This is a genomic window from Massilia eurypsychrophila (genome assembly GCF_002760655.1).
GTDB lineage: Bacteria > Pseudomonadota > Gammaproteobacteria > Burkholderiales > Burkholderiaceae_D > JAFCUW01.
Genome location: NZ_PDOC01000012.1, coordinates 57,093 through 114,763, shown reverse-complemented (window position 1 = coordinate 114,763; position 57,671 = coordinate 57,093). Strand labels below are relative to the sequence as shown.

At 65.2% G+C, this 57,671-nt stretch carries 48 protein-coding genes and 1 riboswitch (2 of these 49 cut by a window edge); of the genes, 17 read left to right on the top strand and 31 right to left on the bottom strand.

What is annotated here, in order from left to right:
- Positions 1-544, bottom strand: the 5' portion of a protein-coding gene (locus CR105_RS18140) for a protein phosphatase CheZ (protein ID WP_099790742.1). 296 nt of this gene lie to the left of the window's left edge; the window shows 544 of its 840 coding nt (coding positions 1-544); it begins with the start codon at positions 542-544; its stop codon lies off the left edge, out of view.
- A 378-nt stretch (positions 545-922) separates the two neighbouring features.
- On the opposite strand from CR105_RS18140, the gene CR105_RS18135 reads away from it, so the two are divergent.
- From CR105_RS18135 to CR105_RS18125, 3 genes are all read left to right on the top strand, one after another.
- On the top strand, positions 923-1,387 hold the full coding sequence (locus CR105_RS18135; RefSeq protein WP_099790740.1) for a universal stress protein: 465 nt from the start codon (positions 923-925) through the stop codon (positions 1,385-1,387).
- A 124-nt stretch (positions 1,388-1,511) separates the two neighbouring features.
- Positions 1,512-2,156 (top strand): response regulator, encoded by a 645-nt coding sequence (locus tag CR105_RS18130; RefSeq protein ID WP_099790738.1) that lies wholly within the window; start codon positions 1,512-1,514, stop codon positions 2,154-2,156.
- A 449-nt stretch (positions 2,157-2,605) separates the two neighbouring features.
- Complete coding sequence (locus CR105_RS18125) at positions 2,606-3,409, top strand: Crp/Fnr family transcriptional regulator (protein WP_099790736.1); 804 nt, start codon at positions 2,606-2,608, stop codon at positions 3,407-3,409.
- A 110-nt stretch (positions 3,410-3,519) separates the two neighbouring features.
- Here the strand turns inward: CR105_RS18125 and CR105_RS18120 are convergent, their stop codons facing one another.
- From CR105_RS18120 to uvrA, 11 genes are all read right to left on the bottom strand, one after another.
- Entirely contained in the window at positions 3,520-4,596 is a 1,077-nt protein-coding gene (locus CR105_RS18120) for a glycine zipper 2TM domain-containing protein (protein WP_099790734.1), read from the bottom strand.
- 87 nt (positions 4,597-4,683) lie between these two features.
- Positions 4,684-5,334, bottom strand: coding sequence for a ligase-associated DNA damage response endonuclease PdeM (gene pdeM / locus CR105_RS18115; RefSeq protein WP_099790732.1), 651 nt, complete (start codon positions 5,332-5,334; stop codon positions 4,684-4,686).
- A complete protein-coding gene (locus tag CR105_RS18110) occupies positions 5,331-7,778 on the bottom strand; it encodes a ligase-associated DNA damage response DEXH box helicase (protein WP_099790804.1) in 2,448 nt (815 codons plus the stop codon). Before CR105_RS18110 ends, pdeM begins: the two co-directional genes overlap by 4 nt.
- Before the next feature lie 11 nt (positions 7,779-7,789).
- Positions 7,790-9,424, bottom strand: a complete 1,635-nt coding sequence (locus CR105_RS18105) for an ATP-dependent DNA ligase (protein ID WP_099790730.1) — start codon at positions 9,422-9,424, stop codon at positions 7,790-7,792.
- The gene (locus CR105_RS18100; protein WP_099790728.1) at positions 9,417-10,451 is read right to left on the bottom strand and encodes a ligase-associated DNA damage response exonuclease; all 1,035 of its coding nucleotides are present in this window, start codon (positions 10,449-10,451) and stop codon (positions 9,417-9,419) included. The genes CR105_RS18105 and CR105_RS18100 overlap by 8 nt, the downstream gene beginning before the upstream one ends.
- A gap of 9 nt (positions 10,452-10,460) precedes the next feature.
- Positions 10,461-12,140, bottom strand: coding sequence for a RecQ family ATP-dependent DNA helicase (locus CR105_RS18095; protein ID WP_229413994.1), 1,680 nt, complete (start codon positions 12,138-12,140; stop codon positions 10,461-10,463).
- 377 nt (positions 12,141-12,517) lie between these two features.
- Positions 12,518-13,720: a hybrid sensor histidine kinase/response regulator gene (locus CR105_RS18090; RefSeq protein WP_099790724.1), complete on the bottom strand. Its 1,203-nt coding sequence runs from the start codon at positions 13,718-13,720 to the stop codon at positions 12,518-12,520.
- Positions 13,717-14,325 (bottom strand): chemotaxis protein CheB, encoded by a 609-nt coding sequence (locus CR105_RS18085; protein ID WP_099790722.1) that lies wholly within the window; start codon positions 14,323-14,325, stop codon positions 13,717-13,719. The genes CR105_RS18090 and CR105_RS18085 overlap by 4 nt, the downstream gene beginning before the upstream one ends.
- Positions 14,322-15,113 (bottom strand): CheR family methyltransferase, encoded by a 792-nt coding sequence (locus CR105_RS18080; RefSeq protein WP_099790802.1) that lies wholly within the window; start codon positions 15,111-15,113, stop codon positions 14,322-14,324. Before CR105_RS18080 ends, CR105_RS18085 begins: the two co-directional genes overlap by 4 nt.
- Positions 15,114-15,157: 44 nt before the next feature.
- The gene (locus CR105_RS18075; RefSeq protein WP_099790720.1) at positions 15,158-18,601 is read right to left on the bottom strand and encodes a response regulator; all 3,444 of its coding nucleotides are present in this window, start codon (positions 18,599-18,601) and stop codon (positions 15,158-15,160) included.
- 108 nt (positions 18,602-18,709) lie between these two features.
- Positions 18,710-21,241 (bottom strand): excinuclease ABC subunit UvrA, encoded by a 2,532-nt coding sequence (gene uvrA, locus CR105_RS18070; protein ID WP_099790718.1) that lies wholly within the window; start codon positions 21,239-21,241, stop codon positions 18,710-18,712.
- An 83-nt stretch (positions 21,242-21,324) separates the two neighbouring features.
- Here uvrA and CR105_RS18065 point away from each other — a divergent pair, with 83 nt between their 5' ends.
- Positions 21,325-22,275, top strand: coding sequence for an IS1595 family transposase (locus tag CR105_RS18065; RefSeq protein ID WP_099790716.1), 951 nt, complete (start codon positions 21,325-21,327; stop codon positions 22,273-22,275).
- Between the two features lie 56 nt (positions 22,276-22,331).
- On the opposite strand, the gene CR105_RS18060 is transcribed toward CR105_RS18065, so the two are convergent.
- From CR105_RS18060 to CR105_RS18050, 3 genes are all read right to left on the bottom strand, one after another.
- Positions 22,332-23,462, bottom strand: coding sequence for an OmpA family protein (locus CR105_RS18060; protein WP_099790715.1), 1,131 nt, complete (start codon positions 23,460-23,462; stop codon positions 22,332-22,334).
- A 225-nt stretch (positions 23,463-23,687) separates the two neighbouring features.
- Positions 23,688-24,833, bottom strand: coding sequence for an OmpA family protein (locus CR105_RS18055; protein ID WP_099790713.1), 1,146 nt, complete (start codon positions 24,831-24,833; stop codon positions 23,688-23,690).
- A 25-nt stretch (positions 24,834-24,858) separates the two neighbouring features.
- Positions 24,859-26,646 (bottom strand): ice-binding family protein, encoded by a 1,788-nt coding sequence (locus CR105_RS18050; protein ID WP_099790711.1) that lies wholly within the window; start codon positions 26,644-26,646, stop codon positions 24,859-24,861.
- A gap of 212 nt (positions 26,647-26,858) precedes the next feature.
- Between CR105_RS18050 and CR105_RS18045 the strand changes: the two genes are divergently transcribed.
- Entirely contained in the window at positions 26,859-27,596 is a 738-nt protein-coding gene (locus CR105_RS18045) for a Mut7-C RNAse domain-containing protein (protein ID WP_099790709.1), read from the top strand.
- 223 nt (positions 27,597-27,819) lie between these two features.
- Here the strand turns inward: CR105_RS18045 and CR105_RS18040 are convergent, their stop codons facing one another.
- From CR105_RS18040 to CR105_RS18025, 4 genes are read right to left on the bottom strand one after another with little or no spacing between them, the layout of a single operon-like run.
- Positions 27,820-28,281 carry a GNAT family N-acetyltransferase gene (locus CR105_RS18040; protein WP_229413993.1) on the bottom strand — a complete coding sequence of 154 codons (462 nt, stop codon included), beginning with the start codon at positions 28,279-28,281 and terminating at the stop codon, positions 27,820-27,822.
- The gene (locus tag CR105_RS18035; RefSeq protein WP_099790707.1) at positions 28,278-28,577 is read right to left on the bottom strand and encodes a YciI-like protein; all 300 of its coding nucleotides are present in this window, start codon (positions 28,575-28,577) and stop codon (positions 28,278-28,280) included. Before CR105_RS18035 ends, CR105_RS18040 begins: the two co-directional genes overlap by 4 nt.
- 18 nt (positions 28,578-28,595) lie before the next feature.
- Positions 28,596-29,066: a cyanophycin metabolism-associated DUF1854 family protein gene (locus CR105_RS18030; protein WP_099790705.1), complete on the bottom strand. Its 471-nt coding sequence runs from the start codon at positions 29,064-29,066 to the stop codon at positions 28,596-28,598.
- 3 nt (positions 29,067-29,069) lie between these two features.
- Positions 29,070-31,349 carry a cyanophycin metabolism-associated ABC transporter gene (locus CR105_RS18025; protein WP_099790703.1) on the bottom strand — a complete coding sequence of 760 codons (2,280 nt, stop codon included), beginning with the start codon at positions 31,347-31,349 and terminating at the stop codon, positions 29,070-29,072.
- Between the two features lie 244 nt (positions 31,350-31,593).
- Here CR105_RS18025 and CR105_RS18020 point away from each other — a divergent pair, with 244 nt between their 5' ends.
- The 6 genes from CR105_RS18020 to CR105_RS17995 all read left to right on the top strand — a co-directional run bounded on the left by CR105_RS18020 (position 31,594) and on the right by CR105_RS17995 (position 39,515).
- A complete protein-coding gene (locus tag CR105_RS18020; protein ID WP_099790701.1) occupies positions 31,594-33,771 on the top strand; it encodes a cyanophycin synthetase in 2,178 nt (725 codons plus the stop codon).
- 33 nt (positions 33,772-33,804) lie between these two features.
- A complete protein-coding gene (gene cphA, locus CR105_RS18015) occupies positions 33,805-36,375 on the top strand; it encodes a cyanophycin synthetase (RefSeq protein WP_099790699.1) in 2,571 nt (856 codons plus the stop codon).
- Positions 36,376-36,456: 81 nt separating this feature from the next.
- On the top strand, positions 36,457-36,864 hold the full coding sequence (locus CR105_RS18010; RefSeq protein ID WP_099790697.1) for an HI0074 family nucleotidyltransferase substrate-binding subunit: 408 nt from the start codon (positions 36,457-36,459) through the stop codon (positions 36,862-36,864).
- A gap of 126 nt (positions 36,865-36,990) precedes the next feature.
- The gene (locus CR105_RS18005) at positions 36,991-37,188 is read left to right on the top strand and encodes a hypothetical protein (protein WP_099790696.1); all 198 of its coding nucleotides are present in this window, start codon (positions 36,991-36,993) and stop codon (positions 37,186-37,188) included.
- Between the two features lie 121 nt (positions 37,189-37,309).
- Positions 37,310-38,992 (top strand): AMP-binding protein, encoded by a 1,683-nt coding sequence (locus CR105_RS18000; protein WP_099790694.1) that lies wholly within the window; start codon positions 37,310-37,312, stop codon positions 38,990-38,992.
- Between the two features lie 34 nt (positions 38,993-39,026).
- A complete protein-coding gene (locus CR105_RS17995) occupies positions 39,027-39,515 on the top strand; it encodes a hypothetical protein (protein ID WP_099790692.1) in 489 nt (162 codons plus the stop codon).
- On the opposite strand, the gene CR105_RS17990 is transcribed toward CR105_RS17995, so the two are convergent.
- Positions 39,512-40,408 carry a LysR family transcriptional regulator gene (locus tag CR105_RS17990; protein ID WP_229413992.1) on the bottom strand — a complete coding sequence of 299 codons (897 nt, stop codon included), beginning with the start codon at positions 40,406-40,408 and terminating at the stop codon, positions 39,512-39,514. The genes CR105_RS17995 and CR105_RS17990 overlap by 4 nt on opposite strands.
- Before the next feature lie 113 nt (positions 40,409-40,521).
- Here CR105_RS17990 and CR105_RS17985 point away from each other — a divergent pair, with 113 nt between their 5' ends.
- Positions 40,522-41,502, top strand: coding sequence for an aldo/keto reductase (locus CR105_RS17985; protein ID WP_099790690.1), 981 nt, complete (start codon positions 40,522-40,524; stop codon positions 41,500-41,502).
- 734 nt (positions 41,503-42,236) lie between these two features.
- On the opposite strand, the gene CR105_RS17980 is transcribed toward CR105_RS17985, so the two are convergent.
- The 7 genes from CR105_RS17980 to thiC form a co-directional block, all read right to left on the bottom strand.
- Entirely contained in the window at positions 42,237-42,605 is a 369-nt protein-coding gene (locus CR105_RS17980; RefSeq protein ID WP_180288231.1) for an NAD-binding protein, read from the bottom strand.
- Between the two features lie 77 nt (positions 42,606-42,682).
- Positions 42,683-43,942, bottom strand: a complete 1,260-nt coding sequence (locus CR105_RS17975; RefSeq protein WP_099790686.1) for a D-amino acid dehydrogenase — start codon at positions 43,940-43,942, stop codon at positions 42,683-42,685.
- Positions 43,943-43,946: 4 nt separating this feature from the next.
- Positions 43,947-44,561 (bottom strand): thiamine phosphate synthase, encoded by a 615-nt coding sequence (gene thiE, locus CR105_RS17970; RefSeq protein ID WP_099790684.1) that lies wholly within the window; start codon positions 44,559-44,561, stop codon positions 43,947-43,949.
- Complete coding sequence (gene thiD / locus CR105_RS17965; RefSeq protein ID WP_099790682.1) at positions 44,558-45,349, bottom strand: bifunctional hydroxymethylpyrimidine kinase/phosphomethylpyrimidine kinase; 792 nt, start codon at positions 45,347-45,349, stop codon at positions 44,558-44,560. Before thiD ends, thiE begins: the two co-directional genes overlap by 4 nt.
- The gene (locus tag CR105_RS17960; protein WP_099790681.1) at positions 45,346-46,134 is read right to left on the bottom strand and encodes a thiazole synthase; all 789 of its coding nucleotides are present in this window, start codon (positions 46,132-46,134) and stop codon (positions 45,346-45,348) included. The genes thiD and CR105_RS17960 overlap by 4 nt, the downstream gene beginning before the upstream one ends.
- 20 nt (positions 46,135-46,154) lie before the next feature.
- Entirely contained in the window at positions 46,155-46,358 is a 204-nt protein-coding gene (gene thiS, locus CR105_RS17955; protein WP_099790679.1) for a sulfur carrier protein ThiS, read from the bottom strand.
- Positions 46,359-46,367: 9 nt separating this feature from the next.
- The gene (gene thiC, locus CR105_RS17950) at positions 46,368-48,284 is read right to left on the bottom strand and encodes a phosphomethylpyrimidine synthase ThiC (RefSeq protein WP_099790677.1); all 1,917 of its coding nucleotides are present in this window, start codon (positions 48,282-48,284) and stop codon (positions 46,368-46,370) included.
- A 70-nt stretch (positions 48,285-48,354) separates the two neighbouring features.
- Positions 48,355-48,461, bottom strand: a riboswitch (TPP riboswitch).
- Positions 48,462-48,742: 281 nt separating this feature from the next.
- Between thiC and mutS the strand changes: the two genes are divergently transcribed.
- The gene (mutS, locus tag CR105_RS17945; protein WP_099790675.1) at positions 48,743-51,415 is read left to right on the top strand and encodes a DNA mismatch repair protein MutS; all 2,673 of its coding nucleotides are present in this window, start codon (positions 48,743-48,745) and stop codon (positions 51,413-51,415) included.
- Complete coding sequence (locus tag CR105_RS17940; RefSeq protein ID WP_099790673.1) at positions 51,415-52,359, top strand: hypothetical protein; 945 nt, start codon at positions 51,415-51,417, stop codon at positions 52,357-52,359. Before mutS ends, CR105_RS17940 begins: the two co-directional genes overlap by 1 nt.
- A gap of 64 nt (positions 52,360-52,423) precedes the next feature.
- Here the strand turns inward: CR105_RS17940 and CR105_RS17935 are convergent, their stop codons facing one another.
- A complete protein-coding gene (locus CR105_RS17935; protein ID WP_099790671.1) occupies positions 52,424-52,966 on the bottom strand; it encodes an FKBP-type peptidyl-prolyl cis-trans isomerase in 543 nt (180 codons plus the stop codon).
- Positions 52,967-53,049: 83 nt separating this feature from the next.
- Here CR105_RS17935 and CR105_RS17930 point away from each other — a divergent pair, with 83 nt between their 5' ends.
- From CR105_RS17930 to CR105_RS17920, 3 genes are all read left to right on the top strand, one after another.
- Complete coding sequence (locus CR105_RS17930) at positions 53,050-54,171, top strand: cupin domain-containing protein (protein ID WP_099790669.1); 1,122 nt, start codon at positions 53,050-53,052, stop codon at positions 54,169-54,171.
- 13 nt (positions 54,172-54,184) lie between these two features.
- Positions 54,185-54,664: a DUF7931 domain-containing protein gene (locus CR105_RS17925; protein ID WP_099790667.1), complete on the top strand. Its 480-nt coding sequence runs from the start codon at positions 54,185-54,187 to the stop codon at positions 54,662-54,664.
- Between the two features lie 300 nt (positions 54,665-54,964).
- Positions 54,965-55,234 (top strand): hypothetical protein, encoded by a 270-nt coding sequence (locus CR105_RS17920; RefSeq protein WP_099790665.1) that lies wholly within the window; start codon positions 54,965-54,967, stop codon positions 55,232-55,234.
- A gap of 201 nt (positions 55,235-55,435) precedes the next feature.
- Here CR105_RS17920 and bamC read toward each other — a convergent pair whose 3' ends face one another.
- From bamC to CR105_RS17905, 3 genes are all read right to left on the bottom strand, one after another.
- Positions 55,436-56,611, bottom strand: coding sequence for an NlpB/DapX family lipoprotein (bamC, locus tag CR105_RS17915; RefSeq protein WP_099790663.1), 1,176 nt, complete (start codon positions 56,609-56,611; stop codon positions 55,436-55,438).
- A gap of 61 nt (positions 56,612-56,672) precedes the next feature.
- Positions 56,673-57,557 (bottom strand): 4-hydroxy-tetrahydrodipicolinate synthase, encoded by an 885-nt coding sequence (gene dapA / locus CR105_RS17910; protein WP_099790661.1) that lies wholly within the window; start codon positions 57,555-57,557, stop codon positions 56,673-56,675.
- 60 nt (positions 57,558-57,617) lie between these two features.
- Positions 57,618-57,671 carry the 3' portion of a class I SAM-dependent methyltransferase gene (locus CR105_RS17905; protein ID WP_099790659.1) on the bottom strand. The gene runs 519 nt beyond the window's last position, so the window shows 54 of its 573 coding nt (coding positions 520-573); its start codon lies beyond the right edge, outside the window — the gene reads right to left on this strand; the stop codon is at positions 57,618-57,620.

Genomic DNA, 57,671 nt, shown 5'->3' with positions numbered 1-57,671 from the left:
AGTCGCCGGCCAGCGTCTTGAATTCGTCGATGCTGAGCTTGCCGTCGAACAGGTCGGTCCAGCGCGTGTCCATCGCCTTCGCCTTTTTCGACAGCGCATCCTGCGCCGGCATGCCATCGTCGAGCGTGTTGAGCACCTTGTTGGCGGCCTGCTCGGTCAGCGAGGCAACATATTCGAGGCGGTCCTGGGCGTCGACGATTTGCGACCCCGCTTCGGTGAGCGCCTTGTCGTAGCCGAGTTCGCGCAGCGAGTCGTGCAGCAGGCGCACGATGCCGCCGAGGCGCTCGAACATCGGCTTGTCGGCAGCGCCAGTGTCGCCGGCGTCGTCGTCGTCGGCGCCGCTATCGGGTGCGGCGGCAGCCGCCGGCGCGGCGGCGGCAGGCGCGGCCACCGGCTGGGCGGCCGAAACCTGGTCGAACAGCGCATCCAGATCATCTTCGGCGGAGGGCGCCGCCGACGCGGCGGGCGTCACCGCCGGGGCGGCGGAACGCTGCGCGGACACCTCATCGAATAGTGCGTCGAAATCATCAGCGGCGTGGGTCATATCCCTGCTTCTCCATAATTTGCTAATTTGCAATGAATAATTGCGTGTCTGGGTGATGCTGTGCGGGCTCTCGGCATAGCAATGCAACGAAAACGTCGCGATGCCACGAGTTTAGCAGCGTAGTTGCCGTTGGTAAATCTTTCACCACGAAGCAACTGAATTGAGTGAGGAAACTTATCCAAAAGTTAATCAAATCGGCGTTTACCCACACTTTTCGATGAGCAAGTGTTGTATTCCGTTACCTTAACCTTCGCGCGGCAAGGCAGGATGCGTTCCGTACTGATGAGCATTTGAGCAAGATCAAACGGGTTTGTTCTTACAATAGTCGCAACGCCTACTACAATAGAGAATAAGACGGCTTTGTCGGAGATGCTGACCATGTACCGGAAAATCCTGATCACCACTGACGGCTCCGCCGTATCGAAACAGACCGCCTGCGCCGGCGTCGCCTTCGCCCGGCAGATGGGCGCCGAGGTGATGGCGCTGTACGTCGCCGCCGAATATCAATATCCGGTGTACGTCGAGATCATCCCGCCGTCCTATCCGCTCGAAGAGGAATATGTCGAGACGATGATCCGCACCGGCGAGGAACATACCGGGCCCATCATGCGCGCCGCCGAACAGGCAGGACTGAAACACAGCGCCGTCACCGCCTTTGCCGATTCGCCGGCGCTGAAGATCGTCGAAATTGCTGACAAGCACAACTGCGACCTGATTTTCATGGGGTCGCACGGACGCAGCGGCTGGGGCCAGCTGTTGCTGGGCAGCGTCACTAACAAGGTGTTGTCGCACACGTTAAAGCCGGTGCTGGTGCATCGCCTGATCCAGGAACCGGCGGCATAGTCCAATAATGTTGTTTCGTCAACCTATCAGTATCCATATTGCGCACCATGCAACCTGGACTTACGCTTGTCAATACGCCACCTCCGGATTTCGCGGTTTTATTCACCTTGCAAAATGGCGACCTATGATTCGCATTGTCATCGCTGACGACCACACGATCATGCGCGAAGGACTCAAGCGCATCCTCGATGGCGCCGTCGACATCGATATCGTCGGCGAGGCCATCAACGGCTTCGAAGTGCTGTCGCATGTTCGCCAGGGCGGCTTCGACCTGCTGCTGCTCGACCTGTCGATGCCGGGGCGCAGCGGCGTCGACCTGATCCGCCAGATCCGCAGCGAAGCGCCCAAGCTGGCGATCCTGATCCTCACCATGCACGAAGAAGAACAATATGCGGTACGGGCGATCCGCGCCGGCGCCCAGGGCTACCTGACCAAGGAAAGCGCGGGCACCCAGCTGGTCGGCGCGATCCGCAAGGTCGCGTCCGGCCGGCCGTACATCAGTACCGAGGTGGCCGAGCAACTGGCGCTGAACATCATGACGCCGAACGAGCAACTGCTGCACAAGCAGTTGTCGGACCGCGAGTTCGAAGTGTTTTCACTGCTGGTGGGCGGCAAGTCGATTACCGAGATCGCCAATAGCCTGCACCTGTCGGTGAAGACGGTCAGCACCCACAAGACGCGCATCATGCAGAAGATGGGGATGACGTCGCTGTCGGAAATGGTGCAGTACGCTGTGGCGCACAGGCTACTGTCGCCATTCAAGACTTGAGTGGGCGAAAAGATTTAGACATCGGCGCCATCGTTTTGTGCCGATATGCGTCACTTTGGTTCGACGACCGGTCTCTGCGGCATCTAGTTCACATCTCTACGGTAAGTGCACTCTCTCCTCTGGCACCCGTCCCTCAACGTAAGACTCTTCCTACAATGTCGCGCCGCCTCCTACTGCTAGATTCAGCGTTCGCTGATATCAATGACGGACTCGTGTTGGCATACTAAATCCAGCGATCCGACTTTCTCGCGAGAATTTTCATTCACCGTGAGTTTGGCCCAGCGCGCTGTTCCATCACTGATGAAGCACCGGTCAGGCAGTCACAGATCGTTGTTCGCACCTGTGATCGCCCGCAGCACTAAAAGTTACTTCACATGGAGATGAGAATGATGTCTACGCAAACGTCAGAACCACGTCCGAATTCTTCGTCGACCATGCATTCCTCTCCAATGGAAGCTGGCCGCCAACGTCAGGGCCGCCTGTGGTCCAATCTGAAAGAGGTGTGCGACCTGCTGCACATCACCGCCGCGGTGTCGGTGAATACCGAAGAATTGCTGTTCCAGCATGTCCAGTTCAAGACTGGGCAGCGCGTCCATACCATCGGACAAGCTTTCGACACGCTGTACATTGTCAACTCCGGCTTTCTCAAAACCGTGCTCATCGACGAGTTCGGCAATGAGCAGGTACTGAGCTTCCCGATGAAAGGCGACATGCTCGGCGTCGACGGCATCCATACCCGCCATTACGCCTCGGAAGCGGTCGCCTTGTCCGACTGCGACCTGATCTTGCTGCCGTTCAAAAAGCTGACCGCGCTTGGCCGCGTCCACCTCGAACTCGAAAACGTCATGTACGGCGTCATGAGCCGCGAACTGGTCCGCGAGCAGGCCATGATCGGCATGCTCGGCGCCCTCAGCGCCGAGGCCCGGGTGGCACGTTTCCTGGTGTCGCTGGCCGACCGCTTCGCCGCGATGGGCTACTCGAGCAAGCTGTTTAACCTGCGCATGACGCGCCATGAAATCGGCAGCTACCTCGGCCTGACCCTCGAAACGGTCAGCCGTACCCTGTCGGCATTCAACGAGATCGGCCTGATCACCGTCGACCAGCGCACCATCGGTATCAAGGATGCCGAGGCGCTCAAGACGCTGCGCCGGTTGCCGCCGTCGCGCTCGCGTGCCAAGCAGACCAACGCCGCCAAGCTGAAGGCGGAGCAAGAAGCGGCAGGCGACGACCAGGTGCTGGCCACCACAATCTAGCCTTCCCCCAGTTTGCCCCCAGCCCGCCGCCCGGCGGGCTTTTCATTTGGACAGACGAAAAAAAGCCGGCATCGTCAAGGATGCCGGCTTTTGACCGATGACGACGCAGATCAGTTATCGCGCGTGAGCACGCCGTCGTTGATCTTCACTTTTTCGCCGACGCGCATGCCCGGGTCGTTGGCATACTGCACCGTCTGGGTGCCGCCGTTGGCGAAGCGGATCACCACTTCAAAGTGACGGGTCTGCTTGGCGTTGGCGCGGTCGATGTTGCGACCGACGTAAGCGCCGCCCAGCGCGCCGGCAATTTGCGCTGCCGTACGGCCGTTGCCGTCACCGACCTGGCTACCGAGCAGGGCGCCGACGACGCCGCCGCCGACGGTGCCGAGGTAGTTGCCTTCGCCATTGACTTCAATGACGTTGATCGCTTCGACGGTGGCGCAGTTGCTGCAATAGCGCACCACGCGTGGCGCGCTCTGCGGCACGGTCGACACCAGTTGCAGCGGCTTGCCCAGCGTCGCGGTGGCAACGCGGCCGTTAATGCGCATGTTGGCCGTTACTGGCGTGTTCGTCGCGATGCGGTCGCCGCGGCGAATCACGTAGGAACCTTCGTACTCGCCTGGGCGCACTTCCGGCAGGAAGAACACGCCGCGGGTGCCGGCGATGGTCATGTCGACCTTGGCGCCTGGGGTGCCGCGCAGCATGAAGTCGAGGTCGTTACCTGGACGCAGGTCTTCGGTACCGCGCACGTCGAAGCGCTCGATGCGTGGCAGGCTGGCCAGGTCGCCGCGACGTGGGCCATTGTAGCGGCCGCCGCGCACCAGCGATTCGCTCAGCACGCCACTGGTGACCTGATTACCGACGCGCAAGTTAGCTGTCACAGCGCTGGTGGCGGAGATACGGTCGCGGCTGCCGACGGTGTAGGTGCCTTCATACTGGCCAGGCTCGGTTTCGGTCAGCTGCAGGTTGCGGTTGGCGCCGGCAATCTGCAGGACCACGCGGCCGCCCGGGGTGCCGTAGACGTCGAAATTGAGTTCCTGGCCCGGAACAATGCGGCGCACTTCATCGACATTGAAGCCGCGGATGACCGGGTTGTAGCCCTGGGCCTGCACCGGTGCGGCGGCAAGCGTCATGGACAGCAGCGGAATCACTGACACCAGTCCGGCGAGTAGTTTTTGTTTGGTTTTCATATATTCTCCTTGGAGGTTTGACAGCGGCGCTGAGTATTGACAGCGAGTAAGGGTAAGTTACGCTGAGGCCGCTTGGCCGTCCGTACGCTAGCGCACTAAGTGCACGGCCTCGCCGGAGGTCACATAAATGGCGTCGCCCGCCTCTGGCGTGATCAGGAAACCGCCGGTAAAGGCGCCAAACGAGGGCAGGATCATGCGCCGCGGGCCGACCACGAAACACGGCAGGCGCAACGCGTCGAAGCGGGTCGCCAGCAGGAAGGCCGGGTGGATATGCCCGGCCAGCGCGTAGCCGGCGGTGTCGACATCGGGATGGTGGCAGAACGCGAACGGCGCCACCGCATGCGGCTCGTCGACCAAGCCGATCATCATGGAAGCGGCCGGGTCGCCGGCGTGGCGGTCGTGGTTGCCGCGCACCAGCGTGAGTTTGAGCGATGGGTGGCGCAAGCGCCAGGCCAGCATCGCCGCCACCGTCGCCGTCGCATGGGCCGCGCGCGCGTGCAGGAAGTCGCCGAGGAAGGTGATGTGCCCGACATCGTGCGCGGCCATCAGGGCGTCCAGCGCGGCCAGGTTCTGGCTGGTGGTCCCGCGCGGCACCGGCACGCCGAGCGCGCGGAACGACGCCGCTTTTCCGAAGTGGATATCGGCGACGATCAGCATTTTGCGCGCCGGCCAGTACAGCGCTTTCTGCGCCAGCAGCAGCAGCGTCTCGCCGGCGACGAGCACTTCGCGCGCGGTCACGGCTGGGCCGCCTTTTCAAGCTCGCGCACCATCCGTGCCACCCGGTCCGACAGTTTTTCGGTGGTGACCTTTTCGCGGAAGCGCTCGACCATCAGCGCGAAGCCGAACGGCGTGGCGCGCTTGACGTCGCAATAGGCGACGCGGCGCGCGTGCAGCTCGGCGAGCGTGTCGCGCAGGCGCGTCAGTTCGAGTTCCTGCTCCATCACTTCGCGCTGCGCCTGCGTCAGCAGCAGGTTGCCGGCATCGTGCTTGCGGAAGACTTCGAAAAACAGCGACGACGACGCCTGCACCTGACGCGCGCTTTTCGGCTGGCCCGGATACCCCTGGAACACCAGCCCGGCAATGCGCGCCACCTCGCGAAAGCGCTGCTGCGACAACTGGGTCGCGTTCAGGCTTTCGAGCACGTCCTCGAGCAGGCGCTCGGTACTGAGCAGCCCCACCTCGGCGCCGGTGGCGCCGGCGAACAGCGTCTTCCAGTCGACCGGCTCGGCGGCCAGCAGTTCGAAGCCGTAGTCGTTGATGGCGATCGAAAAAGTGATCGGCTGCAGCCGGCCGACGCGGTAGGCCAGCAAGGACGCCAGGCCCATGTGGACCGAGCGGCCGGCGAAGGGATAGACGAACAGGTGATGGCCTTCGCGGCTTTTCATCGCCTCGATGACAAACACTTCGGTCGTCGGCAGTACCGACCAGCGCTGCTGGATCTCGATCAGCGGGCGCAGCGCCTCCATCTCGGGGCCGACGAACTGGCCCTCGGCGGCGCGGCGCAGCTGCTCGAGGGCGGCGTGTGCGAGCTCCGACGACAGCGGCATCTTGGCGCCCATCCAGCGCGTCACCGCGCCCTTCTTGCCGGTGGCGCGCTTGACGAACGCGGTCATCTCGTGCAGCCGGACGAATTCGAGGCTCTTGCCGCCGAAGATGAAATGGTCGCCCGCCTTCATGCGCCCGACGAACGACTCCTCGACACTGCCAATGCGCCCGCCCGACATGTATTTGACCTGCACGCTCGAATCGGAAACGATGGTGCCGATGCCCATGCGGTGGCGGCGGCCGATCGCCACGTCGGGCACGCGGAACACGCCCTCCTCGTCGGGCAGCACGCGCTGGTATTCGGGATACACCGTCAGGCTCTGGCCGCCGCGGGCGACGAAGTCGAGCGCCCACTGCCATTCCTCGTCGGTGAGGTGACGATACGACCAGGCGCCGCGCACTTCGGCCAGCAGCTGCTCGGAGCGAAAGCCGCCGCCCAGCGCCACCGTCACCAGGTGCTGCACCAGCACGTCGAACGGCTTGTTCGGCACCAGGCGTGCCTCGATGCGGCGCGACGCCACCGCTTCCTTGGCGCCGGCCGCCTCCAGCAGTTCGAGGCTATTGGTCGGCACCAGGGTCACGCGCGAGACCCGGCCGGGCGCGTGGCCGCTGCGCCCGGCCCGCTGCAGCAGGCGCGCGATGCCCTTGGCGCTGCCGATTTGCAGTACCCGCTCGACGGGCAGGAAATCGACGCCGAGATCGAGGCTGGCGGTGCAGATCACCGCTTTCAGCTCGCCCTTCTTGAGTCCCATCTCGACCCAGTCGCGCACCGCGCGGTCAAGCGAGCCGTGATGCAGCGCGATCAGGCCGGCCCAGTCGGGACGGGCCTCGAGGATGTTCTGGTACCACAGCTCGGACTGCGAACGCGTGTTGGTAAACACCAGCGTCGCGTTGAACTGCTCGATCTCGTCGATCACCGGCATCAGCATCTGGATGCCGAGGTGGCCGCCCCACGGAAATCGCGACACATTGGCCGGCACCAGCGAGTCGACGACGATCTGCTTGCGCAGGTCTCCCTCGACCAGCACGCCCTGCCCAACGCCGAGCAGCACTTCGCGCGCCTGCGCCAGGTTGCCCATCGTCGCCGACAACGCCCACACCACCAGTTCGGGATTCCAGTGGCGCAGCCGCGCCAGCGCCAGCTGCACCTGGACGCCGCGCTTGCTGCCCATCAGTTCGTGCCATTCGTCGATGATGATCATGTCCAGACCCGCGAACTGCTCTTTGGCGGCGGCGTGCGACAGCAGCAGCGACAGGCTCTCGGGCGTGGTGATCAGGGCCGACGGCAGCTTGCGCGCCTGGCGCGCGCGCTCGGCCGAGGTGGTGTCGCCGGTGCGCGCGCCGACGGTCCACCCGGGCGAGAGCGCGGCGGCTGATTCTTCCAGCGCGCGCTGCGTGTCGGCGGCAAGCGCGCGCATCGGCGTGATCCACAGCACCCGCAAGCCGCTGCTCTTGCGGCGCTTGACGAGGGCGCCGCGCATCAGGGCGGCGATCCACACCGCATACGTCTTGCCGGAGCCGGTATTGGCATGCAGCAGGCCCGATTCGCCGGCCAGCGCGGCGCGCCAGACGGCGCGCTGGAACGGGAACACCTTCCATCCGCGCCCGGCGAACCAGGCATCGACCGTCACCGCCATCTGGCTCTTGCTCACCCGCAGACCGCCGCGGCCAGCAGGCCTTTGAGCGTATCGAGCGAATCGGCGTCGTCGACGGTCTTGTCGTCACGCTTGCGCAGAATGCGCGGAAAGCGCACCGCGATGCCCGCCTTGTGCCGGCTCGACAGCGCGATGCCCTCGAAGCCGATCTCAAAGACCATGGTCGGGCGCACGCTGCGCACCGGGCCGAATTTTTCGACCGTGGTCTTGCGGATGGCCGAGTCGACCACCGCGATCTCGGCGTCGGTCAGTCCAGAGTAGGCTTTGGCGAACGGCACCAGCTTGCGCTCGCCCGTCTCGTCCAGGTCCCATACGGCGAAGGTGTAGTCGGTGTAGAGCGAGGCGCGGCGGCCATGGCCGGCCTGCGCATAAATCAGCACCGCGTCGATGGTGTAAGGGTCGATCTTCCATTTCCACCAGGTGCCGACGTCCTTGGTGCGGCCGACGCCATATTGCGCCGCCCTGGCCTTGACCATCATCCCCTCGACGCCGCGTGCGCGTGACTCGGTGCGCACCTGCGCCAGCTGTTCCCAGCCGTCGGCTTCGACCAGCGGCGAAATGCGCAGCTGTTCCTGGCCGACCTGGCCGACCAGCGCTTCGAGCAGGTTGCGCCGCTCGCACTGCGGCACGGCGCGCAGGTCGACGCCGCCTTCTTCGAGCAGGTCGTAGGCGACCAGCACGGCGGGCAGTTCGGCCAGCAGCTTGGCAGACAAGGTCTTGCGGCCGATGCGCTTTTGCAGGTCGGCGAACGGTGCCGGCACACCGTCGTTCCAGATCAGCACCTCACCGTCGACCACCGTGCCCTCGGGCAGGCGCAGCGCGGCCAGTTCGGGAAAGCGCTCGGTGATCAGGTCTTCGCCGCGCGACCACAGGTAGTTCTGGCCGCCGCGGCGCACCAGCTGGGCGCGGATGCCGTCGTACTTCCACTCGACCTGCCAGTCGGCGACGTCGCCCAGCGCCGCCGGTTCGCCCTGCAGCTGGTGCGCCAGGAAGAACGGATACGGCTGGCCGCCGCGCAGCTTGTGCTCGTCGTCCGACGGCGCTGCGATCAGTTGCAGGAAGCCGGCTGCGGTGGGCCGCACGCTGCCGTCGGTCCAGCCCATCAGCCGCTGCGCAATGAGCTTGCTGTCGACGGCGGCGATGGTCGACAGCGCGCGGGTAACCAGCAGGCGCGAGACGCCGACCCGAAAGCCGCCGCCGATCAGTTTCGTCAGCAAAAACCGTTCACGCGTATCGAGTTCGTTCCAGTATGTAAACAGCGCCTCGCGGATAACGGCCGGGTCGGCGCCGCGCAACGGCCCGATGCGTTCCTGCATCCACTCTGCCAGTCCGACGTCGCTGTGGCGCTGGGGCGGCGGCAGGATGTGGGCAATGGTTTCGGCCAGGTCGCCGACCGCCTGGTAAGACTCCTCGAACAGCCATTCGTCGAGCTGGGCGTAGTCGACCGCGTACTGGCGCAGCAGCTTGGTCGGCACCGCCTGGCGCGGCTTGCCGCCGGCCAGAAAATACACCGCCCAGGCAGCGTTTTCCGGCGCGGCGCTGCCGAAGTAGGCCTGCAGCGCGTCGAGCTTGCGATTGGTGGCGGTGGTTTCGTCAAGTTCGGCGAACAGGCGGGCAAATTCACGCATTGCCCGCCTCCTCCGGCACGTCCGCGGCAACCACTTCGTCGGCTTCGTCGTCGCCGTATTCGGTGTTGAAGCCCGATGCGTCGAGCCCCACCTGGCGCAGCCAGCGCACCATCACCGGAATCGAGCCGTGGGTGACGATCACGCGCGGCGCCTCGGTGGCGCGGATCGCCGTCATCAGGCCCGGCCAGTCGGCGTGGTCCGACAGCACGAAGCCGCGGTCGACACCGCGCCGGCGCCGCGCGCCGCGCAGCTGCATCCAGCCGCTGGCAAAGGCGTCGCTGTAGTCGCCGAAGCGCTTCATCCACGTGGTGCCGCCGGCCGACGGCGGCGCGATGACGATCGCCGTCTTCAGCGCCGCCTTGTCGACGTCGGTGACCATTTTGGTCGGCGGCAGATCAACGCCGCCTTCCCGGTAGACGCGGTTAAGCGGCTCGGCGGAGCCGTGGCAGATGATGGCACCGATGGTCGGATCGAGCCCTGACAGGATCCGCTGCGCCTTGCCGAACGAGTAGGCAAACACCACGCTGCAGCGTCCCTCGGCGGCGTTCTTGCGCCACCAGCCGTTGATGTCGTCGAAGATCGACTGCTCGCTCTCCCAACGGTAGATCGGCAGCCCAAAAGTAGATTCGGTAATGAAGGTATCGCAGCGCACCGGCTCGAACGGCACGCAGGTGCGGTCCGGCTCGACCTTGTAGTCGCCCGACGCCACCCACACTTCGCCCTTGTGTTCCATGCGCACCTGGGCCGAACCGAGCACGTGGCCGGCCGGGTGCAGCGAAATCCTTACGCCATTGTGCTCGACGCTGGCGCCGTATTCGATGCCGTCGATATGGATGTCCTGGCCGAGGCGCGACTTGAGCACGCCGACGCCAGAGGCGGCCGACAGGTAATGACCGTGGCCTACCCGCGCATGGTCACCATGGGCGTGCGTGATCACGGCGCGGTCGACGGGTCGCCACGGGTCGATATAAAATTGACCGGGAACGCAATACAGGCCCTCCTTGCGGACCACCACCATGTCTCCCATGCGGCCCCCTCAGGCCGGGGCCACGAATTCGGCCATGAACGTGCGGGTGCTCTGGTCGGGAAATTCGATGGTGATTTCTTCGCCCGCCACGGCCTGCACCACGCCGACGTCATACTTCGGTACCCGGACGCTGGCGCCGATCTCGAACAGCGGCGGCGGCGTCGGCGCCTCGACCTCGCGGTCGAATTCGTCGTCGCGGATCTCGGGCAGCTCCAGCGCGGCCGGCGGACTGATGCAGTTATCGCAGCGGCAGCACTTCTCGAAGCCGGGCACGTCGTCGCCAAAGTAATCGAGCAGCACCTTCCAGCGGCAAAAGCCACTGACCGCGTACGACACCATCTGTTCGAGCGCCTCGCGGTCGCGCTCCTGCTTGGTCTCGTAGATCTGCGCCAGTTCGCTAAAGAGCGCCCCGCTCGGCTCGGCCCTGGCGCGCACGTAGGCGAGCGCGCGGTTCTGGCGCAGCAGGGCGCCGTCCTTGAGCAGCTTGAGGCAGATCTTGAGCTTGCTGGACGCGATCTCCTCGACGGCCGCGTCGATGCGGTCGAAGGTGACCGGCTGGTCGCCCATCAGGCCGACCACCACGTCGTACACCGCCTTCAGGTCATTCGCTGTCGGGTAGTGCTTGACGAGGAAGAACTGCTGGACGCGCTTGTCGTCCTGCAGGAACAGCAGCGTGCACCAGGCGTCTTGGCCATCGCGGCCGGCGCGGCCCGACTCCTGGTAATAGGCCTCCAGATTGGCCGGCACCTGCAGGTGGATGACGAAGCGGGTGTCCGGCTTGTCGATGCCCATGCCGAAGGCGTTGGTGGCGACCATCACGCGGCGTTCGCCGGCCATGAACAGGTCCTGGTTTTCCTTGCGCTCGCGCGCCGTCAGCTTGCCATGATAGATGGCGGCGCTTTCGCCGGCCTCCAGCAGCGCCTCGTGCATCTCCTCGGCCGCCTTGACGGTGGCCGCGTAGATGATGCCGAAGCCGTTCGAGTCGCGCACGATGCGCAGCGCGGCGCCGACCTTCTCGCGCGCATTGACCACCTGGACCACGTTGTAATGCAGGTTCTGGCGATAGATGCCCGTATTGACGACATTCATGCGGGGCCGGCTGAGCTGCTTGCCGATGTCTTCGATCACGTCGTCGGTGGCGGTGGCGGTCAGCGCCAGCACCGGCGGGCGGCCAAGCGCCTGGATCGACGCGGCCATTTCAAGGTAGGCCGGACGGAAGTCATGGCCCCAGTGCGAGATGCAGTGCGCTTCGTCGATGACCACCAGGGCGATGTCGATGGCGCGCAGCACGGCGACGAAGTCGGGCTGGGTCAGGCGCTCGGGGGTGCAGAAGACGATCTCGTGGGCGCCATCGCGGATGCCATCGAGCGCGGCGGCCTCTTCCGCTGCCGACAGCGTGCTGTTGAGCTGAGCGGCGCGGATACCCATCGATTCGAGCTTTTCGAGCTGGTCCTTCATCAGCGAAATGAGTGGCGAGACGACCACGGTGGTGCCTTTGAGCATCTTGGCGGGAATCTGGTAGCACAGCGATTTGCCGCTACCGGTAGGCATGATTGCCAGCGTGTCCTTTCCGTCGAGAACGCTGTCAATGACGCGCTGCTGGCCGTCACGCAGGCGTTCGACGCCAAAGACGTTTCGCAGCAGTTTGGTGATGGTATTGCGGCGCACGGCGCGCAAGCCTTGATGCATCAGTTGGGGGTCATGTTTAGTCATAAATCAACTGTATTACGCACGTTATAAAATTTCCATAGGACGCAGCCTACACGCGGCGTAGGAAGTGCTCCCTACCCCAGCCGTGTCCCGTCATACAAGTCGCTTAGCGCTTGTCCTACAAGTTGGCGGACGCTTGGCCGATGCCAAGCGTGCTCGGCAGAACATAAGATGTAGTCATACCGAACACACCACTAACGAATTTTCAGGAGAGACATCATGATGAGCAAAATCGCAGTCACCTGGACCACGATCCAAATGGCCATCGCCGGCGTTTCCGCCTACGTCGTCTGCACCACCGACTTGCTGCGCAGCACCGCCCTGTTTATCCATTAACACGCGGTTTGCCCTCGTATTTACGCTTGCCCGACCACTTTACCTATTGGCAACACTAACGAAAACGTCGAGCCCTGCTTGCCGTCGCTGGCGACGAACAAGCGACCGTCGTGCGCTTCTGCCAGCTGCCGCGAAATCGCCAGCCCGAGTCCCAGGCCTTTTACTTCGCCATTCGCCGCGGCCCGCTCGAACGGCTCGAAGATGCGCTGCTGATCAGCCGGCGCGATGCCGATGCCGCCGTCGGTCACGTCAATACGTACCTCACGTTCCGCCGCCGTGACGATAATGTCGACCGGCGTACCGCCGCCGTAGCGCAATGCGTTAGTCAGCAGATTGATCACCACCTGTTCGATGCGCGACTCGTCCCAGCAGCCTGCGACCGGCGGATGGTCATGCAGCCGCAGGCAGCTGCCGTAGCCGCTGGCCTGCAGCGCCAGGTCGCTGGCGACGCGCTCGAGTAACGCCATCAATTCAATCGGCGTCGGCCGGATCGACAGGCTGCCGCTGCGGATGCGCGAGACATCGAGCATGTCGTCGATCAGCCGGATCATCGACTGGATCTGGCGCTGGTCGCGCGCCACCATCGACGGCAGCCGGTCCGGGCCGAGCGCTTCGAAATTCCCCCTTTGCAGCTGCAGGATGCGCATCTGGCTTTCCAGGAACAGCGTGTTGAGCGGCGTGCGCAACTCGTGCGCCACAAGCGACATGAAGTCGTCGCGCATGCGCAGCGAGCGTTGCAGCTCCGCTTGCGTGATGTGCAGTTCTTCCAGCAGCTGCTGCTGTTCCTGGCGGCTTTGCTCGAGCTGGGCGACCTGGCGCCGGCTTTCGTGGCGCTGCTGGTCGAGCGCGACGAACACGTTGACCTTGCTGCGCACGGCGTCGCTGTCGAGCGGCTTGTAGAGGAAGTCGACGGCGCCGGTTTCGTAACCCTTGAAGGCGTAGTTGAGTTCGCGCCCGGCGGCGCTGGTAAATACAATCGGGATGTGGCGGGTGCGCTCGGTGCCGCGCATCAGTTCGGCCAGCTCGAAACCGTCCATGCCCGGCATCTGGACGTCGAGGATGGCAAGCGCGAACTCGTGTTCGAGCAGCAGCTGCAGCGCCTGTTCGCCGGAAGCGGCATGGAACACGATGCGCTGCTCGTGGCGGATCAGGGCGTCGAGCGCCTGCAGGTTGTCTGCCAGGTCGTCGACGATCAGCACTTTGCTCAGTACCTGGGACGTCATTTTTTCTCTCCCAACAACTGCAGTAATTGACGGATGGCGGCCAGCGACAGCACCAGGTCGGGCGCATCGAGGTCGATGGCGCGCTGCGGCATCGTCGCCACTTGCGCCTCGGCCGGGTCCTGCACCACGGTCAGGCCGCCGCGCGCGTGGACCTGGGCCATGCCGTCGGCGCCGTCGTGGTTGGCGCCGGTCAGCAGGATAGCGGCCAGGCCGGCGCCGTACACGTCGGCGGCGGAATTGAGCAGCACGTCGATGGCGGGACGGGCGAAATGCACCGGCGCCTCACAGCTGAGCGAAAAGGTGCGATCCTGCTCGACCGACAGGTGGTAGCCGGCGCCGGCGAAGTAGACCGCGCCCGGCTCGACCGGCTGCTTGTCGGCCGCCTCCACCACCGGCACGGCCAGGCGCGCGCCAAACAGTTCGGCCAGGCGGCTGTCGCGATTGGCCGGCAGGTGCAGCATGCAGATCACCGGCGCGCCCAACGGCGAGGGCAAGCCGGGCAACAGCTGCAGCAAGGCGTCGACGCCGCCGGCCGAACCGGCGACGATGATCGCCTGCCAGTCGCGCGCGGCCAGCGCCGGCGTGAACCAGTCGGGCGTGCTCATGGCGCCAACTTCCGGTACACGCGGTCACGCTTGGCGACCGGCTCGAAGCGCGCGCCAAAGGCGGAAAACTCGATGCTCTCCTTGCTGCCAAGGGCGAGGAAGCCGCGGTGGCACAGCGACTCGTGGAACAGGCCGAACACGCGGTCCTGCAGGCGCTTGTTAAAGTAGATCATGACGTTGCGGCAGCTGACCAGGTGGGTCTCGGCGAACACGCTGTCGGTCGACAGGCTGTGGTCGGCGAAAGTGACGTTGTCCATCAAGGTCTTGTCGAACAGCGCGCCGCCGTAGGCCGCGGTGTAATAGTCGGAGAACGCGCGCTTGCCGCCGGCGGCCTGATAGTTTTCGGTGTACAGCCGCATCTGATCGAGCGGGAACACGCCGCGCCTGGCCGCCTCGAGCGACTGCGGGTTGATGTCGGTGGCGTAGACGATCGCGCGCTCGAGCAGGCCTTCCTCGCGCAGCATGATGGCCATCGAATAGACTTCCTGGCCGGTACTGCAGCCGGCGATCCAGATCTTCAGCGACGGGTAGGTGCGCAGCACCGGCACCACGTGCTCGCGCAGCGCGGCGTAAAACGACGGGTCGCGGAACATCTCGGTGACGGGAATGGTCAGGTACTGCAGCAGCTGCGAGAATGCGGCCGGGTCGTGCATCACGCGCGCTTGCAGCGCCGAGATGGAATCGCAGCCCATCTCGCTCAGCGCGTGCAGCACGCGGCGCTTCTGCGACGCCCCGGTGTAATCGCGGAAGTCGTAGTTGTACTGCAGGTAGACGGCCTCGATCAACATGCGCAATTCGATGTCGATGGCGGGCAGCTGAGGGTTCGAATGCGTCAAATGCGGTCCAGGTTAGGCATCCATACGCGCAGCAGCGAGTACAGGCGGGTCAGGTCGATCGGCTTGGCCAGGTAGTCGTTGGCACCCGCGGCGAGGCACTGCTCCTGGTCGTCCTTCATCGCCTTGGCGGTGATGGCGATGATCGGCAGGCGCGGGTAGCGGCCGTCGGCGCGGATGCGGCGCATCGCCTCAAGGCCATCCATTCCCGGCATCATGATGTCCATCAGGACCAGGTCGATGGCGGCCACTTCATCGAGCTTGCTGATCGCCTCGAAGCCGTTGCGGCCGATTTCGACCTTGGCGCCGCGCTGCTCGAGCGCGCTGGTCAGCGCGAACACGTTGCGCACGTCGTCGTCGACCAGCAGGATGGTGCGGCCTTCGAACACGCGGTCGCGCCCGCGCACGGTTTTGAGCATGCCCTGGCGTTCGGTCGACAGCTTGGCCTCGACCTTGTGCAGGAACAGCGTGACCTCGTCGAGCAGGCGCTCGGGCGAACGGGCGCCCTTGATGATGATCGAGCGCGAGTACTTGAGCAGGTCGTGTTCCTCGGCGCGCGTCAGGTTGCGCCCGGTGTAGACGATCACCGGCGGGAACGAACACAAGTCCTCGGCGGACATGCGCTCGAGCAGTTCGTCGCCCTGCATGTCGGGCAGCTTCAGGTCGATGATCATGCAGTCGAACACCTCGGCGCGCAGCAGCGCCAGCGCTTCTTCGCCGGAGCCGACGGCGGCGATTTCGACGTCGCTGTCGGCAATCAGCGCGACCACGCTTTCGCGCTGGCGCACGTCATCCTCGACCAGCAGGATGCGCTTGATCTTCTGGGTGAATTTCTCCTCGAGCTTGTGGAACACCGCTTCGAGGTCTTCACGGGTGGCCGGCTTGAGCGCGTAGCCGATGGCGCCGAGGCTGAGCGCTTCGCCGCCGTTGTCGTTGCTCGAGACGACGTGCACCGGGATGTGGCGGGTCTGCGGATTTTCCTTCAGCAGCTGCAGCACCGACAGGCCGGAGCGGTCGGGCAGGCGCATGTCGAGCAGGATCGCGTCGGGCATGTGCTGGCCGGCCAGCTGCAGCCCTTCGGCGCCGGTCATGCCGACCAGGCAGCGGTAACCCATTTCGTGGGCCAGCTGGAACAGGATGCCGGCAAAGGCCGGATCGTCCTCGATCACCAGCACCGAGCGGGTGGCGTCGGCGGCCGGGGTGGCGCGGTCGTCGTCGAAGCTGGCGATGGCGACCTGGGTGGCGGCAGCCGGGGCCGGCGCTGCCCGCACCACTAGCTGCGGCGCCGGCTCGGCCACGATTGCTTCCGCTTCTGCCGGGCAGGTGCGCGGCAGCACCAGCGTAAATGTGCTGCCGGTGCCCGGCGTGCTGGCGACGCTGATCTCGCCGCCGAGCAGCGCGCTCAGGTCGCGCGAGATCGACAGGCCGAGACCGGTGCCGCCAAAGCGCCGGCTGGTGGTGCCATCGGCCTGGTGGAAGGCGTCGAAGATCTTTTGCTGCTGTTCTGGCGCGATGCCGATGCCGGAATCGTGGATGTCGAAGCGCACCGGGCCGCCGGGCGTGCTGCTGACCTTGAGCGACACCGCGCCGCTGTCGGTAAACTTGACGGCGTTCGACAGCAAGTTCTTGAGGATCTGCTCGAGCCGCTGGCGGTCGGTCCACACGGTGGCCGGCACGGACGGGTCGACCTGCACGGTGAAGCTCAGCTGCTTTTGCAGCGCCATCGGTTCGAACGTCGACGCCAGGTTGTCGACCACGCGGCGCAGCGGCAGCGATTCGAGCACCAGTTCAAGCTTGCCCGCCTCGACCTTGGAAATGTCGAGGATGTCGTTGATCAGGTGTAGCAGGTCATTGCCGGCCGAATAGATCGTCTGGGCGAAGCGGACCTGCTCGTCACTGAGGTTGCCGTTGACGTTGTCGGACAGCAGCTTGGCGAGGATCAGCGAACTGTTGAGCGGCGTGCGCAGCTCGTGCGACATATTGGCCAGGAACTCCGACTTGTAGCGGCTGGCCCGCTCGAGGTCGAGCGCGCGCTGGCGCAGCTGGTCCTGCGCTTCGTGCAGCGCGACGTTCTTGGAATCCAGGCTGAGGGCCTGCTCGGACAGCTGGTCGTTGGTCTGCTCCAGCTCGGCCTGCTGGTTTTCCAGGTTCGAGCGCGACTCTTCCAGCACGCGCGACTGCTCTTCGAGTTCCTCGTTGGCCGTGCGCAGCTCTTCCTGCTGGACCTGCAGCTCCTCGTTGAGCTGCTGGGTTTCGGCGAGCGACTCCTGCAGCCGCTGGCGATACCGGGCGGCGGCCACGCCGGCGCCGATGCCGTCGCCGACCAGCGCAAGAAAATCATGCTCGCGCCGTCCGGTCGGATGCAGGAAGCCGATCTCGATGACGCCGTTGATCTCGCCTTCATTGCGGAACGGGGCGATCAGCAGCTGGCGCGGCGCGCTGCGCCCGAGGCCCGACGACACCTTGATGTAATCGGCCGGCAGCTCGTCGACGACGATGGCGCGGTCTTCGCGCACGGCCTGGCCGAGCAGGGACTCGCCCGGCTTGAAGATCTGCTGCTGCCCGGCCCACGATTCGGAAAAGCCATAGGTGGCGGTACGCCGCAGCGCGCCGCCGTCTTCGCGCACGTACAGCGCCGCCACCATGCCGTCGACGTAGCGGGCGACATGGTCGAGCGTGGCCTGGGTCATCTGCGCCATCGCATGGTGGCCGGCCATTTTCATCGCCAGTTCGGACTGGCCGGTGCGCAGCCAGCCCTGGTCTTCGAGCAGGTCGGTGTGGGCGCGCTGCTGGTCGATCGCGTTGGTATAGGAAGTCGACAGCGCGACCAGTTCGCGGCGCCCGAAAATGGCCAGCATGCCGGCCACGGACAGGCTAAACAGCAGGAACAGGCCGACCGACCAGCCGGTGACGTTGCGCGACGAGTCGCTGCGTTCCTGCAGCAGGCGCTGCTCGACATCGAGGAAGGCGGCGAACTGGCGCCGCACTTCGTCGGTCAGCGACTTGCCGCGCCCGCTCTGGACCATCGGCACGTAGTCGCCGCCCTGGCGGCGCACGGCGATCATCTCGCTGGCGAAGTCTTCCCACAGCTTCTGGGCGGCCTGCACCTTGCGCAGGCGCGACACCTGGACCGGGTTGTCGCGCACCTCGTTGGCCAGCGCGGCGATCTCGGACTCGATGCGCGGCTTGGCCAGCTGGTACGGCGCCAGGAACGATTCGTCGCCGGAAATGAGGAAGCCGCGCATGCCCGTTTCCATCTCGGCCGACAGTTTGCTGACCTGGTTGGCGTCGCCGATGACGCGCTGGGAATGTTCGACCCAGGAGAGAACGCTGATCAAATACACGATGATGCCGACAAACACGGCGGCGCTGACGATTCCGACGCCCAGCGGCAAGGCGACGTTGCGCGCGAGGATGCGCCGAAACTGGCTGTTATCGATCATGTGCCGTCATACCTGCTGGGTTATCAGAATGGTCGCTAGTTTAACAAAGAAGCGCAGCGGCAGCGATGCTGCGGCAATCGTTTGCGTACGGCAACAGCGACGACGGCGTCAATGGGCGAAATAGCGCGCCAGGTACGGCGCGGTCCGGCTGGCCTTGACCCTGGCCACCTCGCGCGGCGGGCCGGCGGCGACGATCGTGCCGCCCGCTTCGCCGGCGTGCGGGCCGATGTCGATTACCCAGTCGCAGGCGGCGACCACGCGCATCGTGTGTTCGACCACGATGACGGTGTTGCCCGCTTCGACCAGCCGGTCGAGCTGGACGATGAGTTTTTCGACGTCGGCCGGATGCAGGCCGGTAGTCGGTTCGTCCAGCACGTACAGCATGTTGCCGCGCGCGGCGCGCTGCAGCTCGGTGGCCAGCTTGATGCGCTGCGCCTCGCCGCCCGACAGCTCGGTGGCTGGCTGGCCCAGGCGCAGGTAACCCAGGCCCACTTCACGCAGCATGTCGAGCGAGCGCGCCACCTGCGCCTCGCCGGCGAAAAATTCGGCGGCGGCGTCCACCGTCAGCGCCAGCACCTCGGCGATGTTCTTGTCCTGGTAGCGCACCTCGAGCGTCTTGGCGTTGTAGCGCGCGCCCTCGCAGGTCGGGCACGGCGCGTACACACTCGGCAAGAACAGCAGCTCGACCATGACGAAGCCTTCGCCGTCGCAGTGCTCGCAGCGGCCCTTGGCGACGTTAAACGAAAAGCGGCCGGCGTCGTAGCGGCGCGCACGCGCCATTTTGGTGGCGGCGAACAGCTTGCGCACATGGTCGAACAGGCCGGTGTAGGTGGCCAGGTTGGAGCGCGGGGTGCGCCCGATCGGCTTCTGGTCGACCCGCACCAGCCGCTTGATGCCGGTCAGGCCGCGCACGATGCGCCCTTCAAGCGCCGCGGTTTTGGCGCCGGTCTCGAGTTCGTCGCCCTCTTCCGTTTCCGCTTCCAGCGGATGCCCGAGCGCGGCCGCGACCAGTTCGACGAGCACCTGGCTGACCAGCGTCGATTTGCCCGAGCCGGATACGCCGGTCACGCCGGTGAGCACGCCGAGCGGGAAGTCGACCAACAGGCCTTGCAGGTTGTTGCGGGTGACGCCTTCGAGCGTGAGCCAGTCGGCGGCGACGCGCGGCTGGCGGTGCGGCGGCTTTTCGGTGGTAAACAGGAAGCGCCGCGTATGGGACGCCTCGACATGCTGCAGGCCGGCCGGCGGGCCGCTGTAGAGCACGTGGCCGCCCTGCTCGCCGGCGGCCGGGCCGACGTCGACGATCCAGTCGGCGTGGCGGATGACGTCGAGCGCGTGTTCGACGACGAACAGCGAATTGCCGGCAGCTTTGAGTTGCGCCAGCGCGGTCAGCAGCGCCTCGGTGTCGGCCGGGTGCAGGCCGGCGGACGGCTCGTCGAGCACATACACGACGCCGAACAGGCTCGACCTCACCTGGGTGGCCAGGCGCAGGCGCTGCAGTTCGCCCGGCGACAGCGTCGGCGTGCTGCGCTCGAGCGCGAGATAGCCGAGTCCCAGGTCGAGCAGCACCTTCAGGCGCGCCACCACGTCTTCGGCGATGCGCTGGGTGACGATGATTTTTTCGGGATGGCGCGCCGCGTCTTGCGCGTTGCGCGGGGCGCTGCCGTCGGCGAACGGGGTCAGGATCTGCGCGAGCCGTTCGAGCGGCAGGTGCGAAATGTCGGCGATGTCGTAGCCGGAAAATTTGACCGACAGCGATTCGCGCCGCAACCGTTTGCCTTCGCACTGCGGGCAGTCGGCGCTGACCATGTAACGCGCCACGCGCTTTTTCATCGACGCGCTCTCGGTGTTGGCGAACGTCTGCAGCACGTATTTGCGCGCGCCCGTAAAGGTGCCCTGGTAGCTCGGGGTCTCCTTACGCTTCAAGGCCTGCTTGACTTCCTGCGGCGTAAAGCCGGCGTACACCGGCACCGTCGGCTGCTCGTCGGTGTAGAGGATCCAGTCGCGGTCTTTCTTGGGCAGGTCGCGCCACGGGGTATCGACGTCGTAGCCGAGCGTGGTAAGGATGTCGCGCAGGTTCTGGCCATGCCAGGCCGGCGGCCAAGCGGCGACGGCGCGCTCGCGGATGGTGAGGCAGTCGTTGGGCACCAGCGACTGCTCGGTGACCTGGTAGACGCGGCCAAGACCATGGCACTCCGGGCAGGCGCCTTCCGGCGTGTTGGGCGAAAACGATTCGGCGTACAACAGCGGCTGGGTGGCCGGGTAATCGCCGGCGCGCGAATACAGCATGCGCAGCGAATTGGACAAGGTACTGACGCTGCCGACGGACGAACGGGTGGTGGGCGAGCCGCGCTGCTGCTGCAGCGCGACCGCCGGCGGCAGCCCGACGATGTCGTCCACTTCCGGCACCGGCATCTGGTGAAACAGGCGGCGCGCATACGGCGACACCGATTCGAGGTAGCGCCGCTGCGCCTCGGCGTACAGCGTGCCGAAGGCGAGCGAGGATTTGCCGGAACCGGAGACGCCGGTAAATACCACCAGTGCGTCGCGCGGAATGTCGACGCTGACGTTCTTGAGGTTGTGTTCACGCGCGCCGGTCACCCGCACGAAGCCTGCCGGCGGCCCGCCGTTCTTGTTACCCATCCTGTTTCCCCGCTATGCAATCAATGGCGTATTAGAACTCTGCCGGGAAATTGCAACCGTGCGTTCACACACCGTGACGGCGATTGCAATGTAGGATCGACCAGGTTGCCAGCTTGCCGCTGCGCCAGCGCGCCGACCTGGCGCAGGCGCTGAACCGCGGCTTGCAGCAAGAAAAAACGGTGGCCCTGATCGACTCGGCCGGCGCGGCACACGCTTGCCCGCGCTGCCGCTCGACGCGGCTGCACCGCGATGGCCGGGTCGACGATCTGCAGCGCTACCGCTGTCTCGACTGCAAGCGCAGTTTCAATGCGCTGACCGGCACGCCGGTGGCGCGCCTGCGTCAGCGCAGCAAATTGCTGCCGTATCTCGAGTGCATGCTGCAATCGACGACGATCCGGCGCGCCGCAGCCGTCGTCGGCGTCCACAAGAACACCAGCTTCCGTTGGCGCCATCGCTTCCTCAGCAGCGTCAGGCACGACCGCACCTTGCCGCTCGGCGGCATCACCGAGGCCGACGAGACGTACTTGCTCGAATCGCAGAAGGGATCGCGTCACCTGGACCGGCAGCCGCGCCGGCGCGGCGGATCTGCGCGCCGGCGCGGCCTGTCGCACGAGCATGACTGCATTCTGGTGGCACGCGACCGCACCGGCAGGACGGTCGACTTCGTCACCGGACGGGCGCCGCTGCGGCCGGCCCATCTGAAACGATGCCGGCCGAGCGTGGTCGCGGCCGATATCTTGCTGGTCACCGGCGGCCATCCCGCCTATCCGGCGTTTGCGCGCGACGCGCACATCAGCCACCGCGCCGTCAACCATTCGGCCGGCCGGCGGGTCGACGGTGCGCTGCACGTGCAGAACGTGAACGCGTATCACAGCCGCTTCAAGCAGTGGCTGCGCCGCTTCAATGGTGTGGCGAGCCGCTACCTGCCGAATTATCCAGGCTGGCGCTGGGCAATCGACGCCGACCGCATCAGTTCGCCAGAAATGCTGCTGAGATCGGCGCTCGGCGCGTTCCCCGACTTAGCGGTGACATAGCCCAAAAAAAAGCCGCCCGGCTTACACCGGGCGGCTTTTACAGCAAGGAACCTGGATTACTTGGTGACGGTGCGGCTGCCGACCACTTCAACCGTCACGCGACGGTTCTTGGCGCGGCCTTCTGCGGTCTTGTTGTCAGCAACTGGCTGCGACTCGCCCTTGCCTTCAACGTAGACGCGGCCAGCTTCGATGCCTTTCGACACCAGGTAAGCCTTGACAGCTTCAGCGCGACGCAGCGACAGCTTCTGGTTGTAAGCATCGGTACCGATCGAGTCGGTGTGGCCGACGGTCACGATGGCTTCGGTGTTCATGCCAGCCAGGTTAGCGACCAGGCCGTCGAGTGCTGCCTTGCCGTCGGCTTTGACGATCGACTTGTCGAAGTCAAACAGCGACTCAGCCGAGAACGAAACCTTTTCCGACACGGCTACTGGCGCCGGTGCTGGTGCCGGTGCTTCGACGACGCGCGGTGCTGGCATTGGCTCAGCAGCTGGTGGCGGCGTGTAGACGACTGGACGAGCTGCTGGACGGCCGAGCTTGTAGACCAGGTTGATCGAAGCGACGTTGACGTCAGCACGGTTTTCCAGGCCATCCTTCAGGCGATAGCGCTCGACTTCGCCGCGCACTGCCAGCGCTTCGGTGAACTTGAATTCGACGCCGACACCAGCTTTAGGCTGGAACGTCTTGGCACGATCGTCGCCGCCGTTGTAGCCGCGGTTGTTGATGAACTGGTCGACCACGCGGGAGTAGTTACCACCGACGCGGCCGTAGACCGAGAAACGCTCCGACATTGGCAGCATCGCAACCAGGTCCAGGCTCACGCCACGGGCGCCGAAGTTGCGCACCATCGAACCACCGTTGCTGGTCGAGGCGGCGTAAGTGAACTTGCCCAAGTCGTAGTAAGCGGCTTCGATGGCGAAGTTGCGGCTCAGTTGCTTACCGATCAGCAGCTTGCCGGCGGTGTCTTTATGGTCTTGGGTGAACGAGTTGATCGTGCCGGTCGAACCGAAACGACGGAACATGTCGCTGTTATCGACGAAAGCGCGCGACTGGCCAATGCCTGCACCGATGTAGACAGCCTTGTTTGCCCAGTCAGGATTGACGAAGTCGCTTTGCGCCATTGCGCCTTGGCTGGCCAGAACGGCTGCGGCGATTGCGGTCAGGGAGATCATTTTTTTAGCAAGTTTCATTTTTTCTATCCGTATTAATGTTGTTGATGGTGAGTATTCAGCTTTAACTTCTTCCCGTGACCTACCGCGTCTTGCGGTAGCGGGAAACTTTGCGGTCGAGGCGTTTTGTGTTTCGACCTTGGACTCTACTATTGCCGCTTTACACTTTCTGCTCTGTTCGCTAACACTCATAGGGCATAGAATGTGAACAAGGTGTGGCAAGCGAACAACAGCGGAGTCCCTGTTTTATTTCGTTGTCGTGCGGGTGCCCACCACTTCGACGGTCACGCGGCGATTCTTGGCGCGCCCTTCGGCAGTCTTGTTGTCGGCCACCGGCTGGCTCTCGCCCTTGCCTTCGACGAACACGCGTGTTGCCTCGACGCCTTTCGACACCAGGTAGGCCTTGACCGCTTCGGCGCGGCGCAGCGACAGCTTGGCGTTGTACGCATCGGTGCCGATCGAGTCGGTGTGGCCGACCGTCACGATCGCTTCGGTGTCCATGCCCTGCAGGTTGGCCAGCAAGCCGTCCAATGCTGCCTTGCCGTCCGCCTTGACGATCGACTTGTCGAAGTCAAACAGCGATTCGGCCGAGAACGACACCTTCTCCGACACCGGCTGCGGCTGCGGCGGCGGCGGCGGCGCTTCGACGACGGGCGGCGCCGGCATCGGCGCGGCTACCACCGGCGGCGGCGTGTAGACGACCGCGCGCGCGGCCGGGCGGCCCAGCTTGTAGACCAGGTTGATCGACGCCATGTCGACGTCGCCGCGGTTGCCGACGGCATCGTTGATACGGTAGCGCTCGACTTCGGCGCGCACCGCCAGTGCTTCGCTGAACTTGTATTCCAGGCCCAGACCGGCCTTGGCATTGAGCTTGCGCTCGCTCGGGTTCGGATTGGTCACCGCGTACAGGCGGTTGCCGGTGAAGTGCGGGCTCGCCTTGGCGTAGTTCATGCCGGCACGTGCATACACCGAGAAGCGCTGCGACAGCGGCAGCTGGCCGACCAGGTCGAGGTTGACGCCGCGGAAACCGACTTCGCCGTTCAGCGCGCCGTTGCCCGACGTGGTCGAGTTAAAGCCGAACTTGCCGAGGTCGAACACGCCGGCCTCGATGGCGAAGTACTGGTTCAGCTGCTTGCCGATAAACAGCTTGCCGCCGGTGCCGCGCTCGTCGCTGGTGAAGCTGTTCAGCGTGGCGCCGTTGGCGGTCAGGCTGCGGATCAGGCGCTCGTCGTCGATGGTGGCGCGCGTCTTGCCGATGCCGGCGCCGACGTACCAGGCGCTGTTGGCCCAGTCGGGATTGACGAAAGTATCTTCACCTGCCCAGGCGGCCTGGCTGGCCAGGATGGCGCATGCGACCGCGGTCAGCGTGCCCAGTTTGTTAGCAAATTTCATATGATTCTCCGGGTTGGGTAGGTGATTACTTGGTGATCTGGTTGTTGCGCAGGGTCACCGCGGCGGCCGATAGCACGCGGCCGTTCAGCAGCGTGGTGTTGTCGCCGACCGTGATGGCGGCGGCCTGTCCGAGGACCGAGCCCTTGAATACGCTGTTCGCGCCCAGCGTGGTCGGGCCAACCGGCACCCAGGTAACGTTGTCGGCGGTGGCGCCGTTGTTCAGGGCGACGATCGAGTTGGCGGTCGTGTTCAGCGTGGTCTGGGTGCGGAAGATGTACACGCCAGGGCCGTTCAGGGTCAGCGTGCCGGTGATGCTGATGGCGCCGGCGTAGCAGTACACGCCAGGGCTCAGCGTAGCGCCGCCGAGGTCGATGCCGCTGGCCGAGCTGACGTCGCAGGTACGGCTGTTGGCGTCGGTGATGGCAACTTGCAGGTCAGCCAGCGCGTTGGTCAGCGGAGCGCCCGACTTGTAGTTGGTGAAACCGGCAGCCAGGGTCGGATCGGTGGTTTGCGAAGGCGAACCGACGTCGCCGGTGATCAAGGTGGTGCCGCCCGAGTTGTTGGTCAGCGCGGTGCCGGCCAGAACTGCAAAGTTGGTGGCGCGGCCCAGGTCGATCGGTGCCGAGGCAGGTGGTGGCACGGCGGCGCCGACGGTCAGGCTTGCGCTGCCCGACAGCAGACCGGAAGTTGCGGTGATGGTGGTGGTGCCGGCGGCAACGCCAGTGGCCACGCCGGTGTTGAGCACGGTGCCGATGGCGGTGTTGCTCGACGTCCACGTCACGGTCGAGGTGACGTTGGCGGTGGAGTTATCCGAGTAGGTAGCGGTGGCGGTGTACTGCTGGGTGCCGGTGAGGGCAACGTTGGCGCTGGCTGGGGTGACGGCGATGCGCGTCAGGGCGACGTTGGCGATCACGGTCGCGGTGGTGGTGGCGGTCTGGCCGTTGTAGCTGGCGGTCACGACGGAAGTACCGGCGGCGACACCGGTGATCAGGCCGTTGGCCAGGCCGACGGAAGCGTTACCGGCGATGCTCGACGAGAACGCGGTGGCGCTGGTGACGTCGGCGGTGGTGCCGTTCGAGAACGTTGCGGTCGCGGTCAACTGGCGCACGGCGCCAATTTGCAGCACTGGCGCCTGTGGTGTCAGTGCCAGCGAGACCAGCGTGACCGGGTTGACGGTCAACGTGGTGCTGCCCGACAGGGCGCCGGAGGTCGCGCTGATCACCGACGTGCCGGCAGTCAAGCCCAGAGCACGGCCGGTGACGGCGTCGATGGTGGCGACGGCCGGGGTGGCCGAGCGGAAGGTCGACAGCGCACTGATGTCACGCGTGGTGTTGTTGCTGAATGTGCCCATCGCGGTGAACTGCTGGGAAGCGCCGATGTTGACCGACGGGTTCGCCGGCAGCACGGCGATCGACACCAGCGCCGCTGGCAGCACGGTCACGGTCGACGTGCCGCTCTTGCCGTTGAAGGCAGCGGTGACGACGGCGTTACCGACGCTCACGCCGACGGCGACGCCGGAGGTGGCGTTGACGGTGGCGACAGCCGGGGTGGCCGAGGTCCACGCGGCGCCGACGGTGACGTCGCGCGACGAGCCGTCGGTGTAGGTCGCGGTAGCGACCAGCGTGCGGGTGGCGCCGATGGCGACCGAGGCGGTCGCCGGGGTCACTGCAACGCTGACGAGTTCTGCGGCCGGCAGGCCGAGGATCGGATCGCGGCCTTGATCACCGCCACCGCCGCAACCGGCGACGAGCGCGGCGGCGAACAAGCCGGCGGCGCAAAATAGAGTTCTGGAATAGCGCTTCAGAGCGTTCATAGTGTATTTCCTTCTTTTGGTAGCTGTAGCTTTTCGGGCAACACCGGGTGGGTTCACGCGGTGGATCGAAAACTCGGTTGGCCGATCTAACATTGGCAATCGACCATTGACGTTCACTATTACCTGTCGGGGATGACGAGTATGTTCGCTAACGCGCTTAGCTTTAAAGAGAGAAACATTTACACCGATTAACAACACTTTGCATGGCGGCAATGTCCGTAACGTCTGTTTTTCGGTTCTACGGTGAGCTAAACGTCTTCCTGGCGCCGGCGCTGCGGCAGCGGTCGTTCGCCAGCGCTTGCGCGCAGGGGGCCAGCGCCAAGCACATGATCGAAGCGCTTGGGGTGCCGCATACGGAAGTGGAGTTGGTGCTGGTAAACGGCACGCCGGCGCCGTTCGACTGCCCGCTGCGCGACGGCGACCGGGTGGCGGTGTACCCGCGCTTTGCCATGCTGGACGTCGGCGCGCTGGCGCAATTGCGCGCGCCGGCCGCCTCGCTGCGGCGCTTCATCGCCGACGCCCACCTCGGCGGCCTGGCGCGGCTGCTGCGCATGGCCGGTTTCGACACGCTGTACGACAACGGCTTCGATGACGATGAGATCGAGCGGATCGCCGGTGCCGAGCAGCGGGTGGTGCTAACGCGCGACCGCGAGCTGCTCAAGCGGCGCAGCATCGCGCACGGTCGCTATGTACATGCGCTGCGGCCGGCGGCGCAGCTGGCCGAGGTGCTCGACCGGCTGCGCCTGCGCGCCGGCGCCGCGCCGTTTTCGCTGTGCCTGCACTGCAACGCGCCGTTGCGCGGCGCCGACAAGGCGGCGGTGTTCGAGCGCCTGCCGCCAAGCGTGCGCGAGCTGCATCAAGAGTTCAGCACCTGCGACGTGTGCAACCGGGTGTACTGGAAGGGAACGCACTGGCGGCGGATGAGAGCGCTGCTGCAAGCTCCCTACTAACTATAGCGGTGGAACGGCAAAGCCACATTTCCCCAAAACCAGGGTCAGACCCCGTTTTGTTATTCTGACAGCTTTCCTCAAAATCAGGGTCAGACCCGTTTTGCTAATCTGACAGCTTTCCTCAAAAACAGGGTCAGACCCCGTTTTGTCGTTCTGACAGCTTTCCTCAAAAACAGGGTCAGACCCCACATTGTTGTTCTGACAGCTTGCCTCAAAAACAGGGTCAGACCCCGATGGGATGATGCGCCGGGCCGGGCTCGACGTAGCCGCGCTCCATGGCGGCGTCCTGATTCTGGAAGATCGCCATCGCGGTGAGCATGCGGCGAAAGCCGAACTTTTCGTAGAACTCTTCACTGCCGGGTACTGAATAGAGGATGACCTTCTTGTGGCCGGCACAAAGGCGCAGCAGTTCGGCGACGATCTGCTTGCCAAGGCCGATGCCGCGGTGCGACGCCAGCACGGCGATGTCGCCGAGATAAGCGACGTAGACGCCATCGGCCAGCGCGCGGCCAACGCCGACCAGCGCGGCGCCATCGTGCACGAAGCAGACGAACATGCTGTTGCCAAACGCGATGTTCAGCTCCGCCGGCGGCTTGTTGCCCATCGGCGGCGACGCCTCGAACAGCGCCGACAGATCCGCCAGGTCAATCCCGTCAAGCGAGTACGACCAGCGCAGCTCGCTCACGGCTTGACCGGGGTGAACGCCAGGTCGCCGACCACCGTATTCCACAGGCGCACGCGGTAGCTCGTCACCAGCCCGTGCGTGACGTAAGGGTCGGCCTTGGCGAACGCTTCGACCACGTCCGGGCTGTCGGCCTGGAACACCAGCATCGCCTGGTCGGCCGGGTCGGACAGCGCACCGGCCAGCACCAGCTCGCCGCGCGCCTGGGCGTCCCACGCCAGCTGCAGGTGCGGCGTGCGAAATTCGCCGCGGCGCTCGAGGTAGTCAGGCGCCAGGTCATAACACAACAGGTAATGCATGCGAACTCCTTGCAGTGCTTACAAAAAACGGTCGAGAATCTTGCGGCTGTGCTTGTCGATGGTGAACATGTTGCGCACCAGGAAGTGAATACCGTGGTTGTCGGCCACCAGTAACGACGCGTCGCCGATACGGCGGATGTCGCCCTCGTCCTTAAGCACGAACTCGGTGTCGCCGCGGTCGGTCTTGACGAACCAGGTGCAGGGCGTGGCGTAGCTGCTGACGCTGGCAATGTGGCTGATCTCGGGCATGAACTCGCGCCCGTCCAGTTCCTCCTGCAACAGCGCGCGGATCGGCGGCGGCAGGTCGGCCAGGTCGTCGATCCACGCCACTTCCTTGCCGTCATGCAGCACCAGCGAGATGCCCTGCGATGGCGACTGGATCGGAAAGGCGCGCACCGGCGACACGCCATGGTGCAGCAAGCCGTCATCTGTGGTGAGCACGAGCGCGCCGAAGCTGTCGCGGCTTAACTGAAATGTGCTGGTCGCCATTGCTTATCCTTCGTTGTCGTCGATGTCGCCGTCGACGTTGCGCGCCTGCGCCTCGTACAGCCGGTGGTAGGCGCCTTCGCGCGCCATCAGCTCGTCATGGCTGCCCTGCTCCACCACCACGCCGCGGTCGAGTACCACCAGCCGGTCGGCCCGGTGCAGGGTCGACAACCTGTGTGCGATGGCAATCGTGGTGCGGCCCTGCACCAGGTTGTCGAGCGCCTTCTGGATTTCCTTTTCGGTTTCCGAATCGACCGACGAGGTGGCCTCGTCCATGATCAGGATGCGCGGGTCGATCAACAGCGCGCGGGCGATCGAGATGCGCTGGCGCTCGCCGCCGGACAGGCCCTGGCCGCGCTCGCCGACCATCGAGTCGTAGCCTTGCGGCAGGCGCAGGATGAATTCGTGGGCGTGCGCCGCGCGCGCCGAGGCGATGATTTCTTCGCGGCTGGCGCCCGGCTTGCCGTAGGCGATGTTCTCGGCGATGGTGCCGAAGAACAGGAACGGCTCCTGCAGCACCAGGCCGATGTTGCGGCGGTAGTCGGACACGGCGAACGAGCGGATGTCGACGCCATCGAGCAAGATGGCGCCTTCGGAGACGTCGTAGAAGCGGCAGATCAGGTTGACCAGGGTGCTCTTGCCCGAGCCGCTGTGGCCGACCAGGCCGACGAATTCGCCGGCCTTGATGTTGAGCGTGATGCCGCGGTTGACCGCCCGGTTGCCATAGCGGAAACCGACTTCGCGCAGGTCGATGCGCCCCTCGATCTTGTCGAGCTTGACCGGGTTGGCCGGCTCCGGCACGCTCGACACATGGTCGAGGATGTCGAAGATGCGCTTGGCGGCGGAGGCCGACTTTTGCGTGACCGACACGATCCGGCTCATCGAATCGAGCTTGCCGTAGAAGCGGCTGCTGTAGGTGATGAACAAGGTCAGCACGCCGACCGTGATCTCGCCTTTCGACACCTGGTAGATGCCGAACACCCATACCACCAGCAGGCCAAGTTCGGTCAGGAACGACACGGTCGGCGAAAACAGCGACCACACCTTGTTGAGCTTGTCGTTGACAGCCAGGTTGTGCTTGTTCGCTTCACGGAAACGCACCGCTTCGCGCTTTTCCTGGGCGAACGCCTTGACCACGCGGATGCCGGGAATTGTGTCGGCCAGCACGTTGGTCACTTCGCCCCACACGCGGTCGATCTTTTCGAAGCCGGTGCGCAGGCGGTCGCGCACCAGGTGGATCATCCAGGCAATGAACGGCAGCGGCACCAGCGTGATGACGGCAAGCATCGGATTGATCGAGCAGAGAATCACGCCGGTCATGATGATCATCAGCACGTCGGAGGCGAAGTCGAGCAGGTGCAGCGACAGGAACACGCAGATGCGGTCGCTGCCGCTGCCGATGCGCGACATCAGGTCGCCGGTGCGCTTGCCGCCGAAAAATTCGAGCGACAGTTTCATCAGGTGTTCATAGGTGGCCGAGCGCAGGTCGGCGCCCATCCGTTCCGACACCAGCGCCAGCACATACGTCTTCCACCAGCCCAGCAGCCAGGCCAGCACGGCCGCGCCGAGCAGGCCCGACATATATAACCACACCAGGTTCTGGTCGACCGGCTGGCCGTTCTGGAACGGAATGAGCACGTTGTCCATCAGCGGCATGGTCAGATACGGCGGAATCATGTGCGCGGCGGTGCTGGCGAGCATCAGGAAAAAGCCCAGCCCCAGCTGGCCCTGGTACGGCTTGGCAAAGCGCCACAGGCGAAACAGGGTCCATGTCGACGGCGGCGTGTACAGCACCTTGGTGCAGATCGGGCACTCTTCCTCGTCCGGCTCGAGCGGCGCCTTGCAGCTCGGGCAGACGTTCTGTTCGGGCGCCTGCACCGGGCGTCCGCTGGCGTAGCTGTCCTGTTGCTCGCGGAAATGGTCGAGCACGCGGATCGCCTGCAGGTTCTGCCCCAGCGTGAAACGCCAGGCGGCCAGCCGGCCCTGCTGGTCGAGCAGCTCGAGGTGGCCGACGCCGGCATGATCGTCGTGCTTGAGCCGCAGGCCGGGCCGGTAGCTCCACTCGCGCCACTCCGATTCGCCCGGCGCGCGCGCGATCAGGCGGCGGTCGGTGACCACCACGATGCCCTTGGTAAAGCGCAATTTCGCGTCGAGGTCAACCTCCACGCTGGTTAAAACGTTCTCCCCTGGTAAGAGTTTTTTCTCGACGTCAGGCAACCACTGGTCGGGCAGGAAACTGGCCGCAACCGGGAGCAGCGCTGGAGAAGCAAGTTGTTGAGATGTCATTGTCGTGCCGCCCGTGACAGGCAAGTGTTCTCGGAATAAGGGAAAATGCAAAAGGAGACGGACACCGACAAACGCATCCAGACTGGCAGAAATCGGTTCGGCGCGGTAAGCTTCGTTACAGCAAGTATACAACATGAAGTGCCTCAGGAAGCCGCGGTTTCCTCGGGTGCAGCCAGATGCAGTCAAACACAGGCGTAGCCTCAGCACGGCCGGCGCCGGCGGCCGTTATCAAGAAATAATCTACATGATCAACAAGAAAGACCTTGCCCTGCTTCGCGTGACGCATCTGCGCGGCCCCAACATCTGGACCTACCGCCCGGTCATCGAGGCGGTGGTCGATATCGGCGCGCTCGAAGCATTGCCGTCGAACCTGATCCCGGGGCTGTACGATCGGCTCGTCGATTGGCTGCCGGGCCTGGTCGTGCACCGCTGCGGCGTCGGCGAGCACGGCGGCTTCCTCGAGCGCTTGCGCGAAGGCACCTGGGCTGCCCACATCCTCGAACACGTGGTGCTCGAACTGCAAAACCTGGCCGGCATGCGCACCGGTTTCGGCAAAACGCGCTCGACCGGCGACACCGGCGTCTACAAGATGGCGTTTCGCACCCGCGACGAACACGTCGGCCTGGCGGCGCTGGCCGCCGGCCGCGAGTTGCTGCTCGCCGCCATCGACGACACCGCCTTCGACCTCGCCGCCACCGTGGCCAGGCTGAAGGAGCTGGTCGACCAGCACTGCCTGGGCCCGTCGACCGCGCACATCGTCGAAGCGGCCACCGAGCGCAAGATCCCGTCGATCCGCCTGACCGACGGCAACCTGGTGCAGCTGGGCCACGGCGCCGCGCAGCGCCGCATCTGGACCGCCGAAACCGACCGCACCAGCGCCATCGCCGAGAGCATCGCCAGCGACAAGGACCTGACCAAGACGCTGCTCAAGTCGTGCGGCGTGCCGGTGCCTGAAGGCGCGCTGGTGCGCAGCGCTGAAGAAGCGTGGGAAGAAGCGCAGGACATCGGCCTGCCGGTGGTGGTCAAGCCGTACGACGGCAACCACGGGCGCGGCGTGTCGCTCAACCTGATGACCGAGGCCGACGTCGTCGCCGCCTATCACCTCGCCAGCCGCAAGGGCGACAGCAAAAGCGTGCTGGTCGAGCGCTTCATCGCCGGCGACGAGCACCGCATCCTGGTAGTCGGCAAACAGGTGGTGGCCGCCGCCAAGGGCGAAGCGCTGTGGGTCACCGGCGACGGCGCCGCCAACATCATCGACCTGGTCGACAGCCAGATCAACACCGATCCGCGCCGCGGCAGCGGCGAGGATTCGCCGCTGAACGCGCTGGCGCCGGAACGAGGCGCCGAGATCATCCTCGAACTGGAGCGCCAGGGCATGACGGCGTATTCGGTGCCCCTGGCCGGCCAGAAGGTGCTGATCCAGCCGAACGGCAACGTCTCGCTTGACGTCACCGACAGCATCCATCCGTCGATCGCCCATGCGGCGGCGCTGGCCGCGCGCGTGGTGGGCCTCGACATCGCCGGCGTCGACCTGGTGTGCGAGGACATCTCGCGCCCGCTCGACGAGCAGCGCGGCGCCATTATCGAAGTCAATGCCAGCCCCGGCCTGCTGGCGCACCTGAAGCCGGCCAACGGCGAAGCACGGCCGGTCGGCACCGCCATCATCGCGCACCTGTTCGAGCCGGGCGACAGCGGCCGCATTCCGATCGTCGGCGTCACCGGCACGCTTGGCACCAGCCTGATCGCGCGGCTGGTCGGCTGCCTGGTCAACCTGACCGGCGTGCACGTCGGCGTGGTCAGCGGCCAGGGCATGTACCTGGACCAGCGCAAGGTCGTCAGCGGCGACTGCATCAAGTGGGAAACCGGCCAGCGCCTGCTGATCAACCGCACCCTGAACGCCGCCGTCTTCGAGAGCAACGCGCGCATGATCCTGACCGAAGGCCTGGCCTACGACAAGTGCCAGGTCGGCATCGTCACCGACATGGAGGGCATCGATGATCTCGCCGAGTTCTACATCCGCGACGCCGACGCCATGGCCAACGTGGTGCGCACCCAGGTCGACGTGATCCTGCCGCACGGCGCCGCCGTGCTCAATGCCGACGACGCCGCGGTGGCCGAACTGGCCGACCTGTGCGACGGCGAAGTCATTTTCTACGCCGTCGATCCGGACAACGCGGTACTGGCGCGCCAGCGCGCCGACGGCAAGCGCGCAGTGTTCGTGCGCGCCGGCGCCATCGTGCTGGCCAGCGGCGCCGACGAAACCGCCCTGCTGCCGCTGGCGGCGCTGAAAAGCGCCAGCTCGAAGTACCCTGCCAGCGTGCTGGCGGCGGTGGCCGCGGCGTGGGCGCTCGACGTCGAGCCGGCGCTGCTGGCCGCCGGCCTGCGCACCTTCGACGCCACCCCAAAACAATCGACTCATTAATTTAATTCACTAAGCAGGACAGGAACACGGTTTATGCAAGTATCACGCGTACGGGCGCTGCGAGGCCCCAACCTCTGGAGTCACCACACGTCGGTGGAGGCGATCGTCGCCTGCACCCCGGACGAACAGTGTGTCGGCAACCTCGCCGGTTTCGAAACCCGCCTGCGCGCACGCTTTCCGGCCCTGTCGCCGCTGCAGCCGACCGGGCACGACGACACCATCCCGATGGCCCACGTGCTGGAACTGGCCGCGCTCGACCTGCAGGCGCAGGCCGGCTGCCCGGTGACCTTCAGCCGCACCACGGCGACGATGGAGGCCGGCATCTTCCAGGTGGTCGTCGAATATTCCGAAGAAGCCGTCGGGCGCCTGGCGCTCGACCTGGCCGAGCAGCTGGTCCACGCCGCCAGCGCGGACACCGCGTTCGACATCGAAGGCGCGCTGGCGCAGCTGCGCGAACTCGATGAAGACGTGCGCCTGGGGCCATCGACCGGCTCGATCGTGCAGGCCGCGGTGGCGCGCAATATCCCGTTTCGCCGCCTCACCGACGGCAGCCTGGTGACGTTCGGCTGGGGCAGCCGCCAGCGCAGGATCCAGGCCGCCGAGATCGACCGCACCGGCGCCATCGCCGAAGCGATCGCGCAGGACAAGGAACTGACCAAGAAGCTGCTCGACGCGGCCGGCGTGCCGGTGCCGCACGGCCGCGTGGCGCTCGACGCCGACGACGCCTGGGCCGCCGCGCTGGAGATCGGCCTGCCGGTGGTGATCAAGCCAAAGGACGGCAACCAGGGCAAGGGCGTCACCGTCAACATCACCACCAAAGAACAGATGCACGCCGGCTTTGCCGCCGCGTCCCAGTTTCGCGACGATATCCTGGTCGAGCGCTACCTGCCCGGTAACGACTTCCGCCTGCTCGTCGTCGGCGGCAAACTGGTCGCCGCCGCCCGGCGCGATCCGCCGCAGGTGATCGGCGACGGCGTGCTTACCGTGCGCCAGCTGGTCGATCTCGTCAACCTCGATCCGCGCCGCGGCAACGGCCACACGACGTCGCTGACCAAGATCCGCTTCGACGACATCGCGCTGGCCAGCCTGGCCGCCCAGGGCTACGAGGCCGATTCGGTGCCGCCGCGCGGACAGCGCGTCATCCTGCGCAACAACGCCAACCTGTCGACCGGCGGCGCCGCCACCGACGTCACCGACGACGTCCATCCGGAAGTGGCCGCGCGCGCGGTCGCCGCCGCCCACATGGTGGGCCTGGACATCTGCGGCGTCGACCTGGTGTGCGACAGCGTGCTCAAACCGATCGAAGAACAAGGCGGCGGCGTGGTCGAAGTGAACGCCGCGCCCGGCCTGCGGATGCACCTGTCGCCGTCGTTCGGCAAGGGCCGCCCGGTCGGTGAAGCGATCATCTCGTCGATGTTCGACGATGGCGACGACGGCCGCATCCCGGTCGTCGCCGTCACCGGCACCAACGGCAAGACCACCACGGTGCGCCTGATCGCGCACCTGCTCACCGCCGGTGGCCTGCGCACCGGCATGACCAACACCGACGGCGTCTACATCGAAGGTCGCCGCATCGACAGCGGCGACTGCAGCGGCCCGCGCAGCGCGCGCAATGTGCTGCTCCATCCCGACGTCGACGCCGCCGTGTTCGAAACCGCGCGCGGCGGCATGCTGCGCGAAGGCCTCGCGTTCGACCGCTGCCAGGTCGCCGTGGTGACCAACATCGGCGCGGGCGACCACCTCGGCCTGAACTACATCACCACCGTCGAAGACCTGGCCGTGCTCAAGCGCGTGATCGTGCAGAACGTCTCCGACAACGGCATGGCGGTGCTCAACGCCGCCGATCCGGTGGTGGTCAGCATGGCCGAGAACTGCCGCGGCGCGGTCACCTTCTTTACCGCCGACGTGCAGCATCCGGTCATGTCGATGCACCGCGCGCGCGGCCACCGCGTGGTCTATGTCGACAACGGCCTGCTGGTCGCGGCGCAAGGCAAGACGATGTACACGGCGCCGCTGTCTGACGTGCCGATCACCCGCAACGGCACCATCGGCTTCCAGGTCGATAACGTGCTCGCTTCGGTGGCGGCGGCGTGGGCGGTGAACATGACGTGGGAATCGATCTGCGCCGGCCTGAAGTCGTTTGCCAGCGAGAGCGACAACGCACCGGGCCGCTTCAACGTGTTCGACTACCGCGGCGCCACCGTGATCGCCGATTACGGCCACAACCCCGACGCGATCTCCGCGCTGGTCGGCGCCGTCGAAAGCATGCCGGCCAAGCGCCGCTCGGTGGTGATCAGCGGCGCCGGCGACCGCCGCGACGAAGACATCCGCCAGCAGACCGCGATCCTCGGCGCCGCTTTTGACGACGTGCTGCTGTACCAGGACGCCTGCCAGCGCGGACGCGAAGACGGCGAAGTGCTCGGCCTGCTGCGCGAAGGCCTGGCCGGCGCCGCGCGCACCACCCACATCGACGAGATCAATGGCGAATTCATCGCCATCGACACGGCGCTGGCGCGGCTGACGGAAGGCGACCTGTGCCTGATACTGATCGACCAGGTCGACGAAGCGCTGGCGCATATCGCGGCACGCATCGCGCAGGGTTGAATCGTGGCGGGTCAGCACCTCAGACTGGCGTACGATCTGGGCATGGTCTTTGAAGTTGACCCGCCCAAATGATGCCCGCCAATACTCCATGGACACAGCGCTTTCAGAAATTTTAAAAAGGCGCTCGGCCATCTCGAAGAAGCCGACCAGCTCAGCGGCCAACGCCAATTGTCGCGGCTCGAGAAGCTGGGCTTTGTCAATTCGTTTGAACTCACTTACGAGCTTGCATGGAACTCCTTGAGGGACTATCTCACCGTCCAAGGCGTTACTGGTTTAATTGGCGTGCGGGACACCGCACTCGAGGCGTTCAGACGCCAGTCAATCGCTGACGGCGACGGCTGGATGGCGATGCTGACCGACAAGGAACGCGGCTCACTCACCTACAATCAGGCGACTGCGGACGACATTGTCGAGCATATCGACAAGCATTACATCGACATGTTCCGCCAGCTGTCTGTATCGCTCGAGTTGCACACGGCCGACAAATAACGCCTTCGAACGCAGAACAATTCGGCTTGTCCGCAACGGTCATCGGCCACTACGCTTGGGTTCGCTCAGTATCTCCTGTCCGGCGCCGCCCTATCCTGAATGCAGCTTATTTCCTTGGAGGCTGCCATGCTGGATTTCTCCTTAGAATCAACTACCGACTACCACGCCACCGCCGAGTCGACGGTGCGGCGCGGCCCGACGGCACGCTCGCCGGCCGACCGCCGCACCGCCACGCCGAAGGCGCCGGCAACTCCAACTTCGCTAAAACGCCAACGCCGCCGCCACGATAACTTGAACATGAGCAAGCAGCCGCTCGAGTGGTAGGTCCGGACGGCTTCGGCCAGCGCGCCACGCTCGATTGATGTGCATCAGGTGGCGGCCGCGCCGGTGGCGCAAGGTAGATTGGTACGGTGCGTGCGCGTGCCGATCTACCCGAGGTGGCCTCATGGAAAAACCCTGGCTGCGCAGTTACCCGCCCGACGTGCCGGCCGAGGTCGACACGGCCGCGTTTGCGTCGCTGCCGGCGCTGGTTGCGCCGTCGGTCGCCGCCTGGCCCGACCGCGACGCTTTCGCCAACCAGGGCGCCGCCCTGACCTACCGGCGCTTCGATCAGCAGGCGCGCGCGTTTGGCGCCTACCTGCGGCACAAGGCCGGCCTGCAGCCAGGCGACCGCGTCGCCATCATGCTGCCGAACCTGCTGCAATATCCGATCGCGCTGTTCGGCACGCTGCACGCCGGCTGCGTTGCGGTCAACACCAACCCGCTGTACAGCGCGCGCGAACTGCTGCACCAGCTGGTCGACTCCGGCGCCACCTGCATCGTGGTGCTGGAAAACTTCGCCCACATCGTGCAGCAGGTGCTGCCGTCGACCTCGGTGCGCACCGTCATCACCACCAAGGTCGGCGACATGCTGCACCTGCCGCGCGCGCTGCTGACCAATTTCGTCGTCGCCCACGTCAAGCACATGGTGCCCGAATGGCACATCGACGGCGCGCTCGACTTCAACGACGTGCTGCGCGCCGGCGCCGTATCGGATATGTCGGCGTTGCCCATCAATGGCGCCGACACTGCCCTGCTTCAATACACCGGCGGCACCACCGGCGTGCCGAAGGCGGCCGTGCTGAGCCACGCCAACCTGGTGGCCAACGTGCTGCAGACCGAGGCATGGGTGCGCGGCGTGCTCACGCCCGGACGCGAGGTGGCGCTGGTGCCGCTGCCGCTGTACCACATCTTCGCGCTGACCTGCACGCTCGCCTTCATGCGGCTGGGCGCGACCAACGTGCTGGTCACCAACCCGCGCGACCTGCCGGCACTGATCAAGGAGATGAAGCACGCCAAGGCGAGCACCATCATCGGCGTCAACACGCTGTTTCGCGCGCTGCTCGACACGCCTGGCGTGGAAGACGCCGCCAGCGGCACGCTGAAACTGGCGGTGGCCGGCGGCATGGCGATGCAGCGCAGCGTGGCCGAGCGCTGGCAGCAGCGATTCGGCGTCCCTGTCACCGAAGGCTACGGCCTGACCGAGACGTCGCCGATCGTCTGCGCCAACCGGCTCGACGCGGGCCACTTCACCGGCGCCATCGGCTTGCCGATTCCGTCGACCGAAGTTGCCATCCTCGACGATGCCGGCACGCCGCTGCCGCTGGGCGAACCGGGCGAAATTTGCGTGCGCGGCCCGCAGGTGATGCAGCGCTACTGGAACAATCCGGAAGAAACGGCGAAGGTGTTCGCGCCCGGCGGCTGGCTGCGCACCGGCGACATCGGCGCCATGGACGAGCAAGGCTACGTGCGCCTGCTCGACCGCAAGAAAGACATGATCATCGTCTCCGGCTTCAAGGTGTTTCCGAACGAGGTCGAGGAAGTGGTGGCGGCCCACGCAGGCGTGCTCGAAGCGGTGGCCGTCGGCGCGGCGGACGAGCGCGCCGGCCAGGTCGTCAAGCTGGTGGTGGTGCGCAAAGACCCGCAGCTCGCCGAAGCCGAGCTGATCGAATATTGCAGGGCCAACCTGGCGGCCTACAAGGTGCCGAAAATTGTCGTGTTTCGCGACGAGCCGCTGCCCAAATCAAACGTCGGCAAGATCCTGCGGCGCGCCGTCATCGAACAGGAGGGCAGCGCCGCCGCCGGTTGATGTGTGCACGGGTCCGGCTGCCTCATCGGGGAGCATGCGTGCGTCCACCACGCGCCATGCGGCGCACAATACTAGCCCGATCCACTGCAAGGACCTGATCATGAACGACATAGACGATTCCTCCGGACCCAACACCTACCTCGACGCCGCGGGACGGCTTGAAACGGCGCTCGGCGCGCTGGCCGAAGCGATGGACGAAGTCGAGCGCGTCGCGGCGATGACGGGACACTCGACCTACATGGCGCAGGTCGTCGCCGAGCGCGCCCGATGGCACCAGCTCGAGACGATCACCCAGCCGGTGGAAACACTGGCGGCCACGCTGGCCAGCGGCGAATCGACGCGGCGCATGCTGCAGCTGCTGGCGCCGTCGATGGTTTTTCCTGCGGCCACGCCGATGCAGATCGACATCAGCGGCGAAGCGCTGGCGCGCGCCCGCCGCACGGCCGAGATGCACAAGGTAAATCTTCGCAAGCTCATCGCAACGGAACTGCGCCGCGTTGCAGCGCCAGGCGACGCCGGCTAGCCGGCGTCGGCGTGCGCGGCGACGACGTAGTCGATAAAGGCGCGCACTTTCAGCGCCAGGTGTTTGCCGGGCATATAGACGGCGTGCACGGCGCCGCCATGCGGTTCGCACAACCGCCAGTCCGGCAATACCTGCACCACCCGGCCTGCCGCCAAGGCGGCGCGCGCCGTAAAGTCGGGCACCAGGCCGATGGCGCCGCCCGCTTCCACCATCGCCAGGATCGCCGCGCTGTTGTTGATCGTCACGCGCGCCGGCACGCTAACGCTGACCACGCTGTCGCCGCGCTGCACCGTCCAGGGGCCGTCGAACGGCGCGCCGACGTGGCTGCAGCGGTGCGCGGCAAGCTCCTCCGGCGTGATCGGCGCGGCGTGCTCGGCCAGGTAGCCGGGCGACGCCACCAGCAGGTAGCGCATCGCGCACAGCGGCCGCGCCGCCAGGCCGGGCGCCACTTCGCGGGTGATGCGGATAGCCAGGTCGGCGCCGTCTTCGATCAGGTCGACAATGCGGTCGACCAGGGTTAGCTGCACATCGACTTCCGGATACAGCGCCAGAAAGCCCGGCAGCTTCGGCGCCAGCCACAGCTGGCCGAACGCGACCGGCGCGGTGACGCGGATGACGCCGTTCGGCCGCGCGCTGTAGTTGCCCGCCAGCGCATGGATCTCGCGCGCGGTGCCGAGCATGCGCGCGCAAGCGGCATGCACATGCCCGCCCAGCTCGGTGAGCGCCAGCGAGCGCGTGGTGCGCTGCAACAGCCGGCCGCCGAGGTGCGCTTCGAGCCGCGACACGTGGCGGCTGACCGCCGACGTGGTCAGGCCGAGCTGGCGCGCGGCCGCCGAAAAGCCGCCGCTGTCGACGACCTGGGCGAAGATCGCCATTTCCCGCAACATCTCCATGTTTCCGCCCTCATCGTTGCGTTCAAATCAACAATCCTTTGCATTTTAACCGGATTGTGTACACAACGAAATCAAACGATACTGGCTTCACACTTAACACTGAGGAGAAGAAGATGATCAAGCAGCGCAATCTGGGTTCAAGCGGACTGGCCGTTTCGGCACTGGGACTCGGATGCATGGGCATGAGCACTGCCTACGGCCCCGCCGACGAGGCCGAGTCGATCGCCACGATCCACCGCGCGATCGAACTGGGCGTGACCTTGTTCGACACGGCCGAGGTGTACGGTCCTTACGACAACGAACTGCTGCTGGGCCGGGCGCTGCAGGGCCGGCGACACGACGTCGTCATCGCCACCAAGTTCGGTTTCAAGCTCGATGGCGACGACCGGACCGGGCTCGACAGCCGGCCGGCGCATATTCGGGAAGCGGTGGAAGGATCGCTCAAGCGCCTGGGCACCGACTACATCGACCTGCTGTACCAGCACCGGATCGACCCGCAGGTGCCGATCGAGGAGGTGGTCGGCGCCATGGCCGACCTGGTTCAGCAAGGCAAGGTACGCTTCCTCGGTTTGTCGGAAGCTGGCGTCGGCAATATCCGCCGTGCCCACGCGGTCCATCCGATCAGCGCGCTGCAAAGCGAGTACTCGCTGTGGGAACGGAATCTGGAAGCGGACGTGTTGCCGGTGCTGCGCGAGCTCGGCATTGGACTGGTACCGTTCAGCCCGCTTGGACGCGGCTTCCTGAGCGGCACCGCGAAACGGGCCGAAGAGTATCCTGAATCGGATTTCCGCCACCTCGACCCGCGCCTGCAGGGCGCCAACTACGATGCCAATATGGCGGCAGCGTCGGTGGTGCGGGACATGGGTGTGGCGAAAGGGGTGACGCCGGCACAGATTGCGCTGGCGTGGGCGTTGCACAAGGGCGAGGATATCGTGCCGATTCCCGGCACCAAGCGCCGCGCCTATCTGGAAGAAAACGTTGTCGCCGCGGACATCTCGCTCAGCGTGGCGGACATGGCGCAGCTCGAAGGCGCCCTGTCCCACGTCGCCGGCCCGCGCTACAACGCAGCGCGGATGGCGACGGTCGACCGCTAACGGTCAGCAAGGCTGCGCCGGCGCTGATCGCCGGCGCATGCTGACCGCAAAGATCAGGCGCGCTTGCGGCGCGACGTGCCGCCAAAGTTTTCTGGCGCGACCAGAATGAGACTGGCATGACTGGCGCTTGCGCCGAGTAATAAAGCAGCGGCGGCTGCGATCTTACCAAAGGTAAATTTTTTGATAATTTCCGATCAGATATAGTTGGTTGTGCTTTCATCTAAAGCACAAACTGTTCCCGATATTGAACGTCGTTCAAAATCAACGCATTAGAATAAATTAAATGCAACAATATAATCTGATGTAAACAACGACATCTATCCAATTAGTAACTTCTTCGTAAATTTCCTATTGTCATTATTAATCCAGGATAATGCCTAATCGGATTAATGACATATAAAAACGAGGGGAAGTTTTGTATAACCAAGCTGTTCCTTTTAATTACATCTTTTCAGTCAGCAGCGCGGCCACCACGTCGCTGTGCGGCTCTCCCACTGCGGCCAGCGCAAGATCCAATGTGTGGTAATGCGGCGTCCTGCCCGGCTACCTCAGTCGGCGCCGTGCCAGCGCACACCGGACAGGGTCAGGCCTGCTGGGCGAAAAAGGCGTGGACCTGGGCCACGACTGCGCCGGTTTGGACGAAGCCTTTCTAATCGAGCATGACGCCGCAGTCGGCCAGCCCCGGTATTCGGAACGGCGCCGACGAACAGGAACACTCAGCGCACGAGGTGCCACTAGTCGATGCCGCCGCCGCGGTTGACCGAGTGCACGCGGGCGACGCCGTGTTCGTCTGCCTCCAGTTCAGTGATCTCGGTATGCGCATGCACGACGATGGGGGGACGTCGCGCTAATGCGGTCGACAGGTAATTCGACATGCTGTCGGCGAGGCCATCGCCGCGCACCGCCATGTGCACGCGCGCTGCGTGGCTGGCCAGGAACACCGCCGCCTGGCCCGCCGAGTTGCCGCCGCCGACCACGATCGCTTCGTCGCCGCGGCACAGCTTCGTTTCGAGTGGCGAGACCCGGTAGTAGACGCCTTCCACGGCGCGGCCATGCACTTCGGCGGGTTTTGTTGTTGAAACGGAATGGTCCCGTAAAGCCATTGATACTGTTATTTCGATATATATCATTTATCAAAACCGAGCCTGCTGGCGGGGCCAATATTCGAGGCGGCCGACCGCTAAGTCATCCCTGCGAAAGCGAATTCCACTTCCGGCCGGCGCCCTGAGACGATATCGGCAAGCGCGCGGCCGGAACCACAGGCCATGGTCCAGCCGAGCGTGCCGTGTCCCGTGTTGAGGTACAGGTTGGCGTAGCGCGTCTTGCCGATGTAAGGCACGTTCGACGGCGTCAGCGGCCGTAAGCCGGCCCAATAGGTGGCGCTGCCGTAGTCGCAGGCATCGGGGAACAGCGCCCGCACGCGCCGCGTGATCGCGTCGCAGCGCACCGGATCGAGCGTGCGCGAGTAGCCGTTTAACTCGCAGGTGCCGGCCACCCGGAGGCGCGATCCCAGCCGCGACATCACCAGTTTGTGGCCGTCGTCGGTGAGCGACACCGTCGGGGCCGCATCAGGATCGACGATCGGGTAGGTCGCCGAATAGCCCTTGCCGGGATAGATCATCAGCCCAATCCCCAGCGGCGCGAGCAGCGCCGCCGAAAAGCTGCCGAGCGCGATGACGAAGGCGTCGGCGCGCAGCGGCTGGTGCCTGCCTTCGCAATCGATGATCTCGACGCCGCTTACTTTGCCGCCTTCGGTCAGCAGGCGGGTGACGGTCGTGTTGTAGCGGAAGTCGATCCCCGCAGCCGCCGCCTTGCAGGCCAGTTTCGACGTGAATTTGTAGACGTCGCCCGACTCGTCGCTGAGGGTGAAGTCGCCGCCCACCAGCTGCGCGCGCAAGCCCGCCAGCGCCGGCTCGATGCGCACCAGCTCGTCTGCGCCGATCGTCCTGCGCGGACAGCCCAGGTCGCGCATCGCGGCCGCCGCATGGGCAGACTTGTCGAACTCCCGCTGATCGGTATAAAAATGCAGGATGCCGCGCGCCAGGCTGTCGTACTCGATCCCGGTCTCGGCGCGCAAGGCCTGCAGGCTGCGCCGGCTGTAGTCGGCGATGGCGACGATATTGCGAAGGTTGGCCGCCACCCGGGCCGGCCGGCATTCGCGCACGAACTGCAGGCACCAGCGCCATTGCAGCGGATCGGCGCGCAGGCGAAATAGCAGCGGCGCGTCGGCGCGGCCAAGGTCACCCAGGACCTTGAGCAAGGTGGCGGGATTGGCCCACGGTTCGGCATGCGACACCGAAATCTGGCAGCCGTTGGCGAAGCTGGTCTCCAGCGCGGGACCGGGCTGGCGTTCCAGCACCGTGACCTCGTGGCCGGCCCGCCGCAAGTACCACGCCGACGCCGTGCCGACCACGCCGGCGCCCAATACGACGACTTTCATTGCCTCATTCGGCGAACAGCCGCGCGAATTCGTGCATCGCCACCTCCATCACCGGCGCGCCATACACGCTGCTGATTGCCGCCACCATGTCAGCGCCGCGCGCGACCAGTGGCGCCGCGTTGGCCGGCGTCATCCCGCCGATCACCACGCACGGCAGCGCGATCTCGGCCCTGGCCCAGCTGACGATATCGGCCGGCGTGGTCACCGGGTACTGCTTCACTTTCGACGCGTAAAAGCCGCCGAACGCGACATAGCTCGCGCCAGTGGCGGCGGCGTCAAGCGCCAGCTGCTTGTCACCGTAGCACGATGCGCCGACGATCTTGCCGGCGCCGAGCAGCTTGCGCGCCTCGGTCACGGAGGCGTCGGTGCCGCCTACGTGCACGCCGTCCGCGTCAAGCTCCAGGCACAGGTCGATGAAGTCGTTAATGATGAACGGTACGCCGTGGCGCCGGCACAGCGCCAGCAGCTGCACGGCCTGCTCGCGCCGCAGTTCCGGGCTTGCGGTCTTCTGGCGATACTGGACCAGCGCGGCGCTTCCAGAACGCAAGGCGTGAGCGGTGGCGTCGACCAGCGCGGCGGTGTCGTCCCAGTTGGGTGTGACAAGATATAGCCCTCTCATGGAATCCTCTGAAGGGTGAAATGGGAGCGCAGCGGAATGCGTTGGCCCTCGGCGATGGCGAACGACGCTTCCAGCGCCCGATGGCAAAACCGCTGCGCCGTGTCTAGCGCGTGTTCCATCCGGTCGCCACACGCCAGCCGCGCCGCAATGGCGGAAGCGAGCGTGCAGCCGCTGCCGTGAAACGCCCCTGGCAAACGCGGCCAGGACCAAACGCGTTCGCCGTCATCGCCGAACCAGCGGTTGGCCACCAGTGCGCCTTCAGCGTGGCCCCCGGTGACGAAAACATTGGCGCAGCCACGCGCTCGCAGACTGGCGGCCTGTTCGGCCACGTTGGTGCCGTCGGCGCACAAGGCGCGCGCTTCCGGCAAATTCGGCACGACGACGGTTGCCAGCGCCAGCAGCGGATTGAGCGCATCGGTGCGCGCCAGAGCGTCGCCGGCGCCGCTGGCAAGCACCGGGTCCAGCACCACCGGCAGGTCCGGGTGGATCAGGCGAAGTTGGCCAATCAGATCCACAATCGCCTCGGCGTTGGCGCGATTGCCCGGGATGCCGAGCTTCACCGCGTGGATCGCCACCTTGTTCATCAGTGCTAGCGCCTGCCGGCGCACCACGCTGCTGTCGACTGGCAGCACGTCGTACACGCGGTCGTTGTCTTGCACGGTGAGCGCGGTGATGACCGGCAGCGCATGTGCTCCCTGCGCCGCAATGGCGAGGATGTCGGCGGCGATCCCCGCCCCGCCGCTCGGGTCCGCGCCGGCGAACACCAGCACGGTCGGCCGCGATGTCATGCGAGGCGTCCAGCCATCGGCGATGACGGCGAGCCCGCAAACCGCCTCGGGATGCGGCCTGCCAGGTAGGCCTCGCGGCCGGCCTCCACCGCCATGCGCATCGCGCGCGCCATGCGCACCGGATCGCGCGCGCCGGCGATCGCGGTGTTCATCAGCACGCCGTCGCAGCCGAGTTCCATCGCGATCGCCGCATCCGACGCCGTGCCGACGCCGGCGTCGACCAGCACCGGTACGCTGGCCTGCTCGATGATCAGCGACAGGTTCCATGGATTGAGGATGCCCATGCCGGAGCCGATCAACGACGCCAGCGGCATCACCGCGACGCAGCCGATCTGTTCGAGCAGCCTGGCCTGGATCGGATCGTCGCTGCAGTAGACCATCACGTCGAAGCCGTCCTTCACCAGCGCTTCGGCAGCGACCAAAGTTTCGGGCATGTGTGGGAACAGCGACTTCTCGTCGCCCAGCACTTCCAGCTTGACCAGCTTGTGGCCGTTCAGCAGTTCGCGCGCCATCTGCAGCGTGTAGACCGCATCCTTCGCCGTGTAGCAGCCAGCGGTATTGGGCAGTATGGTGTACTGCGATGGCGGCAGCACGTCGAGCAGGCTCGGTGCGCTGGGGTCCTGACCAATGTTGACGCGGCGGATCGCCACCGTGATGATCTCGGCGCCGGCCGCATCGGTCGCCTCGCGGGTCTGCGCCAGGTTGCGGTACTTGCCGCTGCCGACCAGCAGGCGCGATCGATAGGTCTTGCCGGCGATTGTCAGTCCTTCGTTCGATTCATTCATGTGGTCTCTTTCGTATTTCGTTAGCCGCCGCCGATGGCGTGCACCAGGTCGACTTGGTCGCCCGGCTGCAGGCCGCGCTCGCGCCATTGCTGGCGTGGGACGACGTTGCGGTTGACCGCCAGCGCCAGCGCCTGGTGCGGCAACGCCAACGCTTCCATCAGGTCGGTCAGGGTTGCTCCCGGCGCGACCTGGTGCGGCGCGCCGTTTAGAATAATCTGCGTCATTGGCTCACCTCACAGCTTCTGGTAGATTTCGGCGCCGCGCTTGACGAATTCGACCGACTTCACTTCCATCCCCTGCCTGAGGGCGGCGATGTCGGAAATGCCTTGTTTGGCGGCGTACTCGCGCACCTCCTGCGTGATCTTCATCGAGCAGAAATGCGGGCCGCACATCGAACAGAAGTGCGCCACCTTGGCCGAATCCTTCGGCAGCGTCTCATCGTGGAATTCGCGCGCCTTATCCGGATCGAGGCCGATATTGAACTGGTCGTCCCAGCGGAATTCGAAGCGCGCCTTCGACAGCGCGTTGTCGCGGATCTGCGCGCCCGGATGGCCTTTTGCCAGGTCGGCCACGTGGGCCGCGATCTTGTACGTGATGATGCCGTCCTTGACGTCGGCCTTATTTGGCAGCCCGAGGTGCTCCTTCGGCGTGACGTAGCACAGCATCGCGGTGCCGTACCAGCCGATAGTGGCGGCGCCGATGCCGGACGTGATGTGATCGTAGCCGGGAGCGATGTCGGTGGTGAGCGGCCCGAGCGTGTAGAACGGCGCCTGGCCGCACTGTTCGAGTTGCAGGTCTATGTTCTCCTTGATCATGTGCAGTGGCACGTGGCCGGGCCCTTCGATCATCACCTGCACGTCATGCTTCCAGGCGAGCTGCGTCAGCTCGCCGAGCGTCTTCAGTTCGGCCAGCTGCGCCTCGTCGTTGGCATCGTAGATCGAGCCGGGACGCAGGCCGTCGCCGAGGCTGAACGAGACGTCGTAGGACTTCATGATTTCGCAGATGTCTTCGAAGTGCGTGTACAGGAACGACTCCTGGTGGTGCGCGAGGCACCACTTGGCCATGATCGAGCCGCCGCGCGAGACGATGCCGGTCAGGCGTTTGGCCGTCATCGGCACGTAGCGCAGCAGCACGCCGGCATGGATCGTAAAGTAATCGACGCCCTGCTCGGCCTGTTCGATCAGCGTGTCGCGGTAGATCTCCCAGGTCAGGTCCTCGGCCTTGCCATTGACCTTCTCGAGCGCCTGATAGATCGGCACAGTCCCGATCGGCACCGGGCTGTTGCGGATCACCCATTCGCGCGTCTCGTGGATATGCTTGCCGGTCGAGAGGTCCATCACGTTGTCGCCGCCCCAGCGGATCGCCCAGGTCATTTTCTCGACTTCCTCGCCGATCGACGAGGTCACCGCCGAATTGCCGATGTTGGCGTTAATCTTGACGAGGAAATTGCGGCCAATGATCATCGGCTCGACTTCCGGGTGGTTGATGTTGGCCGGGATGATGGCGCGGCCGCGGGCGACTTCCTCGCGCACGAAATCGGCCGTGATCTCGGCCGGGATGCTGGCGCCAAACGACTGGCCCGGATGCTGGCGGCCCATCAGCTCGGCCAGGCGGTTGCCCATCGGGCCCGATGCCTGCAGCTCTGCCAGGTACTCCTTGCGGCGCATGTTCTCGCGGATCGCGACGAACTCCATCTCAGGCGTGACGATGCCGCGGCGCGCGTAGTGCATCTGGCTGACGTTGGCGCCGGCCTTGGCGCGGCGCGGCTTGCGGTGCAGGTTGAAGCGAAGCGCGGCAAGCGTCGGGTCGGCGAGGCGTTCGATGCCGTAGGCCGAGGTCGGCCCGGGCAGCTCGTCGGTGTCGCCGCGCTCAGCGATCCACGGCGTGCGCGGGCACGCCAGGCCGGAGCGGATGTCGATGGCGGCGTTCGGGTCGGTGTACGGGCCGGAGGTATCGTAGACGTAGATCGGCGGGTTCTTCTCGCCGCCAAAGGAATCTGACGTGTCGGCCTGGCTGATTTCGCGCATTGGCACGCGGATGTCGGGACGGCTGCCCTCGACATGGATCTTGCGCGACATGGGCAAAGGACGGATTGCGGCTTCGTCCACCACGGCGGTGGCGGAAAGGAATTTCGGGGTGATGGCGTTCATGTGGCTCCTTGCGTAGCTTCTCGATCAATTGAGCAGGAGCCAGCAAAGGAGGGTAGGGAGACGGCGCGCGGCCGGTGTCACTATGCTTCCCTTCGCTGGCATTATCCAGATCAGGTTCAGAGGGTGTTTCTCACCCGCGCATCGCGTTCGCGACTTGCAGGACCCCTAGCGTTTGCCATTGTTCGGCAGCGTTGATTCTATACGCGGTCGAAGCGCTTTGCCAACAGCTTTCGAATTTTTTTCCAAGCCGCCGCGGTTATCGGCTGATGGTCAAGCCGATTTGACAATGCGCGATCCGATCTACTCGACTGTTTTGGCGTTCGCCTCTCAGTTGCTGATGTTCGGCAATTTCCTTCGGCGCGCATCGCCCGTTCAACGGTTTCAACGGCTGAGCAGCCCGAAAGCGGTAAAATGCCGGCATAGACCCGGGCCGCCAGCGCCATACCGATAAAGAAGAAATGAGCACAGTTCCTACCGAAATCAACGCAGCCGCCATCAAGAACGGCGCGGGCGAAAAGCACACGCCCATGATGCAGCAGTATCTGCGCCTGAAGGCCGACTACCCGACCATGCTGCTGTTCTACCGCATGGGCGACTTCTACGAGCTGTTTCACGAGGATGCCGAAAAGGCGTCCCGCATCCTCGGCATCACGCTGACCGCGCGCGGCGCCTCGAACGGCAATCCGATCAAGATGTGCGGCATCCCGTTCCATTCGCTTGATCCCTACCTGGCCAAGCTGGTCAAGCTGGGCGAGTCGTGCGCCATCTGCGAGCAGATCGGCGACCCGGCCACCAGCAAGGGCCCGGTCGAGCGCAAGGTCATGCGCGTCGTCACGCCAGGCACGCTGACGGACGCCGACCTGCTGCCGGAAAAAGCGGAACGCCCGCTGCTGGCAGTGTGCATGATCAGCCAGCGCAAGATCGTCACCACCGGCCTGGCCTGGCTGTCGCTCGCTTCGGGCGCACTCAAACTGATGGAGTTCTCGGGCGACAGCCGCACCGTCGGCGTGCGCCTGCAGCAGGAACTCGAACGCATCGCGCCGGCCGAAATTTTGCGCGGCGACGGCGCCGACCTCGGTGACCTGTTCGCCGACAAGGAGATGGCGCACACGCAGCGAGTGCCGGACTGGCACTTCGATGTCGTCGGCGGCCACAAGGCGCTGCTCGACCAGCTGGCCGTGGCCACCCTCACCGGCTTCGGCGCCGATGGCCTGGGCGCCGCGTTCGGCGCGGCCGGCGCGCTGCTGCGCTACGCCCAGTCGACCCAGGGACGCGGCCTGCAGCACGTGCGCAGCCTGTCGACCGAATCGGAAAACGAATTCATCGGGCTCGACGCGGCGACCCGCCGCAACCTCGAGCTGACCGAAACCATCCGCGGCCAGGAGTCGCCGACGCTGTTCTCGCTGCTCGACCACTGCCGCACGGCGATGGGCTCGCGCATGCTGCGCCACTGGCTCCATCACGCGCGGCGCGACCAGGTCGTCGCGCGCGCGCGGCACGCGGCCATCGGCGCGCTGGCCGCCAGCGACACCAGCGGCGCCCTGGCCGCCACGCTTGGCCAGGTGCCCGACATTGAACGCATCACCACGCGCATCGCGCTGCTGTCGGCGCGCCCGCGCGACCTGGCTAGCATGCGCGATGGCCTGCAGCAGCTGCCGGCGCTGCGCCGCAGCGTGCAGCACTGCTTCATCGCCGGCGAAGCGAGCCTGCTGGCAGCGGTGCACGACGCGCTGGCCACGCCCGACGCCTGCCTCGACCTGCTCACGCGCGCCGTGGCGCCGGAGCCGGCGGCGATGGTGCGCGACGGCGGGGTGTTCGCGCGCGGCTTCGACGCCGAACTGGACGAACTGCGCGGCCTGTCGGAAAACGCCGGCCAGTTCCTGGTCGACCTCGAAACGCGCGAGCGCGCCCGCACCGGCATCGCCAACCTGCGCGTCGAATACAACAAGGTGCATGGCTTCTACATCGAAGTCACGCACGGCCAGACCGACAAGGTGCCGGACGACTACCGCCGCCGCCAGACGCTGAAGAACGCCGAGCGCTACATCACGCCGGAGCTGAAGGTGTTCGAGGACAAGGCGCTGTCGGCGCAGGACAAGGCGCTGGTGCGCGAGAAGCTGCTCTACGAGCAGCTGCTGGCCGACCTGGCGCCGCACATCGCGTCCTTGCAGACGATCGCGCATGGCCTGGCGCAGCTCGACACCCTGACCGCCTTGACCACCCACGCGCTGCAGCACAACTGGTCGGCGCCGCAGCTGGTGGCCGAGCCGTGCCTGGATATCCGCGAAGGCCGCCATCCGGTAGTGGAGAACCAGATCGAACGCTTCATCGCCAACGATTGCTGCTTCTCGGACGAGCGCCGGCTGCTGCTGATCACCGGCCCGAACATGGGCGGTAAATCGACCTTCATGCGCCAGGTCGCGCTGATCACGCTGCTGGCCTACATCGGCAGCTACGTGCCGGCCGCCAGCGCCACGATCGGCCCGGTCGACCGCATCTTCACCCGCATCGGCGCCACCGACGACCTGGCCGGCGGGCGCTCGACCTTCATGGTCGAGATGACCGAGTCGGCGGCGATCCTGAACGGCGCCACCGAGCATTCGCTGGTGCTGATGGACGAAGTCGGGCGCGGCACGTCGACCTTCGACGGCCTGGCGCTGGCGTGGGCGATCGCGCGCCACCTGATCGACGCCTCGCGCAGCTTCACGCTGTTCGCCACCCACTACTTCGAACTGACCCAGCTGCCCGAGAGCCACCCGAGCGCGGCCAACGTGCACCTGTCGGCGGTCGAGCACAAGGACAGCATCGTGTTCCTGCACGCGGTGCAGCCAGGCCCCGCCTCGCAAAGCTACGGCCTGCAGGTGGCGCAGCTGGCCGGCGTGCCGCAGGGTGTGATCAAGGCGGCGCGCAAGCATCTGGCGCGGCTCGAGTCGCAGGCGCTGGCGACGACGCCGCAGCTGGACCTGTTCGCACTGCCCTGCGTCGAGCCGGCGGCAGAGGACGACACCGCCGGCGACGGCGCGCCGGCCGGCAGCGCGCTGCTGGCGGCGCTGGCGGCGATCGACCCTGACGCGTTGACGCCGCGCCAAGCGCTCGACCAGCTGTACCAGCTCAAGCGCTTGTCCGCGTGATGGCTTGCTACCTACAGTTCGCCGCTGCCGTGGCGGCCCTGGCGGTGCACGGCGCCTTGCTGGCCGAGCCGAAGAATCCGGACCGCCACCAGTTCGGCGTCATCGGCCACAGCTTCCACAACGGCGGCGACGAGGCAAAGCTGAAGCGCGCGATTGCCGACGAAAGTGAGTCGGCGCTGGCGTTCGTCGTCGTCACCGGCATCAAGGGCGAGAAGGAGCCGTGCAGCGACAAACTGTACGAGCGGCGGCGCGAGATGTTCGACGACGCCAGGCGGCCGATGATCGTCGTGCCCGGCGCGAGCGACTGGAGCGAATGCAAGAACAGCACCGGCCGCTCGGCCGCGATCGAACGCCTGAACCGCCTGCGCGAGCTGTTCTTCAGCGAGCCGACCTCGCTCGGCGCGCGCAAGCTGCCGGTGACGCGTTTGTCGGCCAGCGCCAAGTTCCGCAGCTATGCCGAAAACGCCCACTGGGAAGTGGGCGACGTGCTGTACGCCACCGTCAATCTGCCGGCCAACAACAACCATTTTCGTCCGGAGGCCGGCCGCAACAGCGAGTACGAGGACCGGCTGGTGGCCAACCGTTTCTGGCTGAACCGGCTGTTCGCCATGGCCAGGCGCGAGAAGCGCGAAGCGATCGTGCTGTTTTCGGAGGGCGACGTGAAGGCGCTGGAGCAGCCGCGCGGTTTGCGCGCCCTGCTCGGGCGCGCCTCGACACGGCGCGACGGCTTCGACGAGCCGCGCCGCCAGATCGCCACGCTGGCGCAGAAATTCAACGGCAAGGTGCTGCTGATCGATTCGGCAGCCAACAGCGACACCACGCCGGACATCGAATGGCGCGGCAACCTGGGCCATCTGAGCCTGGGATCGGGTGCGGTGGAAGTGAAAGTGACGCCTGGGGCGGGGTCACCGTTTACGCTGAAGAATGCAGCGGACGAAAAGTAGCTTTCCGGCGAATGCCAGCAGCCGCACCGGGGTCTGACGGGGACGCCGTCAGACCCCAGGAAAATCAATGCACCGGGTGCGTACGGAACTCGTCGCCGGCATCGCCTTCGTCGTCATCGCCATGATGATGGCCATGCGCACCATGCACGTGCTCGTGCGTGATCTCTTCTTCCGTTGCGGCGCGCACGTCGATGACGGACAGTTCGAAGCGCAGCGCCATGCCGGCCAGCGGGTGGTTGCCGTCGAGGACGACCTTGTCGTCGGCGATGTCGGTGACGGTGAAGATCATCGCATCGTCGCCGGCGTCGGCCGAATCGGGCATGCCTTCGAACTGCATGCCCACTTCGAGCGGCTCAGGCAGGCGATTGCGCGGCTCGACCTTGACGAGCGCAGGATCGTAGTCGCCAAAGGCGTCGTCCGGCTCGATCTGGAGGGTCGACGCATAGCCGACTTCCTTGCCATCGAGCTCTTCTTCAATCTTCGGCAGCGTGTTTTCGTATCCGCCGTGCAGGTAGACCATGGGCTGACTGCCGTCTTCGATCAGGTTGTTCTGGGCGTCCGACAGCTTGTAGTTGACCGTGACTACTGTGTTCTTGGCAATCTTCATAGTGCTATCCTTTCATTGTTTTAGCAGGCAGATTATACCTCCGACCACGTCGCCACCCCATACAAGCATGGTTATAATGACGCATGAAAAAAATACCCCTGCTCGGCGACATCACGCCCGCCCAGTTTTTACGTGATTACTGGCACAAGAAACCCCTGCTGATCCGCCAGGCCATCCCCGGTTTCAAGCCGGTGTTGCCATTCGACGCGCTGGCCAAGATGGCCACCGAGAACTTTATCGAGTCGCGCCTGATCACCCACTTCGACGGCGAGTGGGATATGCAGCACGGGCCGCTGGCCGAGTTGCCTGAGCGCTCGCGCAAGCAATGGACGATGCTCGTGCAAGGCGCCAACCTGTACGACGCCCGCGCCGACGCGCTGCTGCGCCAGTTCCGCTTCATTCCCGATGCGCGCCTCGACGACCTGATGATCAGCTTCGCCACCGACGGCGGCGGGGTCGGCCCGCATTTCGATTCGTACGACGTGTTCCTGCTGCAGGCGCAAGGCAAGCGGCGCTGGCGCATCGGCGCGCAGAAAGACCTGTCGCTGGTCGAGGGCATGCCGCTGAAGATCCTGAAAAACTTCAAGGCACAGGAAGAATTCGTGCTCGAACCGGGCGACATGCTGTACCTGCCGCCGCACTACGCCCACGACGGCATCGCTGAAGGCGAATGCATGACCTACTCGATCGGCTTCCGCTCGCCGTCCTACCAGGAACTGGGCGAAGCGTTCCTGCAGTTCATGGCCGATTCGATCGACCTGCCGGGCCGCTACGCCGACCCGGAACTGGAAACGTCGAACAAGCCGGCAGAAATTCCGCGCCACATGCTCGCCACCATCACCGAGGAAATCAACAAGGTGCGCTTCACCGAGGAGGACGTCACCATCTTCCTGGGCGAACACTTGTCCGAGCCGAAGCACAATGTGTTCTTCAAGGGGCCAAGCAAGCCGCTGACGATGGGCCGCTTCATGGAGGCGCTGGCCAAGCGCGGCGTGGTGCTGTCGCTGAAAACGCAGATGCTGTACCGCGGCAAGCACGTGTTCATCAACGGCGAATCGTTTGCCGTCGGCCGCGCCGACAAGCTGTTGCTCGATACGCTGGCCAACAGCCGCACGCTGGCCGGCAGCGTGCTGGCCAGCGCCTCGGACGACGTCATCGAAGCGCTGTACACCTGGTACCAGGACGGCTGGGTCGAACTGGCCTGAAGGAATCGCTGACATGGAACAGTCCGTTGCCCACCGCTTCAGCACGCACCTCGAGTTCGGCGCCCGCTTTCGCGAATGCATCGCGCGCTCGCAGGCGACGCTGCAGCTGTTCGACCCGGATTTCCGCGTCTTTCCGCTCGGGCTGGCCGACGTCGATGCGGCGCTGCGCCATTTCCTCACCGGCGGCGGGTCGATCCAGCTGGCGATGCACCGCAGCGAGCACATCGAGCGCTCCTACCCGCGCTTCGTGCGACTGCTGCGCGACTTCAACCACCAGATCGAATGCCGCGCCACCGGCAGCGGCTTGCGCCATCTGACCGATTCATTCTGCATCGGCGACGGCGTGCACATCGTGCGCCGCTTCCACAGCGATCACATGCGCGGTGAAGCGGCGTTCGACACGCCGGCCGCCACCGAGATCAGCGCAGAACGCTTTAGTGGCATCTGGCTCGAAGCGCGCCCTTGCCTGAGCCCTACCACAACAGGCCTGTAGTGTTTCCATAGCGATCGCCGAATTATATTTGGGGAAGATGTTGAAAACTGATCAATTGATCATATATACATGTCTTGTTACAATATGGAGGTTTGTCGTGAGCGAAAAACTTCCATAAAAGCATCTTTCGCCTATTGCGAAGCACCAAATTTCGCTATAATATCGGGTTAGGAAGTTTCCGTTGTCTGTCAAGCACCATTACAGGTATGAAAGCTAACGAGAATTCCCTAAAGAGCGATAATTACCGGTAATTATTCATCGCAATACCGTTGTCTACTTTTGAATTATTAAGGAAAACCCATGAAAAAATCTTTGCTGATCATCTCCCTGATGGCTGTTGCTTTAGCTGCTTGCAGCAAAAAAGAAGAGCCAGCAGTTGTTGCTCCAGCTCCAGTCGTTGAAGTCGCTCCAGCTGCTCCTGTCGCTGCTCCTGCAACCGACGCTTCGGCTGCCGCTTCGGTAGCTGCATCGGCTGCTGCTGACGCTGCTGTTGCTGCTTCGACCGCTGTCGACGCTGCTTCGACCGCTGCTTCGGCTGCGTCGGCTGCTGCATCGGCTGCAAACAAGTAATTCGTTTCATGGAAGAACCGGCCTACGGGCCGGTTTTTTTACGCCTGATGCTTTTGCGAATGTCATTAAAAGCTGGTGTCAGGTCTGACATAAAGACATTCACGCGTGAATGTCTTAATGTCAGACCTGACACCAGAACGACGATTCGGTGCGTAAAAAAACCGGCCAGTGGCCGGTTTTTTTGTGGGCTTGCGCTCCGGGTTACTTCAGCTCGTCGCCCAGCAGCTTCAGGATCTTGCTGCCGGCGCCAGTCGTTTCGGGCTTGCCGTCGTTGGTCTGCACCATCACCTGGCTGGCCGCGCCGCTCGCGTCGGCCTTGACCGTGATGCGATAGCGCTGCGCTTCCTTCTCTTTGTCGGCGGCGCTGCCGAACGTCAGCAGGCGCTTCAGGAAGCCGGTGCTGCCGGCCGCGTCCGGATCGACGTAACGGACGAAATAGACGCCATTGACGCGGTCGCGGTCTTCGACGGTGAAGCCGACCCGGTCGAGCGCCAGGCCGACACGGCGCCAGGCGCGGTCGAACCCTTCATCGACTTCGACGTAGCTGCCGGCGCCGCTGCCGACCAGCTTGGCGTGCTGCGGCTGCGCCGGCGCGTTGGCGACAACCGTCTCGGTCGTCTTCACATCGGTGGCGCCCGTCATGCGCGCCATCAGCTTGGCCAGCATGGCCGATTCCAGCCCCGGGTCGTTCGGCCGCACGGTCCAGGCGGTGATTTCCTTCTGCGGGCCGGTCAGCACTTCCTCGGCGCCGCGGTGGCTGATGTAGATCTCGGTGCCGCCGTCCGCGGCGCGCTCGAGGCGGGTGCGGAACTTGTCGCGCTCGCCTGTCGAGTAGGCCGAATCGATCACGCGGCCGAGCGTGCGGCGCAGGATGTCTTGCGGGATCTTCGAGCGGTTTTCCGCCCAGTCCGTTTCCATCACGCCAGTTGCCTGCGACTCGGTGGCGACGGTGAAGCCGGCGTCATTCCAGAATTGCTTGAGCTGCGGCCACACCTGCTCCGGGGACTGCTTGACCACCAGCCACTTCTGATTGCCGTTGCGCTCGACACGAACCGCCGCGTTGCCGGCCACGCCGATGGCGCTGCCAGCGGTGGCCACCGGCACGCCGACGCTGCCGGCGGTGCCCGCGGTTTGCTGCTGGTAGCCCGAGGCGGTGGCGATGCCGCGGCCGTCAGGCACGGCGTAGCGGTTGTCTTTCTGCAGCTGCGTCAGGTCCGGCGGCACGTCCAGCGCCGCGGCCTTCTTGGCGGCGCGGTAGTCGAGCTTGTCGGACTCCATCACCGAGCCGATCATGCCGCAGCCGCTAAGGCTGACCATAAGCGCGGAAAGAATGAAGCCGCGGGTGGCGGCAGGGGTAAATGTCTTGCGAATAGTCATGTCGTAACTGGGTAAAAGCTGCGAGCAGCTGGTGTCAGAAATAAATCCCGAACCTTGCGGTTCAGGCCTGTGGGAGGACACCCGCTTCGCGCAGGGCGGCGCGGACGGTGTCGTGGAATTCGCTTGCTAACGGCGCCAGCGGCAGGCGCAGGCCGGCCGGCATCAGGCCCATCTCCGCCATTGCCCATTTGACCGGCACCGGATTGGGCTCGACGAACAACTTGGCATGCAGCGGAATGACGCGGTTGTTGATCTCGATGGCGCGCGCGATGTCGCCGCTCATGGCGGCGGCGCACAGCTCATGCATGGCGCGCGGCGCCACGTTGGCGGTCACCGAAATGTTGCCGGCGCCGCCCAGCAGCATCAGCGCGATCGCGGTCGGGTCGTCGCCGGAATACAGGGCGAACGACTTCGGCGCCAGGCGCAGCAGTTCGGCGGCGCGGCCGATGTTGCCCGTCGCGTCTTTCAGGCCGACGATGTTCGGGATCGCGGCCAGGCGCAGCACCGTCTCGTTCGACATGTCGGCCACCGTGCGGCCCGGCACGTTGTAGAGGATCACCGGCAGGTCGACCGCTTCGGCGATCGCCTTGAAATGGCGGTACATGCCTTCCTGGCTTGGTCGGTTGTAATACGGCACCACCTGCAAGGTGGCGTCGGCGCCGACATCCTTGGCGTGACGCGTCAGCTTGATCGCTTCGTCGGTCGAATTGCCGCCGGTCCCGGCGATGATCGGAATGCGGCCTTTCGCGTGCTCGACGGCCAGCTTGACCAGCTCGCCATGCTCTTCGACGCTGACGGTGGCGGATTCGCCCGTGGTACCGACGATCACGATGCCATCGGTGCCTTCGGCGATGTGCCAGTCGATCAGCTTGCGCAAACCTGGAAAGTCCAGGCTGCCGTTTTCGTGCATCGGGGTGACGATTGCTACTATGCTGCCCTTGATCATAATTTCGCGGCTGTGATAGTCAATAAAACCTGATTGTAGCGGATAGGCCGCCCGAATGGTTCATTCTCGGCCAGAAACGCCATCCAGAACGGCGTTCCGGGCCGGAAAATCGGC

Coding starts and splice junctions, on each gene's coding strand:
- CR105_RS18135 (WP_099790740.1), top strand. CDS start 923: ATGTACCGGAAAATCCTGATCACCACTGACGGCTCCGCCGTATCGAAA.
- CR105_RS18130 (WP_099790738.1), top strand. CDS start 1,512: ATGATTCGCATTGTCATCGCTGACGACCACACGATCATGCGCGAAGGA.
- CR105_RS18125 (WP_099790736.1), top strand. CDS start 2,606: ATGGAAGCTGGCCGCCAACGTCAGGGCCGCCTGTGGTCCAATCTGAAA.
- CR105_RS18120 (WP_099790734.1), bottom strand. CDS start 4,596: ATGAAAACCAAACAAAAACTACTCGCCGGACTGGTGTCAGTGATTCCG.
- CR105_RS18110 (WP_099790804.1), bottom strand. CDS start 7,778: ATGGCGGTGACGGTCGATGCCTGGTTCGCCGGGCGCGGATGGAAGGTG.
- CR105_RS18105 (WP_099790730.1), bottom strand. CDS start 9,424: ATGCGTGAATTTGCCCGCCTGTTCGCCGAACTTGACGAAACCACCGCC.
- CR105_RS18100 (WP_099790728.1), bottom strand. CDS start 10,451: ATGGGAGACATGGTGGTGGTCCGCAAGGAGGGCCTGTATTGCGTTCCC.
- CR105_RS18095 (WP_229413994.1), bottom strand. CDS start 12,140: ATGCATCAAGGCTTGCGCGCCGTGCGCCGCAATACCATCACCAAACTG.
- CR105_RS18090 (WP_099790724.1), bottom strand. CDS start 13,720: ATGACGTCCCAGGTACTGAGCAAAGTGCTGATCGTCGACGACCTGGCA.
- CR105_RS18085 (WP_099790722.1), bottom strand. CDS start 14,325: ATGAGCACGCCCGACTGGTTCACGCCGGCGCTGGCCGCGCGCGACTGG.
- CR105_RS18080 (WP_099790802.1), bottom strand. CDS start 15,113: ATGTTGATCGAGGCCGTCTACCTGCAGTACAACTACGACTTCCGCGAT.
- CR105_RS18075 (WP_099790720.1), bottom strand. CDS start 18,601: ATGATCGATAACAGCCAGTTTCGGCGCATCCTCGCGCGCAACGTCGCC.
- uvrA (WP_099790718.1), bottom strand. CDS start 21,241: ATGGGTAACAAGAACGGCGGGCCGCCGGCAGGCTTCGTGCGGGTGACC.
- CR105_RS18060 (WP_099790715.1), bottom strand. CDS start 23,462: ATGAAACTTGCTAAAAAAATGATCTCCCTGACCGCAATCGCCGCAGCC.
- CR105_RS18055 (WP_099790713.1), bottom strand. CDS start 24,833: ATGAAATTTGCTAACAAACTGGGCACGCTGACCGCGGTCGCATGCGCC.
- CR105_RS18050 (WP_099790711.1), bottom strand. CDS start 26,646: ATGAACGCTCTGAAGCGCTATTCCAGAACTCTATTTTGCGCCGCCGGC.
- CR105_RS18045 (WP_099790709.1), top strand. CDS start 26,859: ATGTCCGTAACGTCTGTTTTTCGGTTCTACGGTGAGCTAAACGTCTTC.
- CR105_RS18035 (WP_099790707.1), bottom strand. CDS start 28,577: ATGCATTACCTGTTGTGTTATGACCTGGCGCCTGACTACCTCGAGCGC.
- CR105_RS18030 (WP_099790705.1), bottom strand. CDS start 29,066: ATGGCGACCAGCACATTTCAGTTAAGCCGCGACAGCTTCGGCGCGCTC.
- CR105_RS18025 (WP_099790703.1), bottom strand. CDS start 31,349: ATGACATCTCAACAACTTGCTTCTCCAGCGCTGCTCCCGGTTGCGGCC.
- CR105_RS18020 (WP_099790701.1), top strand. CDS start 31,594: ATGATCAACAAGAAAGACCTTGCCCTGCTTCGCGTGACGCATCTGCGC.
- cphA (WP_099790699.1), top strand. CDS start 33,805: ATGCAAGTATCACGCGTACGGGCGCTGCGAGGCCCCAACCTCTGGAGT.
- CR105_RS18005 (WP_099790696.1), top strand. CDS start 36,991: ATGCTGGATTTCTCCTTAGAATCAACTACCGACTACCACGCCACCGCC.
- CR105_RS18000 (WP_099790694.1), top strand. CDS start 37,310: ATGGAAAAACCCTGGCTGCGCAGTTACCCGCCCGACGTGCCGGCCGAG.
- CR105_RS17995 (WP_099790692.1), top strand. CDS start 39,027: ATGCGTGCGTCCACCACGCGCCATGCGGCGCACAATACTAGCCCGATC.
- CR105_RS17990 (WP_229413992.1), bottom strand. CDS start 40,408: ATGGAGATGTTGCGGGAAATGGCGATCTTCGCCCAGGTCGTCGACAGC.
- CR105_RS17985 (WP_099790690.1), top strand. CDS start 40,522: ATGATCAAGCAGCGCAATCTGGGTTCAAGCGGACTGGCCGTTTCGGCA.
- CR105_RS17980 (WP_180288231.1), bottom strand. CDS start 42,605: ATGGCTTTACGGGACCATTCCGTTTCAACAACAAAACCCGCCGAAGTG.
- CR105_RS17975 (WP_099790686.1), bottom strand. CDS start 43,942: ATGAAAGTCGTCGTATTGGGCGCCGGCGTGGTCGGCACGGCGTCGGCG.
- thiE (WP_099790684.1), bottom strand. CDS start 44,561: ATGAGAGGGCTATATCTTGTCACACCCAACTGGGACGACACCGCCGCG.
- thiD (WP_099790682.1), bottom strand. CDS start 45,349: ATGACATCGCGGCCGACCGTGCTGGTGTTCGCCGGCGCGGACCCGAGC.
- CR105_RS17960 (WP_099790681.1), bottom strand. CDS start 46,134: ATGAATGAATCGAACGAAGGACTGACAATCGCCGGCAAGACCTATCGA.
- thiS (WP_099790679.1), bottom strand. CDS start 46,358: ATGACGCAGATTATTCTAAACGGCGCGCCGCACCAGGTCGCGCCGGGA.
- thiC (WP_099790677.1), bottom strand. CDS start 48,284: ATGAACGCCATCACCCCGAAATTCCTTTCCGCCACCGCCGTGGTGGAC.
- mutS (WP_099790675.1), top strand. CDS start 48,743: ATGAGCACAGTTCCTACCGAAATCAACGCAGCCGCCATCAAGAACGGC.
- CR105_RS17940 (WP_099790673.1), top strand. CDS start 51,415: ATGGCTTGCTACCTACAGTTCGCCGCTGCCGTGGCGGCCCTGGCGGTG.
- CR105_RS17935 (WP_099790671.1), bottom strand. CDS start 52,966: ATGAAGATTGCCAAGAACACAGTAGTCACGGTCAACTACAAGCTGTCG.
- CR105_RS17930 (WP_099790669.1), top strand. CDS start 53,050: ATGAAAAAAATACCCCTGCTCGGCGACATCACGCCCGCCCAGTTTTTA.
- CR105_RS17925 (WP_099790667.1), top strand. CDS start 54,185: ATGGAACAGTCCGTTGCCCACCGCTTCAGCACGCACCTCGAGTTCGGC.
- CR105_RS17920 (WP_099790665.1), top strand. CDS start 54,965: ATGAAAAAATCTTTGCTGATCATCTCCCTGATGGCTGTTGCTTTAGCT.
- bamC (WP_099790663.1), bottom strand. CDS start 56,611: ATGACTATTCGCAAGACATTTACCCCTGCCGCCACCCGCGGCTTCATT.
- dapA (WP_099790661.1), bottom strand. CDS start 57,557: ATGATCAAGGGCAGCATAGTAGCAATCGTCACCCCGATGCACGAAAAC.